The sequence below is a fragment of the Parapedobacter lycopersici genome (genome assembly GCF_040395035.1).
GTDB lineage: Bacteria > Bacteroidota > Bacteroidia > Sphingobacteriales > Sphingobacteriaceae > Parapedobacter > Parapedobacter lycopersici_A.
The window spans coordinates 1-42,980 of the sequence record NZ_JBEBRB010000019.1 but is presented as its reverse complement, the minus strand read 5'-3'; the positions used below and the strand labels follow the sequence as shown (position 1 = coordinate 42,980).

The 42,980-nt window shown below is 51.3% G+C and carries 36 protein-coding genes and 1 other RNA gene; 20 read left to right on the top strand and 17 right to left on the bottom strand.

Annotation, left to right across the window (positions count from 1 at the left end; all coding sequences use genetic code 11):
- The first annotated feature begins 14 nt into the window (after window positions 1–14).
- The 10 genes from ABWO75_RS06325 to ABWO75_RS06280 all read left to right on the top strand — a co-directional run bounded on the left by ABWO75_RS06325 (window position 15) and on the right by ABWO75_RS06280 (window position 13,161).
- Window positions 15–4,805, top strand: coding sequence for an MBG domain-containing protein (locus ABWO75_RS06325; RefSeq protein ID WP_353183694.1), 4,791 nt, complete (start codon window positions 15–17; stop codon window positions 4,803–4,805).
- Window positions 4,806–4,834: 29 nt separating this feature from the next.
- Window positions 4,835–5,725, top strand: a complete 891-nt coding sequence (locus ABWO75_RS06320; protein WP_353183692.1) for a PorP/SprF family type IX secretion system membrane protein — start codon at window positions 4,835–4,837, stop codon at window positions 5,723–5,725.
- A gap of 437 nt (window positions 5,726–6,162) precedes the next feature.
- Complete coding sequence (locus ABWO75_RS06315) at window positions 6,163–8,580, top strand: TonB-dependent siderophore receptor (protein WP_353183690.1); 2,418 nt, start codon at window positions 6,163–6,165, stop codon at window positions 8,578–8,580.
- Window positions 8,581–8,615: 35 nt separating this feature from the next.
- Window positions 8,616–9,794 (top strand): PepSY-associated TM helix domain-containing protein, encoded by a 1,179-nt coding sequence (locus ABWO75_RS06310; RefSeq protein WP_353183688.1) that lies wholly within the window; start codon window positions 8,616–8,618, stop codon window positions 9,792–9,794.
- The gene (locus ABWO75_RS06305) at window positions 9,784–9,972 is read left to right on the top strand and encodes a hypothetical protein (protein ID WP_353183698.1); all 189 of its coding nucleotides are present in this window, start codon (window positions 9,784–9,786) and stop codon (window positions 9,970–9,972) included. The genes ABWO75_RS06310 and ABWO75_RS06305 overlap by 11 nt, the downstream gene beginning before the upstream one ends.
- A 44-nt stretch (window positions 9,973–10,016) precedes the next feature.
- Complete coding sequence (locus ABWO75_RS06300) at window positions 10,017–10,889, top strand: retropepsin-like aspartic protease (protein ID WP_353183686.1); 873 nt, start codon at window positions 10,017–10,019, stop codon at window positions 10,887–10,889.
- A 54-nt stretch (window positions 10,890–10,943) separates the two neighbouring features.
- Entirely contained in the window at window positions 10,944–11,507 is a 564-nt protein-coding gene (locus ABWO75_RS06295; RefSeq protein WP_353183684.1) for an RNA polymerase sigma factor, read from the top strand.
- Window positions 11,488–11,757: a hypothetical protein gene (locus ABWO75_RS06290; RefSeq protein WP_353183682.1), complete on the top strand. Its 270-nt coding sequence runs from the start codon at window positions 11,488–11,490 to the stop codon at window positions 11,755–11,757. The genes ABWO75_RS06295 and ABWO75_RS06290 overlap by 20 nt, the downstream gene beginning before the upstream one ends.
- Window positions 11,758–11,860: 103 nt before the next feature.
- Window positions 11,861–12,550, top strand: coding sequence for an ATP-dependent Clp protease proteolytic subunit (locus ABWO75_RS06285; RefSeq protein WP_353183680.1), 690 nt, complete (start codon window positions 11,861–11,863; stop codon window positions 12,548–12,550).
- 35 nt (window positions 12,551–12,585) lie between these two features.
- Window positions 12,586–13,161 (top strand): lipocalin family protein, encoded by a 576-nt coding sequence (locus ABWO75_RS06280; RefSeq protein WP_353183678.1) that lies wholly within the window; start codon window positions 12,586–12,588, stop codon window positions 13,159–13,161.
- A 78-nt stretch (window positions 13,162–13,239) separates the two neighbouring features.
- Here the strand turns inward: ABWO75_RS06280 and ABWO75_RS06275 are convergent, their stop codons facing one another.
- The 4 genes from ABWO75_RS06275 to ABWO75_RS06260 all read right to left on the bottom strand — a co-directional run bounded on the left by ABWO75_RS06275 (window position 13,240) and on the right by ABWO75_RS06260 (window position 17,882).
- Window positions 13,240–15,009, bottom strand: a complete 1,770-nt coding sequence (locus ABWO75_RS06275) for a DEAD/DEAH box helicase (protein WP_353183676.1) — start codon at window positions 15,007–15,009, stop codon at window positions 13,240–13,242.
- 141 nt (window positions 15,010–15,150) lie between these two features.
- Complete coding sequence (locus ABWO75_RS06270; RefSeq protein ID WP_353183674.1) at window positions 15,151–16,467, bottom strand: OmpA family protein; 1,317 nt, start codon at window positions 16,465–16,467, stop codon at window positions 15,151–15,153.
- A gap of 84 nt (window positions 16,468–16,551) precedes the next feature.
- Complete coding sequence (locus ABWO75_RS06265) at window positions 16,552–17,274, bottom strand: DUF3307 domain-containing protein (protein ID WP_353183672.1); 723 nt, start codon at window positions 17,272–17,274, stop codon at window positions 16,552–16,554.
- A complete protein-coding gene (locus ABWO75_RS06260; RefSeq protein ID WP_353183670.1) occupies window positions 17,271–17,882 on the bottom strand; it encodes a hypothetical protein in 612 nt (203 codons plus the stop codon). Before ABWO75_RS06260 ends, ABWO75_RS06265 begins: the two co-directional genes overlap by 4 nt.
- Before the next feature lie 208 nt (window positions 17,883–18,090).
- On the opposite strand from ABWO75_RS06260, the gene alaS reads away from it, so the two are divergent.
- The 6 genes from alaS (at window position 18,091) to fbp (ending at window position 25,033) form a co-directional block, all read left to right on the top strand.
- A complete protein-coding gene (alaS, locus tag ABWO75_RS06255; RefSeq protein WP_353183668.1) occupies window positions 18,091–20,721 on the top strand; it encodes an alanine--tRNA ligase in 2,631 nt (876 codons plus the stop codon).
- Between the two features lie 7 nt (window positions 20,722–20,728).
- Window positions 20,729–21,826, top strand: coding sequence for a redoxin domain-containing protein (locus tag ABWO75_RS06250; protein WP_353183666.1), 1,098 nt, complete (start codon window positions 20,729–20,731; stop codon window positions 21,824–21,826).
- A gap of 101 nt (window positions 21,827–21,927) precedes the next feature.
- Window positions 21,928–22,614, top strand: a complete 687-nt coding sequence (locus tag ABWO75_RS06245; protein WP_257657941.1) for a response regulator transcription factor — start codon at window positions 21,928–21,930, stop codon at window positions 22,612–22,614.
- Between the two features lie 47 nt (window positions 22,615–22,661).
- Window positions 22,662–23,372, top strand: coding sequence for a tRNA1(Val) (adenine(37)-N6)-methyltransferase (locus ABWO75_RS06240; protein ID WP_353183663.1), 711 nt, complete (start codon window positions 22,662–22,664; stop codon window positions 23,370–23,372).
- Window positions 23,373–23,409: 37 nt separating this feature from the next.
- Window positions 23,410–23,904 (top strand): metallophosphoesterase family protein, encoded by a 495-nt coding sequence (locus tag ABWO75_RS06235; RefSeq protein WP_353183661.1) that lies wholly within the window; start codon window positions 23,410–23,412, stop codon window positions 23,902–23,904.
- Between the two features lie 97 nt (window positions 23,905–24,001).
- Window positions 24,002–25,033 carry a class 1 fructose-bisphosphatase gene (gene fbp, locus ABWO75_RS06230; RefSeq protein ID WP_353183659.1) on the top strand — a complete coding sequence of 344 codons (1,032 nt, stop codon included), beginning with the start codon at window positions 24,002–24,004 and terminating at the stop codon, window positions 25,031–25,033.
- Here the strand turns inward: fbp and ABWO75_RS06225 are convergent.
- The 5 genes from ABWO75_RS06225 to dprA form a co-directional block, all read right to left on the bottom strand.
- On the bottom strand, window positions 25,030–25,365 hold the full coding sequence (locus ABWO75_RS06225; RefSeq protein ID WP_353183657.1) for a MerR family transcriptional regulator: 336 nt from the start codon (window positions 25,363–25,365) through the stop codon (window positions 25,030–25,032). The genes fbp and ABWO75_RS06225 overlap by 4 nt on opposite strands.
- A 65-nt stretch (window positions 25,366–25,430) precedes the next feature.
- Window positions 25,431–26,399, bottom strand: coding sequence for a M23 family metallopeptidase (locus ABWO75_RS06220; protein ID WP_353183655.1), 969 nt, complete (start codon window positions 26,397–26,399; stop codon window positions 25,431–25,433).
- Window positions 26,400–26,501: 102 nt separating this feature from the next.
- Complete coding sequence (gene accD / locus ABWO75_RS06215) at window positions 26,502–27,347, bottom strand: acetyl-CoA carboxylase, carboxyltransferase subunit beta (protein WP_257657947.1); 846 nt, start codon at window positions 27,345–27,347, stop codon at window positions 26,502–26,504.
- 188 nt (window positions 27,348–27,535) lie between these two features.
- Window positions 27,536–27,634: signal recognition particle sRNA small type (gene ffs / locus ABWO75_RS06210), an RNA gene on the bottom strand.
- Window positions 27,635–27,703: 69 nt separating this feature from the next.
- Complete coding sequence (gene dprA / locus ABWO75_RS06205) at window positions 27,704–28,810, bottom strand: DNA-processing protein DprA (RefSeq protein ID WP_353183653.1); 1,107 nt, start codon at window positions 28,808–28,810, stop codon at window positions 27,704–27,706.
- Window positions 28,811–28,982: 172 nt separating this feature from the next.
- Between dprA and ABWO75_RS06200 the strand changes: the two genes are divergently transcribed.
- Entirely contained in the window at window positions 28,983–30,962 is a 1,980-nt protein-coding gene (locus ABWO75_RS06200) for a hypothetical protein (RefSeq protein ID WP_353183650.1), read from the top strand.
- 75 nt (window positions 30,963–31,037) lie between these two features.
- On the opposite strand, the gene ABWO75_RS06195 is transcribed toward ABWO75_RS06200, so the two are convergent.
- From ABWO75_RS06195 to ABWO75_RS06180, 4 genes are read right to left on the bottom strand one after another with little or no spacing between them, the layout of a single operon-like run.
- Window positions 31,038–31,796 (bottom strand): DUF6620 family protein, encoded by a 759-nt coding sequence (locus tag ABWO75_RS06195; RefSeq protein ID WP_353183648.1) that lies wholly within the window; start codon window positions 31,794–31,796, stop codon window positions 31,038–31,040.
- Window positions 31,797–31,820: 24 nt separating this feature from the next.
- A complete protein-coding gene (locus ABWO75_RS06190; protein WP_353183646.1) occupies window positions 31,821–32,609 on the bottom strand; it encodes a hypothetical protein in 789 nt (262 codons plus the stop codon).
- Complete coding sequence (locus ABWO75_RS06185; protein ID WP_353183644.1) at window positions 32,593–32,853, bottom strand: hypothetical protein; 261 nt, start codon at window positions 32,851–32,853, stop codon at window positions 32,593–32,595. Before ABWO75_RS06185 ends, ABWO75_RS06190 begins: the two co-directional genes overlap by 17 nt.
- A gap of 12 nt (window positions 32,854–32,865) precedes the next feature.
- The gene (locus ABWO75_RS06180; protein ID WP_353183642.1) at window positions 32,866–33,858 is read right to left on the bottom strand and encodes an SPFH domain-containing protein; all 993 of its coding nucleotides are present in this window, start codon (window positions 33,856–33,858) and stop codon (window positions 32,866–32,868) included.
- Window positions 33,859–34,095: 237 nt separating this feature from the next.
- Here ABWO75_RS06180 and ABWO75_RS06175 point away from each other — a divergent pair, with 237 nt between their 5' ends.
- Window positions 34,096–34,614 carry a DinB family protein gene (locus ABWO75_RS06175; protein ID WP_353183640.1) on the top strand — a complete coding sequence of 173 codons (519 nt, stop codon included), beginning with the start codon at window positions 34,096–34,098 and terminating at the stop codon, window positions 34,612–34,614.
- Between the two features lie 6 nt (window positions 34,615–34,620).
- Here the strand turns inward: ABWO75_RS06175 and rsmG are convergent, their stop codons facing one another.
- Together rsmG and ABWO75_RS06165 are read right to left on the bottom strand one after the other, a co-directional pair.
- Window positions 34,621–35,235, bottom strand: a complete 615-nt coding sequence (rsmG, locus tag ABWO75_RS06170; RefSeq protein WP_353183696.1) for a 16S rRNA (guanine(527)-N(7))-methyltransferase RsmG — start codon at window positions 35,233–35,235, stop codon at window positions 34,621–34,623.
- A 38-nt stretch (window positions 35,236–35,273) separates the two neighbouring features.
- Window positions 35,274–36,416, bottom strand: a complete 1,143-nt coding sequence (locus ABWO75_RS06165) for a glycosyltransferase (protein WP_353183638.1) — start codon at window positions 36,414–36,416, stop codon at window positions 35,274–35,276.
- 121 nt (window positions 36,417–36,537) lie between these two features.
- On the opposite strand from ABWO75_RS06165, the gene tgt reads away from it, so the two are divergent.
- Together tgt and ABWO75_RS06155 are read left to right on the top strand one after the other, a co-directional pair.
- On the top strand, window positions 36,538–37,668 hold the full coding sequence (tgt, locus tag ABWO75_RS06160; protein WP_353183636.1) for a tRNA guanosine(34) transglycosylase Tgt: 1,131 nt from the start codon (window positions 36,538–36,540) through the stop codon (window positions 37,666–37,668).
- A gap of 37 nt (window positions 37,669–37,705) precedes the next feature.
- Complete coding sequence (locus ABWO75_RS06155; RefSeq protein ID WP_353183634.1) at window positions 37,706–38,782, top strand: LptF/LptG family permease; 1,077 nt, start codon at window positions 37,706–37,708, stop codon at window positions 38,780–38,782.
- A 90-nt stretch (window positions 38,783–38,872) separates the two neighbouring features.
- Here ABWO75_RS06155 and ABWO75_RS06150 read toward each other — a convergent pair whose 3' ends face one another.
- Together ABWO75_RS06150 and gltB are read right to left on the bottom strand one after the other, a co-directional pair.
- Complete coding sequence (locus ABWO75_RS06150) at window positions 38,873–40,339, bottom strand: glutamate synthase subunit beta (RefSeq protein ID WP_353183632.1); 1,467 nt, start codon at window positions 40,337–40,339, stop codon at window positions 38,873–38,875.
- Window positions 40,340–40,359: 20 nt separating this feature from the next.
- A partial coding sequence (gltB, locus tag ABWO75_RS06145; protein ID WP_353183630.1) for a glutamate synthase large subunit occupies window positions 40,360–42,980 on the bottom strand: 2,621 nt, incomplete at its 5' end.

Sequence of the window (42,980 nt, the reverse complement as noted above, 5' to 3'; positions counted from 1 at the left end):
TTTATAGGAGTGGCATGAGCTGCGAAAACTTCAGTTATTCCCTTTATAGCTGGGCGACGAATTCCAATACGAATAATGGCGCTATTCTTGACGGGTCAGGTGTGACGTACAGTCCAGACATTGTTCCCTACGTGGATAAACTCCGGGAGGAGCGGAATTGGACCTTTCAGTTACTAGAGGAAGGGACCTGTAGTGTTGTACTGCCGGATCCCCCCATCGAACCCGGCGACGACAACACCCTCTATGTAGACATCAACGTGAACACCGCTGCCAGCGGTTACACCGGAACGGGTGATCATTGGGGCAACGCCATCCCCCAACTAGCCGATGCACTGAAATGGGCACGGGAGCAGTACGACGGCGGTAGCCCCCGCTGGACGGAGGCCGAACCGCTTCGCATCTTTGTGGCCAAAGGAACCTATTTGCCTTTATATAGCGCGGCCGACGGGCAGTATACCACCGATGGCGGCCGGGATAATAGCTTTGTGCTCGTGCCTAACGTCCAGCTTTATGGCGGATTTGATCCTTCGGCAGGTATAGAAACGCTGGATGATGCGCGTATCCTGCCGGATATAAACAATTTGGACCAAGGCAGTATCCTAAGCGGCGATTTCAACGGCAACGACAATACAACGAATTATGATAACCATACCGAGAATGCCCATCACGTAACGATTGCCGCTGGAGATGTAGGCAGTGCTCTCATGGACGGATTTACGGTAACGGGAGGCTTTGCTACTGGCAATACGTCGGGACCGGCTGTAATGGGACATACCGTTTATCGATTTTTCGGTGGGGGCACGTATGTCGTCACCTCGTCGCCACAATTTACCCACATGGCCTGGTTTAACAATTTGGGCGAATGGGGAGGCGGGTTGTACAACACGGTTTCCTTTGTAACAGAAAATAGTTCACCGACGTTATCCAACGTGACGTTCTATCGGAACATGGCGCCCGGCGGTGGGGGCGGTGTACGGAATTATGGTGGGTCTGTCGACATCAAGCAGGCCCTATTCGCAGAGAATGGAGCCGGATTGGTTGAAGACGGAACGTCTTCCGGCCCGGGTGGTGGGATACACACCGGTGGAAACGGCACCTCGTTGTCCATAACCAATGCTACCTTCTACGGAAACTGGATTGTCGGGGTTTTTATCCCCCAATTCGATGGGGGTGCCCTATTTGTAGAGCAGACCTCGACCTTGCTGAACAACGTGGTGATATGGGGGAATGAAGTAGAAGGCGATCCGGCCGATCCATCCGCATCCATAGCCGTATCCACTTTGGGCGGCGAGGTAACCGTCGCGAATAGCTTGGTCGCGCATTCGGGTGGAAGCGCGAACTGGAATAATACAATGGGCATCCTGGACGGTGGCAACAACATCGACGCCGATCCGGTATTCGTAAGCAACGTACCCGGCGAAGCGGGCTACCTGCAATTGAGTGCCTGCAGCCCTGCCGTCAGTGTGGGCAGTAACCAAGCTTACGTGGATGCGGGCGGAGATCTGGCAAACGGCCTCGACCTGGGCGGCAATCCGCGGGTGTATAATCTGGTGGGTGACGGCGTGATTGACATGGGTGCCTACGAGTACCAGGGGGAGCGCGTGCTTGTTCAGTCATTGGCCACGCCGGATGCCGTGGAGGTTGCCTATGGTACCGCGCTGGAAGATGTAGAAGGCTTGCCCACCACTGTTACTGCGACGCTGAGTAACGATACGGATGTTTCGATACCATTGGATGGTAATTTGACAAACTGGACATTGACCAGTCCGGCCGGCGGCGCATACGATGGTGCCGTGGCAGGCACCTATGTGTTTGCCGTACCACTGAAGATACCAGAAACCGAATGCTACCTCAATCCGGAGAACCTGCAGGCGGCGGTCACCGTCGTTGTGGCGAAGGGAACACCGGTACTGGAGGCTTCTTGGAACGGTACTTCTATCGACGCGACTGAAGGGCTTTCATTGACATACGGGGACAGCGGTGAGCTGGAGGCCAGTACGACCAATCCGGATGGGACAGTTACCTATGCGCTTGGAGCAAATGACCCGGTTATCCTTGATCTGGATGATTTAGCTGTCGTGGCAGCACAACAGGCTGGAACCGCTACACTGACCATCGAACAGGAAGAGACGGCAAATTACGTAGCCGCATCTATTGAAATTGTCGTTATGGTTGCACCGAAAGCGATTGCAATTGTTCCCTCGGCTGACCAGGGCAAAATATACGGCGCAAATGAGCCTTCAGGATATGGTTATACATTGGCTGAAGAGAATGCGCTGGCATTTGATGATGAACTGTCGGATATCATTTCGGCCGCATCACGCGAAGATGGTGAGGACGTGGGGAGCTATGATATCGAACTGGCATTTGGGGGTAAGCAGGCGGACAATTATGCCATCGCATTTGAAACGGATAATAATGCATTTGAAATAACACCTTTGCAGATTACGGTAACCGCTGCAGACAAGTCGAAAGTATTTGGTTCGGACGACCCGGCGTTGACGTATACTTTCACACCGGAGTTGGTTGGCGACGATGTCTTTACAGGCGGACTTACCCGCGAGGAAGGTGAAGACGTGGGTACTTATGCGATTACCCAGGGTGACTTGTCGGTTGGAGATAATTACGAAATCGCATTTGGGGAAGGAACACTGACGATTACGCCAGCGGGCTACGAAGGCGTTACATTCAATAATGCCTCATCCGTATATGACGGTACAGTACACTTGCTTGAGCTGACCGGTGAATTGCCTGAAGGGGCGACGGTAAGCTATGAAATTGGTGGTGAAGTGGGCAATGGTGCCACGGATGCCGGTACATATGAAATCACGGCCATCATCGATGGTGGGAAGAATTATGAAGATGCCGAACTGACTGCTACATTGACAATTATCCCGCTGGATATGATGGTTACCGCGACAGACAAAACGAAGGTGTTCGGTACCGATGATCCAGCGTTAACGTATACCTTTACACCGGAGTTGATCGGCGGCGACGTTTTCACGGGCGGACTTACCCGCGAGGAAGGCGAAGACGTGGGCACCTATGCAATCACGCAGGGTGACTTGTCAATCGATGATAATTACGCTATTCTTTTTGACCCCGGCACGCTGACCATCATGCCTGCGGGTTTTGAGGACGTCGAATTGAATGACCTGACAGTGACTTACGACGGAACGGTTCATACGCTTGGGCTTACGGGCGACCTTCCGGAAGGGGTAACAGTGAATTATACGATCAATGGCGAAACGGGCAACGGAGCGGTTGACGCGGGTACGTACAAGGTAATTGCCTATATCGACGGCGGGAATAATTACGCCGATATGGAACTGACAGCCTTATTGACGATCAAGAGGGCAGTGCTATCTGATGTGCATTTTGAAGACACAGCGTACATCTACCAAGGTGCCGAACGGGAGATCCTGATTAATGGGGATCTTCCCGTAGGTGCTGATGTTAGCTATACCAATAATCGCCATAAAGATGTGGGTGAATATACAGCTACCGCAACCCTAAGTGGAAATAACTATGAGTCTCTGGAATTACAGGCAAAGCTGGTTATTCTTCCATTGAAGCTGGTTGTGACGGCAGATAATATACAGAAGATGTATGGTGCCGCTGATCCGAAGCTGACCTATACGGTTGCGCCCGCATTGGTCAGCGGAGATGCTGTCACGGGTAGTTTAACCCGCGAAGATGGAGAGGCAGTAGGCGAATACCTGATTATGCAGGGTAATTTATCGGCCGGAGGTAACTATGAAATTACGTTTGAGGCGGGCACATTGACTATTATCCCGGCGGGCTACGAAGGCATTGTGTTTGATGATGCTTCTTTCACCTATGACGGCGGGGCGAAGTCGCTGCGGGTTGCCGGGGATGTTCCTGCCGGCGTAACGGTAAGCTATGAAAACAACAGCCGCACGGATGTGGGCAGCCAGCGGGTAACAGCTACCGTGAGCGGGGCTAATTACGAGAGTCTGGTGCTTACCGCAAACCTGACGGTCACGCCGGCGGACCGGTCGCTGGATTTCCCGGCGCTTACGGGGAAAACGTACGGCGATGCGGACTTTGCCGCCGGGGCAACGGCCAGTACTGATGAGGAGGTAAGCTATACGAGCAGCGATGCCGCAGTAGCCGAAATCCGCAATGGGCAAATCCACATCACGGGGGCAGGTACAGCCACGATCACGGCGACGGTACCGGAGAACGGGAACTACGCCAGCCGCCCATCGGTCAGCCGGGTGCTGACGGTCGGGAAAGCCAGGCAGGTGATCACGTTCAATGCCCCTTCGGAAGTGAACCGCGATGCGGGGAGCATCGTGCTGGATGTGAGTTCCAGCAGCGGCCTGCCGGTAGCACTGACGGTGGACGACGGACAGGTGGCCACCCTGGAGGGCAGCACGCTTGTGATCCACCGGCTGGGTACGGTACGGATCACGGCCACCCAGGAAGGGGATGCCAACCATGATGCTGCCGGACCGGTGACGGTCACGGTGCGTGTGGTTGACCCTTCGGCGAGCCTGCCGGTTCGTGTCGCGATGGTGATCTCCCCGAACGGTGACGGGATCAACGAATTCCTGATGATCGAGGGGATCGGGGATTACCCCGAGAACCGGCTGACGATCGTTAACCGGAACGGTACGCTGGTCTGGGAAGCGGGCGGCTACGACAACAGCCGGGTGGCGTTCCGCGGGCGGCTCACGGGCGGCCACAATGCCCCGGCAGGGACCTACTTCTATATCCTTGAGGTAAAAGTCGACGGCCGCTGGAAGCATGAGAAGGGTTACTTTGTGCTGCGGTACTGATTAGTGGCGTCACAGAAAAACAACGAGCGATGAAAAAGATACTATTGATGGTAATATTGGCGGCAACGGCTTTTACCCTGCGGGCGCAGCAGCCGCTTACGCACACACAATACGGCGCCCAGCGCACGGCTGTCAACCCGGCGCTGAGCCTGCTCCGCCCGGAGGGTGAGGTGTCGTTCCTTGGCCGGCGGCAGTGGGTCGGGATCGAGGGAGCCCCGACGGCCTTCTGGGGGAGCGGGCATATGGGTTTCCGGAAAATGGGTTCAACGGCGGGCGTCAATATCCGCCACGAGCGGCTGGCGGTTGAGCGGCTGACGGAGGCAAGCGCGTTTTTCGCCAAGGGTATCCGCATCTCGGAGAGCGAGTATGTTGGGTTATCGCTGAATGCGGGTTTCAGTTACCTGGACGGCCGTTTTTCGCAGCTTGACCCGGGGGACCCGGCCTTCCGTGATGATGTCAGGGAGACGGATGCTGTTGTTGGTTTCGGGGTTGCTGTTTACCGTCCGGGCCGTTATTATGTCGGTTTGTCGCTTCCGCGCCTGATGCTTGGCACGCTTGGCGTTGGTGCGGAGAGCCGGTATGACTTCCGCAACCAGTACCACCTGACTGCCGGGGCGCTTTTCCGGCTCGGGGCCGACTTCGGATTCCGTCCGTCGCTGCTGGTCACGTATGCGGGGAACCTCCGTCCGCAGGCGGATGTTCAGGCGATGTTCTTTGTTGGTGAGGTATTCGGCCTGGGGCTCAATGTGCGGAGTTACGGTGACCTTGCGGGTCTTGCGGAGTTCCGTTTCGGGGGTTTCGGTGTGGGTTACAGTTACCAGTTCAACCCGGGCAATGAACCGCTGAACCGCCGGATGAACAACAGTACCCATGAGATCGGACTGCAATACCGTTTCGGGGGAACGAATAGCTTGCTTTAATCCACTCGTCTTTTCATTGCGATTGGTTCGTTATCCGGCCGTAACACGTTCGCTTTGCGAGCAGGGTGCAGCCGGACTTCCACTACGGTGACAGCACTCTCCGTCACTTGGGACGTGGACTCACCGTGGACTCACCGTGCTCACAGGGTGCACACATAACGAAGCAATGTCGAAGCGCCGTCGGATACGCACCCTAACAGTCCATACGGACGTACTGATTTCCATTTTTGCAACATCACACTTTCCCATCCAACCTGAGCATGAACCAATGCTTATTTGGAAAAAAAGATCGATTAGCCTGGCTGAGAATGGAGCTGTCCGGCTATTTTGTTACTCATACAGAAGTGGTTAGCTATTTTTTTTATAAATTAATTTAGCGATTTGTTGTTTAGATTTAATTTAAATAATAATTTTACCCGCTCAAAAAATCAAAATAAATGAACCAAAAATATTACTACACTTTTTTACTGCTGCTGGTTACCACATTTGCATCTGCCCAGACCGGAACCATTACCGGTACCGTTACTACGTATGACGGCCGGCCGGCCGAATCGGTAAACGTAACAGTAAATGGAACCAACCGTGGTGCCACCGTCGGGCGCAATGGAAATTATCAGATCAATAACGTACAACCGGGCAGGCAGACAGTCGTTGCTTCTTTTATTGGTCTCGAAACGCAGGAGCGAACAGTAACCGTACAGGCCAATGGAACGGTGACGGTGAATTTTATCCTGCGTGAAAATTCGGCGCAGCTCCGCGAAGTGGTCGTTTCTTCACAACGACCGGCTAATAAGCCGACGAATATTGCCAAAATGCCGTTGAAGAACCTGGAAAATCCACAAGTATACAATGCTGTTTCTGCCGAGTTGATGAAACAGCAGGTAATCAGCAATTACGATGATGCATTCCGCAACGTGCCCGGTATTACCCGTACCTGGGAGGCCACTGGGCGGGCGGGCGATGGTGCAGCTTATTTCGCGTTGCGGGGTTTTGATGCTCAACCGGCGCTTACCAACGGACTACCGGGGCTGACCAGTGGTAATCTTGACCCGGCGAACGTGGAGGAAATTCAGGTGATGAAAGGGCCATCAGGCACCCTGTTCGGAGGTAGTTTTTACAGCTATGGCGGCCTGATCAATACCATTACCAAAAAGCCTTACGATGGCTTTGGCGGTGAGGTGGCTTACAACTTGGGCAGTTTTGGCCTGAACCGTATTACCGCGGACATTAATACACCGCTAAGCAAAACAGAGAAGATTACCATGCGTGTTAACGCCGCCTACCATTCGGAGGGCAGTTTTCAGGATGCGGGATTCAAAAAGTCATTTTTTATCGCGCCCACACTCGCATATGAAGTGAATGATCGGTTGTCTTTTCAGGTGCTGGCCGAAATCCTGGAGGAAGAGCGCGCCGTAGCCCCGGTATTTTTTCATTCCGACCGGATAAGTCCACTTGACTTTACCACCATTGAGGAATTGAACCTGAACAATTCGCTTTCGTTTACCAGCAATGACATTACGATAAAAAACCCGAAGTACAACCTGCAGGCACAGCTTGTCTATAAACTATCTGACCACTGGACATCGCAGACGGTGGTATCCCGCGGGACGATAAAATCCGATGGCTATTATACATACCTCTGGGATGATGTAGCCGGTGATAACGACTTTAGCCAGTATTTCCATAAGGAATTGCAGACGACGCACACAACAAATATCCAGCAGAACTTCAATGGCGACTTCCAAATTGGAAACATGCGGAACCGGCTGGTAGCCGGACTCGATTATTATCGTCGCGATATCGTCGACAATGGATCAGGGTGGGGATGGGCCCGCAACGTAACGCCACAGGGCGACGTCAATTACATCGACCCATTTACGGGCGAAGAAATGCCGCCGGTATACCTGACCAAGGCCTCCGTGGAAAACCTGCTGGGTAACCTGGAAGGAACGATGAGTAATATCTCCAATAGTGCGTATGGTGCTTATGTGTCCAATGTGCTGAATGTTACCCCCGGTATCCTGGCCATGGTAAGCCTGCGGGCGGATTATTTTGATTCGATGGGAGAAAAGAATACCGATGAAGATGATTTTGACCAGTTTGCGCTGTCCCCGAAATTTGGACTGGTGTACCAACCGGTGCTTAATAAAGTGTCCATTTTTGCCAGCTACATGAATGCATTCATCAATGTGGCACCGGCACAGGTGTTTGACCAGGACGGTAGTTTTCTGCGGGTGCAATCCTTCAAACCCGAACAGGCTAATCAGTGGGAATATGGGGTCAAAACCAATCTGTTTGCTGATAAACTGTATGCCACGGTATCGCTTTATGACATCAAAGTATCCAACCGGGTATATCCGGACCCGGCTAACCCCAACAATTCCGTGCAGGGGGGTAAAGTGGGGAGTAAAGGTGTGGAATTTGACCTGAATGCGCAGCCTGTTGCCGGGCTGAACCTGATTGCTGGCTACAGCTATAACGAAACGAAGGTGATTGAAGGCAATGACAACGATTTTTATTCGGAACCGGGAAGGAGTCCGGGCGGACAGGGACCGCAGAACCTGGCCAACCTCTGGGCCACCTATCGGTTTTTGAATGGCCGTTTGAAAAATTACGGTATTGGAATCGGGGGCAATTACGCCAGCCGGTATAAGGTAATTGACAACAGCCAAACGGGTAATTTTTACCTGCCGGAATATACCCTGTTGAATGCGAGCCTATTCTATAATGGTGAACATGTGCGCATCACCTTTAACGTGAATAACCTGGCTGATGAGGAGTATTATATCGGTTACTGGTCCGTAAATCCGCAAAAGGGGCGTAACGTGGCTGCCAGTATAGCCTATAAATTTTAATTTTACCCGTTAGGGAAATTAGTTAACTTCCGTAAGTGAAAGCTCAGACAATAAGGAACTGGTTCAACATCCACAAGTGGACGAGCCTCGTCTGCACCGTATTTCTGCTGATGCTGTGCATTACCGGGCTGCCGCTGATTTTTTACGAGGAAATCGACCACTTGATACACGATGAACTTGCGGTGTCTGCCCCGGGACCGACACCACTGACCAAGGATGTAGTCCTGCAGGCGGCAATGGATGAGATTCCCGGAAAGGAAGTGAAATACATATTCTGGGATCAGGATCATCATCCCGGACAGATGTTTGTCACCTTGGCCGACTCTGCGGAGGCGCCGATTGAGGCCGACCATTACCTGACCATGGACGAGCACTCGGCTACCGTGCTGGAGACACCGCCCAACGAGATGGATTTTATGCTGGTCATGTATTACCTGCATGTGGAACTGCTGGCCGGGGTGCCGGGAATGCTGTTCCTCGGTTTTATGGGGTTGCTGTTTTTTGTGGCCATCGTATCGGGTGTGGTGCTGTATGGCCCGATTATGAAGCGCTTTGACTTTGGTATGATCCGGACAGAAAAATCAAGTCGGCTACGGTGGTTGGACCTGCACAACCTGCTGGGTATCGTAACATTGACGTGGGCGTCTGTGGTTGGATTAACCGGGGTGATTAATACACTGGCCACGCCGGCACTGGAAAGCTGGCGTGCCGGACAGTTAGCCGAAATGGTCGCCGCTTATGAGGGGCAACCAAGGGTAAGGGGAGCGCTCAGCTCCCTGCAGGCAGCGCTGGATACGGCGCAGGCTGCTGCACCGGGTATGGAGGTATCATTTGTGGCATATCCCGGTACGCTTTATTCCAGCAACCACCATTATGCCGTATATATGATCGGAACCACACCGCTTACCTCCAGAATCATCAAACCGGCACTGATCGATGCCAAAACGGGCGAACTGACCGACATGCGGGATATGCCGTGGTACCTGAAAACCATTTTTGTTTCACAGCCTTTTCATTTTGGGGATTATGGTGGCATGCCGATGAAAATTTTATGGGCGCTGTTCGATATATTGACTATTGTTGTGCTTGTTTCCGGCTTGTATCTTTGGTTCGCAAGACGCAGGGCCAAAGCCGAACAGCTGAAACGGATGGTCAAAAATGCGGAATCTGCGGAGTCATTAACCCTCTCAACCATTGAAGAAGATGCTGAATAACCGCAACACATGGACGCGCTTATGGGGTATGCCGGTTTTGCTGGGCGTGATTACCATGCTGGGTTTATTGACGGCCATCACGTCTGCGGATGTCACCTGGCATGCGGTATCGTGGGTTTTGCTTGCCATCCCGCTTTATGTGATGATCAGATACGGCATGCCGTTTTTCCGCCGTTAGTGCGTGCCCCCATCTTTCCTTATATTTGCTGAAAAACAGCACGAATGGGACGTTCCCGATTGTTAATTACGCTAATGTTGCTGCTCACCGGCCGGACGGTATCGGCACAGTCGCTGCAACCGATTCCCTTCACCTTATTGGAGTCGGGCCACATCATCATGCGGGCAACGTTTGATGGTGTCACCGGAAATTTTATATTTGATACGGGTGGCGGCCATAACCTGCTTTTCGATCGTTTTGCTGAGCAGCTCGGGAAATCGCATAAAACACATCATTTCTTTACGGCGCACCGCGCTACCGGAGAGGCATTGACTGTGCCTGTCTATGAAATAGACTCTTTGAGGATAGGGAATCTGGTACTTACCAGTCAGGTGTATAGTACCTTCGATATGGATATCGAGGGGATCGATGGCATACTGTCGCTCCAGCCTTTTGAGCATACGCCGGTTACCATAGATTTTGAAAACCGGACGCTTTCTTTCGATCCGCTTACGGAGGCACAAAAGCAAGCTTTTATCGATATCCAGGTGGCCGATTACGCCGGCAAAGCCCTGGACATTTTTACCAACGTACGCGTGAATGATACACTGACTATTCAAGTGTTGCTGGATTCCGGGGCCGGTAACGGTTCGTTTTGGTTCAGTACCCGGCTGATGGATGCGCTGAAGTTGAATAAAAATACGTTTGAGGAAACTGAACGGCAAAGCGAATTCGATGCAGGTAGGATTGATCGGTTTTATCGTGGGCCGCTGCAGGCACTCGCAACGGAAGGTGGCCAGGTACGTCTACAGAATTTCAGCGCGCTGTTTGTTGATGGCCTGATTTATGAAGGAAAAACCGGAATTGACTGGCTCGGTAAGCAAATAACAATCAGCATTCCTGACAGACGGATTTACCTTTTGGCAATAAAAAAATAAGTTTCCGGGTGATCTTTACCGATAAAACCGCACATATTAGAAAAGGAAATGCGGATGAGCAGAACAGAAACACGTGATGAATGGGCGGCCGACCGACAGGCAGTTTTCATGACGTTATATAAAAAATGCTTTCCATCGGTGGCCCGTTACATCGCAAAACGGGGAGGTACGCTGGATGAAGCGGAAGATGTCTTCCAGGATGCATTGCTGGTGTTTTATGAAAAGACGCAGCTTCGCCTGGTGCAGGATGAAGGTGCATACGTTTTCGGTATTGCGCGTTACTTGTGGAAAAAGCGATACCGCGAGCATCAGCGGCAGACATCACTTGACGAATTGATGGCTGGATACCACGGGGAAGAGCAGGGAAATGAATGGTCTCAGCCTGCTGAGCAACAGATCGTTTCGCAGCGCGTCGTGCGTATACTGCATGCTGCGGGGCAGCAATGCATGCGGCTGCTTACTGCCTTTTACTACGAAAAGCTGAATATGGTGGAAATCGCTTCACGCTTCGGGTTTTCGGGGTCGCGTTCGGCGACCGCACAAAAATTCAAATGCTTGCAAAAGGTGAAACAGTTGGTCAGACAAAAATCGTTGCAGTATGAAGATTTCGTTGAATGAGTGGCAACAGCGGGAAAACTGCCTGCTGGGGGATGCGTCGGGTGAACAGCAGGCATTGTTTGAGGCCAGGCAGCTTTTGGATCCTGAATTCCGGGAAGCTGTACATTGGCAACGCGCCGCTTACACGGCCATTCGCGCATGCGGCCGTGCGCAATTACGCAGTGAACTGAAACAGCTACACCAAACACTTTTTACTACATCCGAACACCGGACGTTTGCCGAAAAGATACGGGCGTTCTTCCGTAAATAATTCCTTTCTGCTTTAGATTTTACATGAAACACATCGCAAAATCGATGTGCGGGCATCGCCATGGCTAATTATTTGATTATCAATTTAATTAATAAGTGTAATTATGAGTGAATATAACAATGAATTCCGGAAATACGCAACACGCCATTTAGGGATCAGCGGCACTGTGATCGATCCGTTTATTTCGCACAGCCGCCGGCTGGCGCTGCCCACGGCGATGACACCTTACATCACTGAGGAGCGGCAGCTCAATGTGGCACAGATGGATGTGTTTTCACGCCTGATGGTAGACCGGGTGATTTTTCTTGGCGAACCCGTGGACGACCGGGTGGCTAATATCATTCAGGCACAATTGCTTTTTCTCCAATCGGTTGACGCTAAAAAAGATATTCAGCTATATATCAATTCTCCGGGTGGGTCTGTTTATGCCGGGCTGGGTATTTACGACACCATGCAGTATATCGGTCCTGATGTGGCTACCATTTGTACCGGAGTTGCACTCTCGATGAGCGCCGTATTGCTTTGCGCTGGAGCCGCCGGCAAGCGGGCGGCACTGAAACACTCCCGCGTGATGATCCACCAGCCTTCGGGTGGGATGCAGGGTACAGCCGCGGATATGGATATCAGCACCCGGCAGATCCTCAAAATACAACAGGAACTATATGGTATTATTGCGGAGCACAGCGGACAGCCCTACGAGCGGGTGAACACCGCCTCCGGCCGCGATTATTGGATGACAGCAACAGAGGCGAAAGCGTTCGGAATGGTAGATGAGGTAGTAGGAAGCAGTTAAGCCAAACTTTTTGCCACGACTGTTGTTAGCCTGGAATGAACAACAGATTAATTGGGTATATCGGAGCCCTGGCATTGGCGGGCGCTGGTGTAATGCTGTACCAGTCGCGGAAAACAATCCCGGAAAAAGCACAACCGGTACAGCCATTTGATGTCAAGAGGTATCTCGGAAAATGGTATGAGATTGCACGGATCGATCATCGTTTTGAACGGAACCTGAACAATGTTACTGCCGAATATGGACAGGCGGCTAATGGACGTATCCGGGTGCTGAACCGTGGATTTAATACCAAGACCGATCGCTGGGAGCAGGCGGAGGGAAAGGCGATGTTTGTGGGTAACACTGCTGAAGCCCGGTTGAAAGTTTCTTTTTTCGGCCCATTTTATTCGGGATATAATGTAATTGCCATTGATCCGGATTACCGGTATGCGCTGGTTGCCGGTGAAAACCTCCGTTACCTCTGGATGCTGTCGCGTGAAACGACGATCCCGGATACGATCAGAGACAAGTACCTTCAAGTGGCGCGGTCCGTTGGCTATGACACCGGCACGCTGACCTGGACCGAGCACGACCGGGAGCAGCAGGAACCACACGTGCAGTGGGGTGATTGATTGCGAAAACGTGTGGATGGATTAAAAAAAAGGCCATCCACTTTATGTGGAAGGCCTTTATGACTATATAGCAAGCGGTTACCAGCGGCTTTTTTCCCGGCGTTTGCTCGAGAAGTCGCGGAATCCGCCACCACTGTTATGGTCACGGCGTTTACGTCCTTCGCCACCACCATTGCGGTAAGGTTTGCCGCCGCTGCGTTTTTCTCCATGGCTGTCCCCGGCATTTTCTACCCGGACGGAGCGGCCATTGAAATCAACTTGCTGAAATCCACTGAATACCTTGTCCACTGAAGTGTTTTCCACTTCAAAGAACGTGTAAACACCTTTAAGATCGATTTTGCCGATGGCTTTTCCGCTGATCCGCGTGTTATTGCAGATATAGCCCAGCATATCGCCCCGGGTAAAGTTATCGACCGACCCGAGGTTAATGAACAGCCGCGTGTAGTCGGATTTATAACCATCACGTCCAAAACGCTCGCTGCGGCCTTTGCGGTCGCCCCGGTTTTCGCGGCTTTCGCTTGCGTCAACGTTGAGGTCGGGTGCATGTTGGTAATATTCGAGGAACCGGTTGAACTCAAGCGATGTAAACCGCTTGATGATTTCTTCCTTGCTCAGCTCGGCGAAACTATCCATGATCTGCGGCAGGTATGGGTCGATATGGTCATCATTCACGGCCACCTGCTGTACCTTGTTGATCAGTGCAAACAGCTGTTTTTCCACTACATCAGCCCCTTTCGGTACATCCATTTTTACAAAAGATTTACCGATGACCTTTTCGATCTGGCGGATTTTGCCCAGCTCCTTCAGGTTAACGAGCGAAATAGATACCCCGGTCTTTCCGGCACGTGCTGTACGGCCGCTCCGGTGGGTGTAATTTTCAATTTCATCCGGTAACGAAAAGTTGATTACGTGGGTCACGTCGTTTACGTCGATGCCGCGTGCGGCCACATCGGTCGCGATGAGCAGCTGCAGGCTGCGGTCGCGGTAGCGTTTCATGACCTTATCGCGTTGCTGCTGCGAAAGATCGCCATGCAGTGCGTCGGCATTGTAACCGTCCTTGATCAACGCTTCGGCAATTTCCTGTGTCTCTACCTTGGTGCGGCAAAAGACAATACCGAAAATCTCGGGACTCGAATCGACAATGCGCTTAAATGCAGCGTATTTGTCGCGGGCCCGGATCACATAGTAATGGTGTTCGATGTTGGCGTTGCCGCTGTTTTTGGTACCTACGGTAAGCTCAAACGGATCGGTCATGTAATTCTTGGCGATCCGGCGCACTTCTGCGGGCATGGTGGCTGAAAACAGCCAGGTCTTTTTCTCTTCGGGAGTAGTAGACAGGATATTGTTGATGTCTTCCTGAAAGCCCATGTTGAGCATTTCATCGGCTTCATCCAAAACGACATACTTTACTCCGGAGAAATCGATGGCATTACGGCCAATGATGTCAAGCATACGGCCCGGTGTGGCCACAACGATCTGCACACCACGGCGGATCTGCCGTAACTGGTCGCTGATGCTGGCGCCACCGTAAACGGCAACGACATGTACATTAGGAATGTTCTTGGCAAATTTTTCAATGTCTTTGGCGATCTGCAAACACAGCTCACGCGTAGGGCATAAAATCAATGCCTGTGGGTGTTTCTGTGAAAAGTCCAATAGTTCGAGGAGGGGCAGACCAAAAGCTGCGGTTTTGCCGGTACCGGTTTGGGCTAATCCGACAAAATCGTTGCTGCCAGTAAGGAGTACGGGAACGGCTTGTTCCTGAATGGGAGTGGGTTTCTCGAAGCCCAGCTCACTGATGGCATTAACAATATCATGACGGATCCCAAGTTCAATAAATGGGTTCATCAATATTTTATATACAATAGGCACTATTGCCTAAGGCGGTGCAAAGGTACGGTTAATTAATGATAGATGCAAACATAAAATCACCACATAAGAAAAGCGCCGGTACATCTACCGGCGCTTTGGATTAAAGGTTATAACCAATTAATACAGTGTAAATTCCACCCGGCGGTTCTGCTGCCGTCCTTCGGCGGTCGCATTCGTGGCAATGGGTTGGTTCGGCCCGTATCCGGTCGCCTCAATGCGCGACGGGTTGGCTCCCTTGCTTACGAGGTAGGCTTTTACCGATTCGGCACGGCTTTTAGACAGCCGCAGATTCGTTTGCAATGATCCGGTGTTGTCGGTGTGTCCGGCCAGTTTGAGACTAAAGTTCTTTTCGATCAGCAATGCTGCAACTTTATTAAGGCTGGCGTGTGAAGTAGCGCGTATAGTTGACTTGCCGGTATCGAATTCCAGGTTCTGGATGGCTTCGTCGACCACGCGTCGATCTGCTTCCGTTACAACAACTTGCTGTACCACGGGGGCTTTAGCTTCCGGCAGTGGGCAGCCGGCGCCGTCTACCTTGGTTTTTTCCGGTGTGTCCGGACATTTGTCAAATTTGTTGGCTACGCCGTCGCCATCATCGTCGGCAAGGTCGCTGGACAGCTGCGCAAACTCCGCGCTGAGTTTCTTATTCTCTGCCTGCTGGGCTTCCAGTGCAGATTTTACTGCGACCAGCTCATCATATTGTGCCTGGTATTCCCGACGCATGCCGGCTACCGGGTTGCTGTTGGCCAGCGCCGGCTTGGTTTTGTCGCCGATGGCAAACTCTACACCGATATGGGTGTAGGAAAACAGGTCTTTCTGTCCGCGCCGGTTAAGTCCGTCGACCTCCGGTGAATTTACCGCGTTAAGGCGGTATCCAAGGTCGATGTTAATGTCGGGGGACACGGCAAATTTTAGGCCTGCGCCGACCGGAATAAACGCTTCCGTACGGGTTTCCTGTGTAGTAGTGGTACCGCCGATGGTGGCGGTTGGCTCAAACGCCATGGCACCGATACCAGCATTCAGGTAAGGTTTGATAATGCCCTGATGATGCCTCCAGTTGATGTTGGCCAGGGTAACATGGGCAGAAAGCGCCGCAGACCAGGGAATTGAGGTCTCGAACGTGTTACTGTTGTTGCTATTGCTGCCCCCTACTTTGCCGCCGAAATATTCGGCCTGGATACCCAGTCCCGGCAACACTTGGCGCTTTACGTATAGCGCGTAGCCTAGGTTGTGCTCCAGCTTGTTGAAATTTCGGCGGAAGCCGATCAGGTTTGATTGATTAACCAGTCCCAGATTTACACCGATGGACCATGTGCGGTATTCCGACTCGGGTGCAAAGGGGCTGACTTCGTTTACGGTTTGCGCACTTAGGTGCGTGGTGGCCAATGTGCTTGCAACGGCAAGCAATCCGGCTGTTTTCAGGTTAATACGCATGTTGATAGGATAGAAGTTTATATTTCATTTGTTGTTTTTACACGGGCTGTGCAATTAGCGAGCCAATTAATTTTAATAATCAGTTTAATTTATCGTTAAGGGCAGTAAGTACAAGTAGGCCAATGCGATTAGGATTGCACTTCCAAAACTGAGCAACGTGCCGATGAGTACGTATTCTGTGAGCTTCCGGTCTTTACCCTGCCGGAGATCGCCGAACCGGAAAATGGATTTGGCCGCCAACAGAAAGCCAACAGCTTCCCAATGGTGGGTAATAATGAAGATAAAAACAAAGAGCCGTTCCAATATGCCGATGAACCGGCCTGCTTTGACCAGTGAGGCTTCCGGCATTTCACGGGTTTCGGGGCTCCATTGGGCAATAAGCATCCGGATCACGACGGCCGGGACGAAGACAGCCAGGGCCAGGGCAGTAACGAACAGCAGGACGGGACCGGTAATCAGACCGGAAAAAGAAAGGAAAAACGGCTCGTATGCGTATGCAACGATGGCCAGCAGCGTCACGTGCAGGAATTGATCAATGGAAAAATACCAGATGGCATGCCGGTCTTTTTCTATGTATAGCTTGGCGAGGTCAAGTAGGTAATGAGAGGTAAGAATGATGAGGAATCCCCATAAGTAACGCGGGTCAAAACCAAGTACAATAGCCAGTGCAATGGCGTGGATAAGCAGGTGGGCATATAATTTTTTTGACCGGTATTTATACCGCCGCTTGTCGGCCACCCATTGGTCGGGCTGAAAACAGAAGTCGCCGATAATATGGGCCAGCAATAGCTTGAGAAAAAGGATCATTTTTTTGCCTTTTGTTGGATTAACTCCCTGAAATACCTGTCCAGATTCATAATTTCTTCATGCCCAGCGCGCTGCTGCCGCTCACTTACCCGCCCTTGGCTGATCCCGATGACCCGGGCTAGCTCCTGTTGTGTTTTCTGGGGGTGCCGGATGGAGAGGGCCATGATTTCAGCCGAATTGACAGTCCACCGGTCCATTGTCAGCAAGGCTAGTTCCAGGCAGAGGTTCATCACGCGGTCTACCTCTTTCCAGGGTGATTTAATGGCCAGCGTGGTTTTTTTCAGGTGGTCAAACAATCGTCCTGAATTCGTGAATGCTTCCCCGCCGGCTTCGCTGATGGTTGGCGCACTGTACGCTTTGGCACCGATACCAATCGCCATCCGTACGTCAAGACCGGCAAGGCTTTTCATGGTGGCTTTAATGCACAGTGCCTCGCTGAGTACATTTTCGGCCGGAGTTACTTCCAGCTGGAAGCTGTCGCCCCGGATAATCTCCCAGGTCTGTGGCGAAGGACCGATCCGGCGGAGCGTTTCCTTCAATACAGGTAGCCATACGCCCGGGTCGGCCTGCTGGGAATTGATCATGTCTCCTACAATAACTCCAATCATAGTAACCGAATAGTTACCCAAAAATAAGTGATGTCCGGAAATAAAGCAAATTTATCTGTCTTAAAGCAGATATTTATTTTTATCTGTTTATAGACAGATATTTAACGTTATCTGCTTTAAGGCAGATAATTAACCGCAGTGTTTGTTGCACAAACAGGCTATTTTCGTTAATTTTGTCAAAAAAAAATTCAATAGCATTAGTGTTTCAATGACCAGTAAAGAAATCCGCGAAGCCTTTTTGGCTTTTTTCCAGGATAAGGGCCATCAGATTGTGCCTTCCGCGCCTGTAGTAATCAAAAATGACCCTACCCTGATGTTCACCAATGCGGGGATGAATCAGTTCAAGGATTTCTTTTTGGGTGAGGCGCAGCCCCGGTACCACCGGGTGGCCGATACCCAGCGGTGCCTGCGTGTATCGGGCAAGCATAACGACCTGGATGAGGTCGGGATCGATACTTATCACCACACCTTGTTTGAAATGCTGGGCAACTGGAGTTTCGGCGACTATTTCAAGAAAGAGGCGATTGCCTGGAGCTGGGAACTGATTACATCCGTATACGGAATCCCGAAAGACCGCCTGTATGTCACCATTTTTGAGGGTGATGCCCAGGATGGGCTACCCAAAGACACGGAGGCTCAGGATTTCTGGAAAGAAGTTATCGCCGAAGATCGTATCCTGCTGGGCAATAAAAAGGATAATTTTTGGGAAATGGGCGACACCGGACCATGCGGACCATGTTCGGAAATCCACGTAGACTGCCGTCCCGACACGGAAAGGCAGGCTGTAGACGGCAAAACGCTGGTAAACGCAGACCACCCCCAGGTCATCGAGATCTGGAACCTCGTATTCATGCAGTTTAACCGCCAGAAAGACGGAACATTGAAGCCACTGCCGGCCAAGCATGTGGATACCGGTATGGGCTTTGAACGGTTAGTCCGGGTCATCCAGAACAAGCGTTCCAACTACGATACCGACGTGTTCCAGCCGCTGATCCGCTATATAGCCGAACGGGCCGGAATAACATACGGGAGCAGCGAACAGACCGATATTGCCATGCGGGTTCTGGCCGATCATATCCGTGCCATCAGCTTCGCCATCGCCGACGGCCAGTTGCCGGCAAATAACAAGGCCGGCTACGTGATCCGCCGTATTTTGCGGCGTGCAGTGCGGTACGCCTATACGTTTCTGGGCTTTAAGGAACCTTTTTTGCATGAATTGGTGCCCTTGCTGGCCAAGCAGTTTGAAGGTGTTTTCGACGAACTGGCTGCCCAGCAGGATTTTGTGCAAAAGGTGGTGCTCGAAGAGGAACAGGCATTCCTACGTACGCTGGTGACGGGGATGCAGCGATTTGAAGCATATGCTGTCGGAAACACATCCGTTGCCGGTGATTTTGCGTTTGAACTATACGATACATTTGGGTTCCCTATTGACCTGACCGACCTGTTAGCGCGCGAAAAGGGCATAAAGGTGGACATGACTGGCTTTCAGCAGGCGCTTGATGCACAGAAAAGCCGTTCACGGGCGGCTACGGCCATTGATACGGGCGACTGGTTAACGGTACATGAAGGCGATACCGTGGATTTTGTCGGATACGACGACCTGGAATGCCGGACAGAAATCCTCAAATACCGGCAAGTAACGGCCAAAGGAAAAACGCAATACCAAGTGGTATTGGCCACCACACCATTTTATGCCGAGGGCGGCGGACAGGTGGGGGATACGGGCCTATTGGTCGCCGACGATGGTGGGGAAACGATAACCATTACCGATACAAAAAAAGAAAACGGACTGACCGTTCATTATACCGATGAATTACCGGCGCAACTGAATGGGCTGTTCACCGCCAAAGTAGATGCCGCTAAACGCCTGGATACCGAACGCAATCATACGGCCACACACCTGTTGCATGCTGCGCTGCGCGATGTGCTGGGTGATCATGTGAGCCAGAAGGGCTCGCTGGTCAATGCCGATTACCTGCGGTTTGATTTTGCGCATTTTGCTAAGGTAACGGCCGATGAATTGCTGCGGATTGAACAGATCGTCAACGCCAGCATCCGCCGGAATATTGCACTCCAGGAAAAACGGAATGTGCCGTTCCAGCAGGCGATTGACAGCGGTGTTACGGCCTTGTTTGGTGAAAAATACGGGGAGTATGTGCGGGTAATCACGTTTGATGACCATTTTTCAAAAGAACTTTGCGGCGGTACACATGTGCAGGCTACGGGCCAGATCGGTTTTTTTAAAGTGACTGCGGAAAGTGCTGTGGCTGCTGGCGTACGCCGTATCGAGGCCATAACCGGCCGCGGTGCAGAACAGTTTATTTATGAACAGCTGGATACGATCGGCCAACTGCGGGAATCGCTGAACAGTCCTAAGGATGCCGTCCAGGCACTCAATAAACTGAAGGAGGAGAATGCAGTACTACGGAAGGAGGCGGAACGTGCCGCTACGGACCGGGCACTGCAGCTCACCACCGAATTGGCCAACAAAGCTGAAAATATCGATGGTGTTCATTTTATTGCCCAGCAGGTGGAGCTTCCGAATGCCGAAGCTGTGAAAACACTGGCCTATGCACTGAAAGGAAAACTCAATAACCTGTTCCTGGTGCTTGGAACGGTTATTCAGAATAAACCCTTGCTTACCGTGGTGGTGTCGGACGGCCTGGTGGAAAGCCGTGGCCTTCATGCCGGAAACATTGTGCGGGAACTGGCTCGCGAAATCCAGGGTGGTGGTGGTGGACAGCCTTTTTACGCCACGGCGGGAGGTAAAAACAGCGACGGACTGGCCAATGCCCTGACTCGGGCGCGTACATTTGTAACACAGGTCGACGTTAATTAATAATATCATGGGAAAATATACAATTATTGCGATTCTGGCAATACTGGTTCTGACGGGATGCTCCAATGACGGCGGCTTCGTAATCAATGGTCGGATCGATAATACGGAAACGGTCCAGACGGTTGTGCTCTACGAGGGCGACCGGAAGCTGGATTCGGCTTTTTTGACAGAGAATGGGCAATTCCGGTTTCAGCGGGCAACATCCCAACCCCGGTTACTGACCCTGGAGGCCGGTAAGCATCGCTATCACCTGATCCTGCAGACGGGCGATGACGTGGTCTTTGCGGCTGACCTCGCAAATGCCAGCGATGTCTATACCGTATCCGGATCCGAGTTGTCAACTAAAATCAAGGGCTTTGCTGCTTCCCGTGCGGAAAAGGAAAAATTTGCAGCGGACCTCGAAGCGGAATTTGCCGAACAGGCAGCTAATCTGCCGGACACCGCGGTAGAAAACCTACGGCAGGAATTCCTGCTGCGGTATCGGGAAGGGATGCAGAAATATACGGACGATGCTGTACAGTTTGCGCAGCAAAATGACGACCTGGCGGGATTTTACGCCATGAGTACCCTCGAAGCGGATATTGCAGAAACGGAATTGGTGGCCTATGCCGGCCGTATTGCCGGACGCTGGGAAGACAATGCGACCGTCAGGCGGTTTCTCGATGAAACAGCTAAACTAAAACGGCTTGCGGTGGGCCAGCCGGCGCCCGCATTTGAATCGCTGACACCCAATAATCAGCCGGTAAAGCTTTCCGATTTTCAGGGTAAATATACGTTAGTTGATTTCTGGGCATCGTGGTGTGTCCCCTGCCGGGAGGAAAATCCCAATATCGTTGCGCAATACCATGCCTATAAAGATAAGGGATTCACTGTGCTGGGCGTATCGCTTGATGACAATCCGGGCGCCTGGATGCGGGCCATTACGCAGGACGGTCTGGAGTGGACACAGGTGTCCGACCTGCGGGCCTGGGGCAGCGACGTGGTGGAATTATACCGCCTACAGGCTATTCCGACGTCTTACTTGCTCGATCCGAATGGTATTATTGTGGCAAAAAACCTGCGTGGACCGGAACTGGCTGCCTTTTTGAAAAAAACGTTGGATTAGTGCATCCTTTACATTAATAAATCGTGTTGTTTAACGATTTGTTAATGTTACATTAACCGCTACTTACCATTAAGTACATACTTTAGCCAAAAATAAGGACCATGAGCACTGCAAAACAAAAGATCCTGGTGGTTGATGACGAACCGGATATCGTGGAGCTGATCGCCTATAATCTGAAGCGTGAAGGCTACCAAGTATATACGGCATCCAATGGACAGGAAGCGGTATCTACAGCTAAGAAGACCATGCCTGATCTGATCATCCTGGATGTCATGATGCCCAAAATGGATGGTATTGAAGCCTGCCGCATCATGCGCGCCATGCCGGAGTTCAAAAGCACATTTATGGTGTTTCTTACGGCGCGGAGCGAGGAGTATTCGGAAATTGCCGGCTTCAACGTCGGTGCCGACGATTACATTGCCAAGCCCATCAAACCACGGGCATTGCTGAGCCGTATCAATGCCATCCTGCGCCGGAATGCCCAGCCCGAGGAACTCCCGGCTGAAAAACTGGAGATCGCTGATCTGGTGATCGACCGCGAAGCATTTCTGGTATTTAAGAACGGAAACAAGATCGTGCTGGCAAAAAAAGAGTTTGAATTGCTGTATTTGCTTGCATCAAAACCGGGAAAAGTGTATACCCGTGAAGTGATCCTGAAAAATATCTGGGAAGACTCGGTGGTAGTTACCAACCGTACCATCGATGTGCACATCCGCAAATTGCGTGAAAAAATCGGCGAATCGTATGTGACCACTGTGAAAGGTGTGGGCTATAAGTTCGAAGCGTAGATTTCCATAGGTTTTTTCCCGGGAGAACGCTAATTTTACGACAGGTTATGTCGGATATATTTCGCTTCAAACGGTTTGAAATAGACCAGACGGGCTGCGCCATGAAAATCAACACCGATGGGGTATTGCTTGGGGCCATGGCGTCCGCAGGTAACCCTGCTAATGTACTCGATATCGGAACCGGAACCGGCGTAATCGCCCTCATGCTCGCCCAGCGCTTTCCTGACACCCGGGTTACGGCTATCGAGATTGATTCCGAGACCGCACAAACCGCATGCAAAAATTTTAATGCTTCAATCTTTGCAAACCGTATTTCCTGTTTCGGCGTTGCCCTCGAAGCGTTTGAGCCTACCACACCGTACGATCTGATCGTTTCCAATCCACCTTATTTTTTACAGTCGCTGACTAACACCGACGAACGTAAACGCACAGCCAGACACACGGACATTATTTTTTTCGACGGAATGCTGGCCCGGGCATCCGCATGGTTAACTCCCACCGGTAGCCTGCAGCTGGTGTTGCCGCCGGCCGTGGCTGATCAAGTAGCGCGGCGGGCGGCGATGGAATACGGGTTAATAAAACAATGGGAGGTAGCTGTTTATTCATTTGCCAAGGACGACAATCCGGTACGTAATATACTGGCGTTGGGTAAGGAAGGAGAGACGGGTATCCGGAGCGACTTTGTGATCTATGAACATCGGGGCCTGCACAGCGACGCCTATCGGCAATTGCTTCGCGATTTTTTTATTATATTTTAGTGTTTAACCCACATTACCCATAATCAAACGATTAAAAATGACCCGGATTGGCCTATTATCGGATACTCATAATTACCTTGATGATGCCCTGTTGGAACATTTCGATGCATGTGATGAAATATGGCATGCCGGCGATTTCGGAAGCCTGGTCGTGGCAGATACACTTGCGGCGATGAAACCACTCCGGGGAGTATATGGAAACATAGATGGCCCGGATATCCGTGGGCAGTATCCCGAACACTTACGCTTTCGCTGTGAGGATGTGGAGGTATGGATGACCCATATCGGGGGATACCCCGGTCGGTACAGTCCCCAGGTCAAAAAGGAGATCAATCAGCACCCGCCCGCGCTCTTTATATGCGGCCACTCTCATATCCTGAAGGTAATGTACGACCAGAAATTGCAGCTGCTGCACCTTAATCCCGGTGCTGCAGGTAAACAGGGTTGGCACCAGGTAAGGACGCTTTTACGATTTAGCATTGATGGAAAGCGTATTGAACAGCTGGAGGTGGTGGAGCTGGCCGGCCGGTGAAAAAGTATTTTACACTAAGTGCCCTGTTTTTTGATTTTTTGGTCGTAATTTTGCTTTGTTTTCAGGGAATCCAAATACACTAACTAAACAGCTTTTTATGACGAAGGTCACGACATTGGGACAGTTCATTATTGAAAAACAGGCCGACTTTCCATATGCAAAGGGCGAGTTGTCACGGTTACTGCGCGACGTTGGCATCGCCGCCAAGATTGTGAACCGCGAGGTGAACAAAGCCGGGCTCGTCAACATTCTGGGCGATACCGGTACGACAAACGTACAGGGGGAGGGACAGAAAAAACTGGACGTGTATGCAGATGAACAATTCATCTCCGCGCTAAGCAGCGGCGGAGAATGCTGCGTGGTGGCTTCCGAAGAACATGACGAATGCGTTTCGATTAAATCGGAAATATCCAGGAACGCGAAATACATCGTTTGTATTGATCCGCTGGATGGTTCGTCAAACACGGATGTAAACGTATCGGTAGGTACGATCTTCTCCATCTATCGCCGTACAGCCACCGATGGACCGGTGCAGCTCGAAGAGATTTTACAGGAAGGTACTAAACAGGTTGCCGCCGGATATGTCATATACGGTTCATCCACGATGTTAGTGTATACCACAGGAAAAGGTGTGAATGGCTTTACATTGGATCCGTCTATCGGTGAATTCTGTCTTTCGCACCCGAATATGCGGGTTCCTGAAAACGGGACCATCTATTCCATTAATGAAGGCAACTACGTCAAATTTCCACAGGGCGTAAAAGACTATATAAAATATTGCCAGGTGGAAGATAAAGCTACTTCCAGACCCTTTACATCCCGGTATATCGGCTCCATGGCCGCCGACATACACCGTACGTTAATCAAGGGCGGCATTTTCCTCTATCCAACCACATCTTCGCACCCCGATGGTAAATTGCGGCTGATGTATGAATGTAATCCAATGGCATTTATTGTGGAGCAGGCAGGAGGGAAGGCAACTGACGGCAGTGGCCGGATCCTGGAAATCCAGCCGAAGCACCTGCATCAGCGTACACCTATTTTCATTGGCAGCACGGAGATGGTGAATAAGGTAGAGGAATTTCTTCAGGCAGTGGATATGGCAGTACCGGTAACGGCGGCAGGCTAAAGACTATCACGTACTTCCAGCAGAAAAACTTTTAACCGCTCCAGCGAATCAATTACACGCTGCTGCTCACGGGCCTCACCTTTATTGTTTCGTAGGTAATCGCGGGCACCCTGAAGGGTGTACCCCTTGTCTTTGACCAGGTTGAAAATGATTTTCAGGTTAGCTATATCGTCCGGTGTAAACAGGCGGTTCCCTTTCTTGTTTTTCTTAGGCTGAATAATGTCAAATTCGCGTTCGTAGAATCGTATCTGTGACGCGTTTACACCAAAGAGGGCAGTTACTTCGCCCATGGTGTAATACAGCTTGTTAATTTCACGTTCCTTGTAAGGCATCTTTCACCTGATTTGATTAAACAAACTTAGCTAAATTTCTTTTATTTTCCCGATTCCCGTTTTGCCTAATCAAACGATTGGTTCTCCTGGGAGGCCGCTTCCAGTATGGCGGCGTATTCAGCAGGTGTAAGGTCGTTGTAAATGAAATTAATCGGATTGACCGCCCGCCCGTTTTTGTGTACTTCGTAATGCAGGTGCGGTCCGGTTGATGCCCCGGTATTACCCACATATCCGATTAAATCGCCCCGCCGTACCTCCTGACCCGCCTTTACGGCTAAACGGCTCATGTGACCATATAGGGTCGTATAACTATAACCGTGATCGATAAGCACCCGCCGACCATACCCACTGTCCACACCCGCTGCTGCCACACGGCCATTGCCCGTAGCGTAGATCGGGGTACCCACAGGTGCGGTAAAATCAATGCCGGTATGCATTTTCCGGATTTTGTAGATCGGGTGTATACGGCGACCGAAGCCCGAGAGCCCTCCGCGCGTTTTCCGGCTGTCTATTGGTTGTATTGCCGGTATGCTGGCCATCATTTCGGTCTTTGACTCGGCCATCTTCGTGAGGTCGTCATAGGATTTTGACTGAACGTAAAGGGCCTTGGAAATGTAATCCAGTTTCTTGGCCGTCTCGATCATCAGGTCGGAATTGTCGAAATGCTCCAGCAACTGATAACGGTTTACGCCCCCAAATCCTGCTTTACGTACATCGGGATCGATCGGGTCGGCTTCAAAAATCACACGGTAAATGTGATCGTCCCGCTGTTGCATATTAACCAGTGCTCCATCGATCTGCTCCAGGCGTTTTTGCATAATATCGTATTGCAGGGTCATCTGGCTAATTTCACGTTCAAGCTGCTTTTCTTTTGGCGAATCAATAAAGGTAAATCCTACGTACAGCAGAAAAAGCGCACATGCAAATGAGCTGGTGAGAAATCCGACCACACGTAGGAGCCGTGTTTTGGTACTGGTCTTTACTTTCTCATACTTTAAGGTATGGGAGTTGTAATGATACTTCGTTTTTGCCATCCGCTTTTTATTTAGTTTCGTTGGATAGACGGAGCCCGGCCAAAGATAACTATTTAGCGATAGCAGAAGTGTGAAAAAATGTTAAAACCTGACAGGCTATTTTCAGGGCTTAACCAGTTGGAGGAATAATGCGATTTTTTCCTTTAACTGCCGGCGGTCTACGATGAAATCGAGAAACCCATGCTCCAGCAGGAATTCGGATGTCTGGAAACCTTTGGGAAGGTCTTTTTTTATGGTTTCCTTAATGACGCGGGGCCCTGCGAATCCGATGAGTGCACCCGGCTCAGCGATATTAATGTCGCCCAGCATCGCATATGAAGCCGTGACGCCGCCGGTAGTGGGGTCAGTCAGCAGGCAGATGTAAGGTAACTTGGCTTCACTGAGGAGCGCTAGCTTCGCAGAAGTCTTTGCCATTTGCATCAGCGAAAAGGCAGCTTCCATCATCCGTGCGCCGCCCGATTTGGAAATCAGCATAAACGGCATGCGGTGTTCCAGGCAGTAATCGATGGAACGGGCAATTTTCTCGCCTACTACCGAACCCATGGAACCGCCGATAAATGTAAAATCCATGCAGGCCAATACCAAATCCTGCCCGGCTACTTTTCCGTGAGCGCAGCGAATGGCATCGTTCAGCCCTGTCTTGGCGTAGCTTTCCTCCAAACGGTCTGTGTACTTTTTGGTATCCACGAAATGAAGCGGGTCTCCCGAACGGAGCCCGGCAAACAGTTCTGTGAACTGGTTGTCGTCAAAAAGAATGGAAAAATACGCTGCTGAGCCAATGCGCAGATGGTAGCCACAATAATGGCAAACATACTTGTTTTCTATCTGCTCGATATTCAGTAACGGCTTTTTACACGATGGACACTTGTTCCATAGGCCATCAGGCGCTTCCTTTTTATTTTCGGTAGCCGTGCTTATCCCGGCCTTATCACGTCTAAACCAGCTCATGCAAATCGTTTTATCGGAGTGCAAATAAACGAAAAAATATTAGGAAACGGCAAAAGGTGAGCTAAAAATGAATGACCCTCCGTGATGATCTGAAAATGAAAATGCGGTTTCTGTTACGCAACATGCAGATATAGGGGACGGTAGGATGGGTTATCGGCGGACAATCACCGGTATGGCACGTAACAAAAAAAGGGTAAGCTACTTTTATCGCACCGCTACAACCCATTACCCTTGCTGTGTTCCCACCCTGGGGGAGTTATGAGGAGCTGGTCGTAAAAGACTTACCCACCGCAAAAGTAGTAAAAATAGGGTTACTGACCTAATAAAATTGTTTGTTTGCAGCAACTGATTGGTTGTCAGTGTGATGATAACAGCCGATAACTGTTGCCCGGTAACGCACAGATCACCCCTTTCATTTCCAGTTCGAGCAGTACCATGGCCAATTTACTTTGCGGCCACATAAGCCGCGAGGCAAGTTCCTCAATACGGGCCTGCCCCAGCTGGTTAATTACGTCATGCAAGGCCTGTTCGGTGTCGGAAAGCGTGGAGGGCAGTATTGCTTGTTGTGTTGTCTGCCGCAACGCTCCGGCCGGGGTCCAGTTCATCAGGTTTACAAGGTCCTTTCCATTGCTGATCAGGTGCGCCCTGTTGGTTTTGATCAGGTAGTTGCATCCGGCCGAAAATTCCTGTCGGATACTGCCCGGAAAGGCACATACATCACGATGGTAACTATTTGCAAGTTCGGCTGTGATGAGTGCACCGCCGCGGCTTGCCGCCTCCACGACCACCGTTACATCGGCCAGTCCGGCGATAATACGGTTACGCATCGGAAAGTGCTGCTTGTCGGGACGGGTACCCGAAGGAAATTCGGTAAGCAGCCCACCGTTATCCAGCATCCTTGTGGCTAATTCCCGGTTACTCGCGGGATAAATGCGGTCAAGGCCATGCCCCATAACACCCACCGTAGGAATCCCTGCTGCTACAGCGTTGCGGTGTGCATGACTGTCTATCCCATACGCCAACCCGCTGACTACCAAGACATCATAGGAAGCGAGCTCCCGGATCAGGTCAGCACAGATGAATTTTCCATATTCTGTTGCGTTACGCGTACCCACGACACTGACGATACGGGGATTGTTTAACTTAGCGACTCCCTTATAATAAAGAAGTAAAGGCGCGTCGAAACAGTCTTTAAGGCGTTCTGGATAATCTGCCGATTCATAAAAGAGCATCTGTATCCCATGCTGTTCAATGAAGCGGAGCTCAGCTTCCGCAGCGGCCAACAGCGTCGGCGACTGAATAGATGCAGATAACTGGTTTCCGATACCCGGAATGGATTTCAGCTGCGCACTGGAAGCGGAAAATACCGCCTCAGCGCTGCCGAAATAAGAAAGCAGGCTACGGGCCAGCACGGGGCCAACCCCTTTAATTTTTGTTAATGCAATCGGGTATAATAGGTTCATGTTGATGTGCTAAATATAGCAAAATGAACGGATTTAACCAAAACACCGTGCCGTTTATTTGCCGTAACGGCATGCAGGAGCAGACTTTTCTTGAACGGGAATACGTCATTTGGCGTTTAAACCGGCACAAAAGGCACATTATCCAGCGGTTTTTATATTTTTACAACTGCTAATGAACGAATCGTCACTGCGCATAAAGGGAGTCCGGCTCATCGGACAGCTGATCACACTGCTTTTTCTGATGCCGTGGATCGCGTCCGGCAGGGAAAGCAGAAGCTGGTTCCCAGATGCAGAAAATCAAATCACTCTGCAGCGTCCCGCCGTGCGGGTCGATTCCCTGCTGAAGGCGGCAAAAACGTATCGACTCCGGGGTAATTATACCCGAAACCGGCAACTTATCCAGGAAGCAAAGATTATCGCCGATCAACAGGGCAGCAGTAGGCAGCAGGCCGAGGTGTTTGGCGAACTCAGCCGGCTGAACCTATATGATAATGCGTTTTCGGATGCCAAGGCGTATGCGGATTCCGCAATGCTGGTTGCCCGGGCCTCAGCGGATAAGCAAGCATTCATTATGGCTGATGTGGCCTTGGCTACTTATTATAATTATTTGAGCATAAGGGATCTGGCTGTAGACCATGCGCAGCATGCGCTGTCGCTTCTGGGAACAGATACACCCACATTTAAACCGCGGATTTACTACATTTTATATGGAGTGTACTCCAGCTGGGATGATGTGGAACTGACCAATAAGTATGCCCGTCTTACCGTAACGGAGGCATTAAAGGTAGGGGACCGCGACTTGCTCGGAAACGGATATACTGCACAGTCTGTGGGAATGGAATTGCGTTATCAGCAAACGGAAAACCGTGCATATTTAGACAGCATGCTTGCCTACCTGCACAACGCTGCTGATCTGTTCTCCGCATATCCCGATCAGGTAAGTAACCAGACCTATGCGATCGCGAACCTGAATATTGCAAACTATTATTATCAATACCACCCCATTAAGGAAAAGGCGATACAGGACAGTGTGGTTAAATATGCTTCTTTAGCAGGTAAAGCGGTTGAGCAGTTGGATTTTAATTTTCAGATCCGTGGCAATGTGAACGGACTGATGGCCGAACTGGCCCTGCAGGCCGGTGATTTCAGTCGGGCTGAACGTTACCTGCTGGATGCCTATGAGCAAGTTAGCAATGCAGAGCATCCACCTCTTTACTCCCTCTTACAGCTGACCAACGGACTGAGCAAGCTTTATGAACAGATGGGGCGTTACGACGAGGCGCTACGCTACGCCAAACTCAAGGAAACGTATAACAGCAGTATTTTTGACCAGAACCAGGTCATCCAGGCACAGCAGTTGGAAGCGAAGTACGAGAATAAAGCGATTCTCGCAGAAATGGAGGTGGTGAAAGAACGGGAGCAAAACCGCAAAGTCCAGAATTTGCTTTTTCTGGGAATTGCCGTGCTGGCGGTGGTATCGCTGGTGTTGTTGTATTATTCTTTCCGCAATAAAACAAAACTGTACGCCGAGCACCGGCTTCGGCTGCAAAAGGAGAAGGAAGAGGCGGTAGCCATGGCTAATATGAAAGAGCAGGAGAAACGTTTTCTGCTGGTTGAGAAGGCAGAAGCCGAACGTAATGCCCTGATGCAGCTCCGCCTTAAACAGGAGGAGGAAGCGCGCCTAACGGCCGAACAGGAACTGCTGCGGATGCAAAAAGAACAGCTGCGGCGCGAAGCACTGGCAGACGCACTGCAGATCGATCGTAAAAACCAGCTATTGCGCGAGCTTAAAGACCGCTTCGATCAGTTGGACGGTACGGACGTTCCCGGAACGATGGATAAAATTTTGCGGGATGAGTTGCGTAATGAAGAGATATTGGATAAATCCGCTAAGGAGTTTAGGGATATCCACCCTGCATTTTTTCTGAAGCTGAAAGCGTTGTCTACCGCTAAATTGACTGAACTGGATTTAAAATACTGCGCTTATATTCACTTGAAGCTCTCCACCAAGGAAATTTCATCCGTGTTAAATGTAGCCCCGAAAAGTGTGCGTATGAGCAAATACCGCATCAAACAGAAACTCAATCTTTCGAAAGAAGACGACCTGGATCTGGTATTACAGGAGCTTATGGACGCGCCCCCGCGTTCCTGATGGCTGCGGAGGCGCGTAGTTGAATTTGGTATCCGAGTGGCCCTTGGTGTGGTAATCTATCCGATGAAGGCGATATTAAAATTCCACGTCGTCTGCAATATTTCCGCCTAAGTCCCTGGCAAATTTTTCGCTGTATTCCTTTTGCTTTTTGTCCTGATGGTCAATCATCTGCATCATAACGCCCATGTTACTCATCCATTTTACACCTGCGGAATTTAGCTGACTAACGTTAAAACCATAGGTGTCTACAAGCCATTGTGCGCCATCCATGCCATTGTCATAGGCCGCCTGCAACGCGCCCTGCAATTCGAAGAAGAAGTATTTGTCGTCTGTCGCTTTCTGCAGATTAGCATTGGACTCTGCAGCGGGTATGTTGGACGTGGCCGGCTGGTCGGACACCAGGTTGCCCAGTTTTTCATGTGTCTTCGCCTCTCCGTAATATTTCGTGTATACGTTGATCACATTGAATGAACCGTCTTCTTTCATACGGCTTTCCCATAATGTCCGGGCTTCATCCCACATGGGACCTTCCACACCCAATGCTGCCGCGATTTGATCAGCGGAAACACCTTCACCTATTTTAAGCATCCCGGCCGCATAATCGGCAATGCTGACGCCATGTATCGGCTGCAGCAGCGGATCATTCGGATCTTCCTTGGCCGTATTCATGGTAGTCATCCCCACGGACGCTGCACCGGCATCAAAATGATGCTGGACAACCTGCCCGGCCATCGCGTTTTTGATCTGGTCGACAAAAGATTCCCCGTGTTCACCCGCTTCGTTCTTTTGATTCATCAGGTTGTCCGTCAGGTTTTTAAACATTTTTTTAAACATAGCAAAGAGTTTTAAAAGTTAATATTAAATGTCCTGTAGGTATTCAAACCGTTGGTAGTCCGTTATGAGCCGCCGGTAAAATTTTTCATGCTCCGCTTCCATGCCGGGCTGGATACGGCTCATTTCATCAAATACCGCCCGTAGGTAGCGGGTGTAGCTGTCCAACGCAGCTTTCGCTCCTTTCGCTTCACGTTCGGCCCGGTAGGCTTCCCGGAGGCCGCGGTGACGGAGTTCCGCAAGATCACGGCAAATGAGTTCCAGTAAGCGTGTTTTTGTGCCTGGGTGAAATGTGTTCTGTGTTTTACAGTGAGCACATTCCACATACGTGGAAATGTAATATAATGCATTGATTTCCAGTTTTCCGCCACATTGCTGACAATGGAACCGCTCTTTTACCCGGTTGTAATCGTCCATAATTTCGCGGTACTCTTTTTCGAGGTCACGGAGCTGGACACCGTCAAATGCGGTTGTCAGCTGTTGCAGTACGTTGCTGTGCCAGCGGGAGAACAACAGGGAAGCTTCCGTTTGCTCAAAGAGCCCTGCTTTAGGCAGCACTTCGGTTTGGTAGATATGGTCTGCTTTTCGCAGTAGGGACTGAAACTGTCCGATAACGCCGGCCTTGAATTGATGAAAACCGCGTTTATAAGGGTCGGCATCCTCATCGGCTACCGCCTGTGCATTTTCCTGCGTTTCCCGGTATAATTCGTCCGCTTTCGCCGTTAATTTATCCAGGAATACCCGGAGCCGGTTTACAACGCCGGCAGGGGGAGTATCCGTTGAGCGATTACTGTTTTTGTTACTGAAAAGAGCCATTATTATTGTTGTTGGAGTTGTCATGATGTTTGATATGGATGCCGTCGGTCATGCGGTGCTCCGTAAATAAATGACCGCAATAGGCGCAGTGCGTTAATCCGTCTGGTTTTGCCCGTCCGGCCCCACAATTGGGACAGGTTACGGTTTGGGTCTGCGCGTGCTCCGCCGTTAAAGGCGTCCGTGCCTGTTCCCTGGCCTGGCGCCTGAGACGTGCAATCAACGACGGTGTCTTTTTGTTTTCCATGTGTCTGCGGAGTTAAAGTGCCTCAATCAGTGCGGCCTTTTTTTCTTTATATTCAGCCTCGTCAATGAGGTGCTGTTCAAAAAGCGCCTTCAGTGCTTTTAGCCGCGCGGCAATGGTCTCGATGTCCTGCGAGGCCGTACCGGTAGCCGGCGAGGCTGTCGGTTGCTGCGGTGCCTGGTTCATTTGATTGAACAGCATGCCCAGCGCTACCCCTTGCTGTGCGCCGCCCTGTACGGGGTGGTGTTCACTGCTGGTGGCAATCGCCGTGTTGAATTTTTGAAAACGATCCGGATCACTGACCATATTCATGCCTGTTACCTTGTCGTAATAGCGACTCACTTCGTCGGGCAGGCTTGTGCCGGAAATGGTAAATTGCGTGATTTCCACACCGAGGTCATCAAAATAGGGTTGTATCAGCGGCTGGATGCGACTGTTCAGCGCGGATAAATTTCCGGCGACGTCCAGTACGGAAATGCTTGAAAGCGCCAGTGCCTCGCCGAATCTGGGCGCAATAAAATTACGCAGTTGCTGCTCAAATTCGGCACTGGTGAGCTGTGGGAACGTACCAGCATACTCGGTAAAGAACCTGGAAAAATCGCGGATACGGACATTGTAGGTCCCGAATGCCCGTACGCGTACCTGTCCAAACTGCGGGTCGCGCATCATAACCGGTGATGGTGTTCCCCAACGGAGGTTCGTAAACTGCTTGACCGAAAAGAAATAGACGTCGGCCTTAAAAGGACTTTCGAAACCGTATTTCCATCCTTTCAGTCGAGACAGCACGGGAATATTCTGCGTGTTCAGCGTGTGTGTGCCGGCCTGGAAAACATCCGCTATTTTTCCCTCGTTCAGCAACATAGCCACCTGGCTTTCCCGGACGATGAGCTTGGCGCCGTTTTTTATTTCCTTGTCACCATCGGGAATTTTCCACATCATCAGATCAGGCCGGTGTTCGACCCATTCAATAATTTCCAGGTAGGGTAATACAGATGTTGGCTTGCTCATGGTCATGTGATTTACGTGGTACATAAATAGGGGATAGCTGATGTCATGGCGACGACGGCCATACCGCTTTCCAAAGGTACGCGCAGCACCGGCCAACGACCAAGCACCGGCCGTATACGGAGTGACTACAAGTTTTTTTTTGATGTCTATAAACCGACTACAATCAGGTTTCGTCGTTGTCCTGCGGTATTATGGCCCCAAAAAACGTAACTTTGGTAACATCAGTAACCGTACCATATGAACAATGACCCACAGCCCGAAGTCTGGATGCGAGGCTCAATCGCAGGCGTACCACCGCTCCTGCAGCCGGTAGCCCATGCATTATTGCAGGTAAAAGAAGAAGTAAACCGCTACTTGCTGGGATTTGACGACCGATTGTTATGGGAAAAGCCGGGAGGAATGGCCTCCGTGGGTTTCCATCTGCAGCACATGGCTGGCGTAACCGAACGATTGTTTACTTATGCGGCGGATAAAGCGCTTTCGGTGGAGCAACTGAATGGTCTCCGGACGGAGGGCGCACCGGACCCGTTATTAAGCTCTGCTGTGTTGGTAACAGCCCTCGGCAGTCGGGTCGATACCGCAATACAGCAGTTAAGACAGACAGACGAGGCTACATTAACCGATATCCGGTACCTGGGCAGGAAGCGGATACCCACCACCCAGCTGGGGCTACTCTTTCATGCGGCAGAACACACACAGCGTCATCTCGGACAGCTGTTGGTAACGGTACGTCTGTTGCCTTTGCTAAGTCGGTAAGCGTTACTACGCCTGGATATAGACAATGTGCTTGGTGGTGAAAAAGTCCTCGGTAAAATAAGCAGAGAGCGGGTGGATTTCTGCCTGTAGCCGCGCTTCTGCAATTTCCTCACGCAGATCACCTCCCTTTAAATAGAGCGTGCCATTCGGAAGCGCGTTGCAATCCTTTTTCAGGAATTTATTGCGTACCCAGGGATAAAATTCGGCCAGCCGGGTTACGGCACGCGAAACAACAAAATCGTATTTGTCATCGAGTTCTTCGGCGCGGATATGGTCGGCTATGACATTATCCAGGTCCGCGGCGGCGGCAACTTCACGAACCACCTTGATTTTTTTGCGGATGGAATCCACCAGGTGAAACTGTACCTCCGGAAACAGGATGGCCAGCGGAATCCCCGGAAATCCGCCACCCGTCCCCACATCCAGTATGCGGGTGCCCGGCACGAAGCCAGTAAACTTGGCTATACCCAGTGCGTGGAGCACGTGGTGCAGGTATAACCGGCTAATGTCTTTTCGGGACACAACGTTGATCTGATGGTTCCAGTAAGGATATAAATCACCGAGCAGTCGGAACTGTTTCCGCTGCTTATCGGTTAAGCCGGGAAAATACCGGTAAATCATGTCAACGCCCGGATCGAGTACAAATGCGGATTCAAAATCTACTTCCACCTTACTTCTTTTCTGAATAGTGCAAAAAAACCATTTATACAAATATACATGTAATAGCAGAAGTCAAGCAAAGGAAGCGCCCAAATCAAGCCCTTTACCTGTAACTTCCGCATAACCGGGAAATAAATAAGCAATTGAAGCAACAGCCGCAGCAGGTATCCGCCCAGCACAATGGGCCAATATTTCGGAAACGCCAATAACAATGCAATTGCCGTAGCATAAAACAAAAAGGCACTAGTTAACTGCGTGGCCAGCATGCGCCTGTGAGTAGGTTTATATGCTTTTGAGGCGCCGGCATGCCGCGTCTTCTGACGATAGTATGCTGCGAAGGTAGTTTTCGGAGCACTCCAAACGTGCGCTTCCGGATGAATACAGATAACCGTATTATGAGGTGTCGCATTCTGGTTGACAAACAAATCGTCGTCACCCGAGGGGATGTGCATGTGTGCCGCAAAACCCTTGCCCCGGAAAAAAAGACTTTTAGTATAGGCCATGTTGCGGCCGACACCCATGTAAGCCTTCCCTTTAAGGGCATACGCGAGGTAACTCATTGCCGTGTGGAACGTTTCGAAACGGATGAGCGCATTCAGTATTCCCCGCCCTTTGGCGTAGGGTGAGTAGCCAAGCACTATTTCCTCACCACCGGTGAAAGCCTGCGCCATATGCCGCAGCCATTGGTCTGATTCGGGCACGCAATCGGCGTCTGTAAATACGATGTGCTCGTACCGGGCGCCTTTAATACCCAGCGTAACGGCAAATTTCTTACCATGCTTCAGGCGGACATGCTCGGCAATTTCCACCACTTTCAGGTTTGGGTATTGGGTGGCGAGGTCTTTCAGCAGCCATTTGCTTTCGTCCTCCGAAAAATCGTTCACCAGGATCACTTCGAACTGCGGATAATCCTGGTTGAGCACTTTCGGCAGGTTCTGCCGCAGGTTTTCCTCTTCGTTCCGTGCGCAGATAACGACAGACAATGGAAGTTCCGCGGCATTGGTTGTCTCCGACGGCACTTTGTATGCGGCCAGTTTACGGTATACGAACAGCAGGAAATACAGTTGGATGAGCAGCAGAAGTCCGAATATCCCAAGCAGTAATAAGGGGAGCAGGCTGTCTATTTGGTTGAATACATCCATAGGTTGCCAAAGATAATAGGTTAATTTTGAATTTTAAGCAGCAGCCCGTGTTTATATGCCTGCCCGTCCGTAAGTTGGATATCAGCAGCAATTTAGCTATTTTTGCGCAACATTGAACAGCATGAAATTTACCCTCCAGGCAAAGGACAAACAATCCAAAGCACGTACAGGAAGTATTGAAACCGCACACGGGACCATCCAAACCCCCATTTTCATGCCCGTGGGAACGGCGGGGACGGTAAAGGCCGTCCATCAGCGCGAACTGGCAGGCGACATTAATGCGCAGATCATCCTGGGTAATACCTACCATCTTTACCTGCGCCCCGGACTGGAGGTATTGCAGGCGGCGGGCGGATTGCACCGCTTCAATGGCTGGGACAGGCCGTTGCTGACCGACAGCGGTGGATATCAGGTGTATTCGTTGACCGAGGTGCGCAAAATCAGGGAAGAAGGGGTAACCTTCCGCTCGCATATAGACGGCTCCAAACACCTGTTTACCCCCGAGAATGTGATGGACACCCAGCGGGTCATTGGCGCGGATATCGTGATGGCTTTTGATGAATGCACGCCTTACCCCTGTGAATATAAGTATGCCAAACACTCGATGGCGATGACCCACCGCTGGCTCAGCCGGTGCTGTGCCCGATTTGACAGTACCGAGCCGCTATACGGCTATGAACAGACCCTGTTCCCGATCGTGCAGGGGTCGGTATATAAAGACCTGCGCCGGCAGTCTGCCGAAACCATTGCCAGTTTCGGCCGTGACGGAAATGCCATAGGAGGGCTTTCGGTAGGGGAACCGGCCGAGGAAATGTATGCAATGACCGAGATTGTCTGTGACATACTACCCGAAGATAAACCCCGTTATTTAATGGGTGTGGGTACCCCGGTGAACCTGCTGGAGAATATTGCCCTCGGAATCGACATGTTCGATTGCGTAATGCCTACACGTAATGCCCGTAATGGCATGCTCTTTACGCGGCAGGGCGTCATTAACATCAAGAATAAAAAATGGGAATCGGATTTTTCACCCATTGATGCGGAAAGCGACCTGTGGGCCGACCGGGCGTACAGCAAGGCTTATTTACGGCACCTGATCCGTTCGCAGGAAATTCTCGGCGCGCAGATTGCATCGTTGCATAACCTGCATTTCTACCTTTGGCTGGTTAACGAAGCGCGGGAACGGATTGCCGCTGGCGATTTTTACGAATGGAAGAACCGGATGGTCCGGCAATTAGGCGAAAAAATATAACGGCCGCGGTACGGTAATCGCTAAACAAGAGACCCGGATGAAACTCATCGATAAATACATCATCAAAAAGTACCTGAGCACCTTCGTGTTCACCATTGCCATCTTCGTGGTCGTGGCGGTTATTTTTGATATTTCCGAGCGGCTGGATGATTTCATGAAAAACAAGGCGCCGCTCTCCAAGATTATTTTTGAATACTACGCCGGGTTTATCCCCTTCTATATCAACATGCTGTCGCCGCTGATTAACTTCATCGCAGTGATTTTTTTTACGGCCAAGATGGCCGATCAGACGGAGATTGTACCAATCCTGAGCGGCGGCATGAGCTTCAACCGGTTTGTCCGTCCGTATATGATGGCAGCGACGGTGATCTGTCTGCTTAACTACGCGTTCAATGTATATATTATCCCCCGGACCAATAAACTGAAAGTAGGCTTTGAGCGGATTTATGTTAAGCCGGTGGAGAATAATACCAAAAGCTCGACGCACATGCAGATCGATAGCAACAGTTACGTCTATATTGATAATTTCGATAACAACCGCAAAATCGGTTACAATTTTGTGCTCGAGAAATTCAAGGGGGAGGAGCTGACGGAGAAACTGATGGCCGACCGTATCATGTGGGATTCCGTGCAGAGCCGCTGGCGCATCGAGAACTACACGGTGCGCTTAATAGACAACCTGCATGAAGAAATGATCAAGGGACGGTCCAAAGATACCATATTGGACATGCATCCCCGGGATTTTGAGGTTTACGACAACATCTTCACCGCGATGAACATGACGGAACTGAACGACCGCATTGAAAAGGAGAAGACCCGGGGGACAGGGATGATGGTCGACCTGCTGCTCGAAAAATATAAACGTTTTGTTAATCCACTGGCAGCTTACGTGCTGACCTTGATGGGTGTAGCGTTGTCCTCCAAGAAGGTGAGAGGCGGGATCGGCCTCAGCCTGGGGATCGGGATTGGCCTGAGCTTTACCTACATCGTGTTTATCCAGTTTTCGACGATGTTTTCCCTTAAGGGCGGACTTCCGCCTTTGGTTGCGGTTTTTATCCCCAACGTTATTTTCGGCCTGCTTGCCATGTACCTGCTGCATAAGGCACCTAAGTGATCGCTAAACTGAATAACATAAAAAAATGCCGGAGCGGATTCCGCCCCGGCAGGTACACACAATAATACAATACGTTAAACAGTAGGCAGGTTATGCATAACTAAACACAGCATCCTTGCTTTCCAGTTCGGAATACCCCATCAGGTATTCGTCTACCTTACGTGCACATTCCCGGCCTTCTGAGATCGCCCATACGACGAGTGACTGGCCGCGGCGCATATCGCCGGCTACGAAAATACGGTCTGCCGACGTCTGGTAAACCCCTTCCTGTGCCCGTACGTTCCCGCGCTCGTCCAGCTCCACACCAAGTTGCTGCAACAGCCCTTCGTGCTGTGGATGAAGGAATCCCATGGCCAGCAGCACCAGCTCACAGGGAATTTCCCGCTCCGACTCCGCTACTTCCTTAAACCTGACCGGCCGGCCCAGCGCATCGTGCTCCCAAGACAGGTCGACGATGCGAACGCCTTTTAAGTTTCCCTGTCCGTCGCCAACAAATTCCTTGGTAGCGATGCCCCAGAACCGTTCGCAGCCTTCTTCATGTGACGTTGTGGTCTTCAGCAGCATCGGGTAGTTGGGCCACGGCATAGCCTCGGTGCGCTCCCTGGGAGGTTGTGGCATCAGTTCAAACTGCGTGACAGTTTTGGCGCCGTGGCGGTTTGAGGTACCTACGCAGTCCGAACCGGTGTCGCCGCCGCCGATAACCAATACGTTTTTTCCGGTGGCGAGAATGTCCGCTTCGTCAACAGGTGATTCACCCACCCGTTTGTTTTGCTGTTTGAGGAACTCCATGGCGAAGTGCACCCCATTTAACTCCCGCCCCGGAACGGGGAGGTCGCGGGGAATGGTCGATCCGCCTGCCAATACCACAGCATCGTAATCCTGCAGTTCGCTGGCCGGCACATTTTTGCCTACTTCAGCATTGCAACGGAACACCACACCTTCCTCTTCCATCAGTTTGATCCGGCGGTCAATGACCCACTTATCCAGCTTAAAATCAGGAATACCGTAGCGCAGCAGTCCACCGGGTTTGTCGTCCCGTTCATATACCGTTACCTCGTGGCCTACCTTGGTCAGCTGCGCTGCCGCCGCAAGGCCCGCTGGCCCGCTGCCAATGACCGCAACACGCTTGCCGGTCTTTAGATGCATGGGGCGCGCTTTAACGAATTCCTTTTTGAATGCGATTTCAATAATGTGCTTCTCGATTTCCTCAATGGCTACAGGCGGTTTGTTGATGCCGAGCACACAGGCCGATTCGCAGGGTGCCGGGCATATCCTTCCCGTAAATTCCGGGAAGTTATTGGTCGATACCAGAATCCGGTATGCTTCCTCCCAGCGACCATCGTATACCGCATCATTGAATTCAGGGATCACATTGCCCAATGGGCAGCCCGAGTGGCAGAAGGGGATGCCGCAGTTCATGCACCTGGCAGCCTGATGGTTCAGCTCCTCGTCGCTGTACGCCTGTACAAACTCTTTGTAGTTCTTTTTCCGTTTTTCAACGGTGTCCTTTTTTGGAAGTACCCGTTCAAACTCCTTAAATCCGGTTGGTTTTCCCATCTTTTCTTACTAAATGTCGTTTATGCCTCAACTAATTTTGACCGCAGCGCATGTTTGTATTCCCTTGGGAATACCTTGATAAAGCAAGTCTTTTCCTTCTTCCAGTTTTTGAGAATATAGGCGGCCCGTTTACTGCCTGTCAAGTGGATATGGCGCTTGAGCAATGCCGTGATTTCGGTTTCGTCCGTTGTTTCCAGCGGATCGAGGTCTACCATTTCCGTGTTGCAATTGTCCCTGAAAGTGCCTTCGGTGTCGTATACCCATGCAATGCCCCCGCTCATTCCCGCCGCAAAGTTGCGGCCCGTTCCACCGAGGATCAGCGCGCGCCCCCCGGTCATGTATTCGCATCCATGGTCGCCTACTCCCTCTACCACGGCTGTGGCGCCTGAGTTGCGTACGGCAAACCGTTCGCCGGCCTGGCCGCATACAAAGAGGTTTCCGGAAGTGGCGCCGTAGAGGGCGACATTGCCGATGATGATGTTTTCATGCGGTACCAGCGGACTGGAGGCTGCGGGATAGATCGCCAGCTGCGCGCCGGATAATCCCTTTCCCACATAATCGTTTGCTTCACCCTCCAGCTCAAAAGACAGGCCTTTGGTGGCAAATGCGCCGAAGCTCTGGCCAGCTGATCCCATGAACTTATAGTTGATGGTATTGTCGGGAAGCCCTTCGCTGCCATAACGCTTGGATACCTCATTGGAAAGCAGCGTGCCAATGGTACGGTCGGTATTCTTAACCTCGAACGTGCCGAATACCGGTGTTTTGCTGTCCAATGCGGCGGCGGCCTGTTTCAGGAGACCCCAATCCAGGATCATGTCCATGCCGTGGTCCTGCGCCTCAGTCTGGTAGAGCGTTTCGTTGGCGGCACTCGGTGCCACATAGAGAATACCCGAGAGGTCCAGTTTGTTTACTTTCCAATGGCTGATGTTCTCCCGTTTTTTCAGGAACTGCGCCCGGCCCACCATCTCGTTGATGGTGCGGAACCCGAGTTCGGCCATGATTTCACGGAGTTCCTCTGCCAGAAACTTAAACAGGTTCACAATGTGTTCCGGTTTGCCGGAAAACAGCTTGCGGAGCTCCGGATCCTGGGTGGCGACCCCAACCGGGCAAGTATTCAGGTGGCATTTCCGCATCATGATGCATCCGCCCGCTACCAGCGCCGCGGTGGCAACACCCCATTCCTCGGCGCCCAGCAGGGCAGCCATGGCAATGTCGCGGCCTGTTTTAAGCTGCCCGTCGGTTTGCAGTACCACCCGGCTGCGCAGCTTGTTTTTTACCAGTGTCTGGTGCGATTCGGCAAGTCCGAGTTCCCAGGGCAGTCCCGCATGTTTGATGGAACTGATGGGCGATGCGCCCGTCCCCCCGTCGTAACCGGCAATCAGGATCACGTCGGCGTGTGCCTTCGCTACCCCGGCGGCAATGGTGCCCACGCCTGCCTTTGAAACCAGTTTCACATTGATCCGCGCTTCGCGGTTGGCGTTTTTCAGGTCGAAGATCAGCTGTGCGAGATCTTCGATGGAATAGATGTCGTGGTGGGGCGGGGGAGAGATCAGGCCCACACCCGGCGTCGAGTGCCGTACACGGGCAATCCAGTCGTCTACTTTATGTCCCGGCAGCTGACCGCCCTCACCGGGCTTAGCACCCTGTGCCATTTTAATCTGGAGTTCATCTGCCTGTGTCAGGTAATTGGAGGTAACCCCGAAACGTCCGGACGCAACCTGCTTGATGGCCGAACGCATGGAATCACCGTTTGGAAGCCGCTGGTAGCGGATTTCATCTTCGCCACCCTCACCGGTATTGCTTTTGCCGCCGATGCGGTTCATGGCAATGGCAAGTGTACTATGGGCTTCGTGTGAAATGGAACCGAAAGACATGGCTCCGGTAGCAAACCGCTTCATGATGTTTTCAGCGGGTTCCACCTCATCAATGGAGATGGCGGAGCGGTGTTTCGCAAAATCCAGCAATCCCCGCAGGGTGTACATGCGTTCCTGCTGGTTATTGATTAACGCAGCATATTTTTTATAGGTGTCGTAGTCGCCCGTGCGGCATGCCTGTTGCAGGAGGTGTACCGTCTGCGGATTGAACAGGTGTGCCTCGCCCCGTCTTTTCCACTGATAAATACCGCCCTCGGGTAACAAGTCCTTGCTATTGCGCGAACTGGTAAACCCACGGTGGTGCTTGCTCAGTACCTCACGGGCAATATCATCGAGGTCCAGTCCGCCAATGCGCGACACAGCCCCGCAGAAATAGGTGTCAACTACCTGCTTATTAATGCCGAGTACCTCGAAAATCTGCGCGCCATGATACGACTGCAGCGTCGATATACCCATCTTTGAAAAGATTTTAAGTAGCCCGCCGCATACCGCTTTGACGTAATTTTTGGACAGCTGGGGCCAGCTGAGCGGCGTATCCAGCAACTGTTGCTCTTTAAGTGTCCGGATGGAAGCCAGCGCCATGTAAGGATTGATGGCGGTTGCGCCGAAAGCAAGCAGGCAGGCAAAATGATGCACTTCCCAAATGTCGCCGCCTTCCACAACCAGGCCCACGGCCCCGCGGTGGCCCGTTTTAATGAGGTGATGGTGTACTGCGGATACCGCAAGCAGCGAAGGGATGGCGGCATGCTGTGAATCAATGGCACGGT

Bases quoted from the DNA above. Each gene is read 5' to 3' on its own strand.
- ABWO75_RS06325 (WP_353183694.1), top strand. From the start codon at position 15: ATGAGCTGCGAAAACTTCAGTTATTCCCTTTATAGCTGGGCGACGAAT.
- ABWO75_RS06320 (WP_353183692.1), top strand. From the start codon at position 4,835: ATGAAAAAGATACTATTGATGGTAATATTGGCGGCAACGGCTTTTACC.
- ABWO75_RS06315 (WP_353183690.1), top strand. From the start codon at position 6,163: ATGAACCAAAAATATTACTACACTTTTTTACTGCTGCTGGTTACCACA.
- ABWO75_RS06305 (WP_353183698.1), top strand. From the start codon at position 9,784: ATGCTGAATAACCGCAACACATGGACGCGCTTATGGGGTATGCCGGTT.
- ABWO75_RS06300 (WP_353183686.1), top strand. From the start codon at position 10,017: ATGGGACGTTCCCGATTGTTAATTACGCTAATGTTGCTGCTCACCGGC.
- ABWO75_RS06295 (WP_353183684.1), top strand. From the start codon at position 10,944: ATGAGCAGAACAGAAACACGTGATGAATGGGCGGCCGACCGACAGGCA.
- ABWO75_RS06290 (WP_353183682.1), top strand. From the start codon at position 11,488: ATGAAGATTTCGTTGAATGAGTGGCAACAGCGGGAAAACTGCCTGCTG.
- ABWO75_RS06285 (WP_353183680.1), top strand. From the start codon at position 11,861: ATGAGTGAATATAACAATGAATTCCGGAAATACGCAACACGCCATTTA.
- ABWO75_RS06280 (WP_353183678.1), top strand. From the start codon at position 12,586: ATGAACAACAGATTAATTGGGTATATCGGAGCCCTGGCATTGGCGGGC.
- ABWO75_RS06275 (WP_353183676.1), bottom strand. From the start codon at position 15,009: ATGAACCCATTTATTGAACTTGGGATCCGTCATGATATTGTTAATGCC.
- ABWO75_RS06270 (WP_353183674.1), bottom strand. From the start codon at position 16,467: ATGCGTATTAACCTGAAAACAGCCGGATTGCTTGCCGTTGCAAGCACA.
- ABWO75_RS06265 (WP_353183672.1), bottom strand. From the start codon at position 17,274: ATGATCCTTTTTCTCAAGCTATTGCTGGCCCATATTATCGGCGACTTC.
- ABWO75_RS06260 (WP_353183670.1), bottom strand. From the start codon at position 17,882: ATGATTGGAGTTATTGTAGGAGACATGATCAATTCCCAGCAGGCCGAC.
- alaS (WP_353183668.1), top strand. From the start codon at position 18,091: ATGACCAGTAAAGAAATCCGCGAAGCCTTTTTGGCTTTTTTCCAGGAT.
- ABWO75_RS06250 (WP_353183666.1), top strand. From the start codon at position 20,729: ATGGGAAAATATACAATTATTGCGATTCTGGCAATACTGGTTCTGACG.
- ABWO75_RS06245 (WP_257657941.1), top strand. From the start codon at position 21,928: ATGAGCACTGCAAAACAAAAGATCCTGGTGGTTGATGACGAACCGGAT.
- ABWO75_RS06240 (WP_353183663.1), top strand. From the start codon at position 22,662: ATGTCGGATATATTTCGCTTCAAACGGTTTGAAATAGACCAGACGGGC.
- ABWO75_RS06235 (WP_353183661.1), top strand. From the start codon at position 23,410: ATGACCCGGATTGGCCTATTATCGGATACTCATAATTACCTTGATGAT.
- fbp (WP_353183659.1), top strand. From the start codon at position 24,002: ATGACGAAGGTCACGACATTGGGACAGTTCATTATTGAAAAACAGGCC.
- ABWO75_RS06225 (WP_353183657.1), bottom strand. From the start codon at position 25,365: ATGCCTTACAAGGAACGTGAAATTAACAAGCTGTATTACACCATGGGC.
- ABWO75_RS06220 (WP_353183655.1), bottom strand. From the start codon at position 26,399: ATGGCAAAAACGAAGTATCATTACAACTCCCATACCTTAAAGTATGAG.
- accD (WP_257657947.1), bottom strand. From the start codon at position 27,347: ATGAGCTGGTTTAGACGTGATAAGGCCGGGATAAGCACGGCTACCGAA.
- dprA (WP_353183653.1), bottom strand. From the start codon at position 28,810: ATGAACCTATTATACCCGATTGCATTAACAAAAATTAAAGGGGTTGGC.
- ABWO75_RS06200 (WP_353183650.1), top strand. From the start codon at position 28,983: ATGAACGAATCGTCACTGCGCATAAAGGGAGTCCGGCTCATCGGACAG.
- ABWO75_RS06195 (WP_353183648.1), bottom strand. From the start codon at position 31,796: ATGTTTAAAAAAATGTTTAAAAACCTGACGGACAACCTGATGAATCAA.
- ABWO75_RS06190 (WP_353183646.1), bottom strand. From the start codon at position 32,609: ATGGCTCTTTTCAGTAACAAAAACAGTAATCGCTCAACGGATACTCCC.
- ABWO75_RS06185 (WP_353183644.1), bottom strand. From the start codon at position 32,853: ATGGAAAACAAAAAGACACCGTCGTTGATTGCACGTCTCAGGCGCCAG.
- ABWO75_RS06180 (WP_353183642.1), bottom strand. From the start codon at position 33,858: ATGAGCAAGCCAACATCTGTATTACCCTACCTGGAAATTATTGAATGG.
- ABWO75_RS06175 (WP_353183640.1), top strand. From the start codon at position 34,096: ATGAACAATGACCCACAGCCCGAAGTCTGGATGCGAGGCTCAATCGCA.
- rsmG (WP_353183696.1), bottom strand. From the start codon at position 35,235: ATGATTTACCGGTATTTTCCCGGCTTAACCGATAAGCAGCGGAAACAG.
- ABWO75_RS06165 (WP_353183638.1), bottom strand. From the start codon at position 36,416: ATGGATGTATTCAACCAAATAGACAGCCTGCTCCCCTTATTACTGCTT.
- tgt (WP_353183636.1), top strand. From the start codon at position 36,538: ATGAAATTTACCCTCCAGGCAAAGGACAAACAATCCAAAGCACGTACA.
- ABWO75_RS06155 (WP_353183634.1), top strand. From the start codon at position 37,706: ATGAAACTCATCGATAAATACATCATCAAAAAGTACCTGAGCACCTTC.
- ABWO75_RS06150 (WP_353183632.1), bottom strand. From the start codon at position 40,339: ATGGGAAAACCAACCGGATTTAAGGAGTTTGAACGGGTACTTCCAAAA.